This is a genomic window from Corynebacterium pollutisoli (assembly GCF_900177745.1).
GTDB lineage: Bacteria > Actinomycetota > Actinomycetes > Mycobacteriales > Mycobacteriaceae > Corynebacterium > Corynebacterium pollutisoli.
In genome coordinates, this window is the sequence record NZ_FXAR01000004.1 from 164,297 (window position 1) to 219,984 (window position 55,688).

Below are 55,688 nucleotides of genomic sequence, written 5' to 3' on the forward strand. Positions count from 1 at the left end.
CGAGAAGCTCCATGCCGCCCCATCGTAGGCAGATGGCGACATCAATGCTCGTGTAAGTGCCCACGCAAAATCAGTTTCGCGTAAATTAGGGGACAGCCCTGCTCCAAAAAGTGCAGACAACTAACCGGAAAGCTTCCTCGTGCCCGACCCCGCGCCCCGCACCATCAGCATCGTCATCCCGTGCCTCAATGATGCGCATCTGCTGCGCCGTTGCCTGGCCTCGCTCCATGCCCAGGAGACACCGGCCGACGAGATCATCGTGGTGGACAACGGGTCGACGGATGACACGGCGGCCGTCGCGGCGCAGACCGGGGCCCGCGTCATCACCGAACCGCGCCGCGGCATCACCTGGGCCACGCACGCCGGTTTCGACGCGGCGGAAGGCGACATCCTCGCGCGTGTCGACGCCGACGTACATGCCCCCGCGGACTACCTCACCCGTCTTCACGCCGCGTGGGACGCCGCGGACCGCTCCCCGGGGCGTCGGGTGGTCGGGGTGACCGGCGTCGCGCGGTTCGAACTGCCCGGGTGGCGGGGGGACCTGGCCAGCGCCACCTACCTGTCCGCCTACCGCCGTTCCGTCGGGTCGGCCCTGGGGCACCACCCGCTGTTCGGCACCAACTACTCCGTGCGCCGCGACTGGTGGCAGACGATCCGGCCCCGCCTCGACTCGGCGGACACGTTCTCTCACGAGGACATGCAGATGTCCTTCGAGGTCCGCCCCGATGAGACGGTGTGGTATCAGCCGGACCTCACGCTCGACATGGACGCCCGCCCGCTCCACGGCGCGCGCCAGACCGTCCGGCGTTTCCACCGCGGGATGCACACGATCCTCCGGGCGTGGCGGTACCATCCACCCCATCGGCGCCTGGCGGCCCGCGGACTGCTCGGCGAACGAATGAAGGAGGTGCTGGCATGACCCTCCAGGAACGGGTGAACGCGAGCATGGCGTTGTTGAACGACTACGTGGCGTCGATAAGCACGGTCGCACCGGCCTCCTCGCCGCTGCTGGACCACGCCTACCGGGGAGTGTCCACGTTCGCGCTGGGCGGGAAGCACCTGCGCGCCCGGCTCGTGCACATCGCCGCCGGGCAGGTGACCGGGGTGCAACTGGAGGCGGCGACCGTGTTCGGGGCGTGCGTCGACATGATGCACGGGGCGTTCCTCATCCACGACGACATCATCGACCGGGACGACACCCGCCGCGGCCACCCCACCGTGCACGCCGCCGTCCGGGACGAGTTCGGCGACGCCCATCTGGGAACGTCGATAGCCATCACCACCGGTGACCTGGGGCTCAACAGCGCGATCGGCATCCTCATCGACTCCCGCCTGGACGACACCCTCGTGCGGGACGCTCTGCGCATCCTCAACGCCGCCGCGCAGCAGACCATCGTCGGGGAGGTCCTCGACATCGCGCACTCCATCAGCGACCCGGATCCGGAGCTCGTGCGTCTGAGCAACCACCTCAAGACCGCCGACTACAGTTTCGGGGCCCCGCTCAAGCTCGGCGCGCTGGCGGCCGGCCGGGACCCGGCTCCGATGGAACCCATCGCCCGCGAGCTGGGGCGTGCCTACCAGGCCGCCGACGACATCGCCGGGACAGTCGGGCAGAGCGTGGAAACCGGCAAACTCGCCGGTGGGGACGTCCTCCACGGTCGCGCGACGCTCATGACCATGCGCATGGAGGACGGTGCGGACGCTGACCCGCTGCGCCTGGCCGAGATCATCGCCGATGTGGTGGGGGAGGGCCAGGCCCATCTGGACGTGGCGCGTACGCTCATCGACAAGGCTGTGCTGGAGCCCGGGATCCGGGAGGATCTGCACGAGGTGACCGACCGGATCGAAGGGATGCTGCGTACCTATGCCTGAGTTCGACTACCTCAACCGCTATGACCGGATGGCCGTCAAGGCCGCGCACAAGGTCATCTCCTCGTACTCGACGAGTTTCTCCCTGGCCACGGGACTGCTGTCGCCGAGCGTGCGCCGCGACATCCGCAACCTTTACGCCATGGTGCGCATCGCCGACGAGATCGTCGACGGCACCGTCGAGGCCGCGGGTGCCAGTCACCGCGAATGCGAGCAGGTTCTCGACGACTACGAGGCCGCCGTTCTCGCCGCCCCCGCGCAGCGTTTCCACGTCGACCCGGTCCTCCACGCCTACGCCCAGACCGCGCGGCGCTGTGACTTCGACCCCGCCCACGTGCGCGCGTTCTTCGCCTCCATGCGCCGCGACCTCACCCAGTCCAGCCACGACCAGGGCAGTTTCGACGAGTACGTCTACGGATCCGCCGAGGTCATCGGCCTGCTGTGCCTGCAGGCCTTCCTCGTCGATCACCCGGTGACGGACGCGGAGCGGCGGCGTCTGGAGGCCGGAGCCCGCTCCCTGGGGTCGGCGTTCCAGAAGGTCAACTTCCTCCGCGATCTCCGCGAGGACGCCGGCGTGCTGGGCCGCAGCTACTTCCCCGGCGTCGACATCACCTCGCTCACGGAGGACGACAAGTCCCGGCTCGTCGCCGAGATCAGAGGTGAGCTTGCCGACGCCGCGGCCGTCATCCCCCTCCTCCCGCCGACGGCGCGCGCCGGGGTCCTCGCCGCGACCAACCTGTTCGCCGAGCTCAACGAGCGTATCGACGCCACCCCCGCCGCCGAACTGGCCCGGCGGCGGATCAGCGTTCCCCGTCGCACCAAGGCCGCCATCCTCGCGAAAGCCGTGGCCCGCTCCTCCCGTATGAAAGAAGGACGATCATGACCCGGACCGCACTGGTCATCGGAGCCGGCGTCGCCGGCCTGGCCACCGCCGCCCTGCTGGGCAAGGAGGGGTACGAGGTGACCGTCGTCGAGAAGCTCGACACCGTCGGCGGACGCGCCGGGGACCTCACCGTCGAGGAGTTCCCCGGCTTCCGCTGGGACACCGGCCCCTCCTGGTACCTCATGCCCGACGCGTTCGAGCACTTCTTCCGACTGCTGGGGACGACCAGCGAGGAACAGCTCGACCTCGTCGACCTCACCCCCGCCTACCGGGTGTTCCCCGAGCGTGGCGCGCCCGTCGACGTGCCCAGCGGAGTCGACGAGGCCGCGGAGCTCTTCGAGTCGATCGAGCCCGGGGCGGGGCAGCGGCTGCGGGACTACCTCGACAGCGCCGGCGACTCCTACCGGATCGCCCTCGACCGCTTCCTCTACACGACGTTCTCCGCGTTGAAGCCGCTCGTCCACCGCGACGTGCTCACCCGGGCGGGGACGCTCGGGCGGCTGCTCACGGGCTCGCTGCAGGACTTCGTTGACAAGCGCTTCCATGACACCCGCCTGCGTCAGATCCTCACCTACCCGGCGGTGTTCCTCTCCTCACGCCCGGAGTCCACTCCGGCCCTCTACCACCTCATGAGCCACACCGACCTGGTGCAGGGCGTGCGGTACCCGGTCGGCGGTTTCACCTCCGTCGTCGAGTCCTTCCACCGACTGGCTCTGGAACAGGGGGTGCAGTTCCGGATGAACACGCAGGTCACGGCGATTACGGCCGTCGATAAGCGGGCGACCGGGCTGCGCGTGCGCACCGCCGAGGGGCTGCTCGAGGAGCTGAGCGCCGACATCGTCGTCTCCGGCGCGGACCTCCACCACACCGAGACCCGGCTCCTGCCGGCAGAGCTGCGGACCTACCCGGAGAAGTACTTCGCCAAGCGCGACCCCGGCATCGGCACGGTGCTGGTCATGCTCGGCGTGACGGGACGCCTGCCGCAGTTCGTGCACCACAACCTGCTGTTCAGCGAGGACTGGTCCACCGACTTCGCCGCCGTCTTCGACGGCCCGCAACCGGAACGCCCGCTCGACGCCTCCCAGTCGATCTACGTGTCCATGCCCTCCGCCACCGAGGAGGGGGTCGCGCCGCCGGACCACGAGAATCTTTTCGTCCTCGTGCCCGTGCGTGCCGACGCCTCCCTCGGCCACGGCAGCCTGTTCCGCGGATCCGGTACCCCGGCCGTCGAGGCCATCGCCGACGCCGCCGTCGACCAGATCGCCGCGTGGGCCGGCATCCCCGATCTGGCGGAGCGCATCGTCACCCGCCACACCGTCGGCCCCGCCGATTTCGCCGAGCGCTACCACGCCTGGAGCGGCGGTTCGATCGGTCCGGCGCACACGCTCAGGCAGTCCGCGTTCCTCCGCGGCCGCAACGTCTCCGGGAAGGTGGCGGGGCTCTATTACGCGGGCGCGACGACCGTACCCGGGGTTGGTGTGCCGATGTGCCTCATCTCCGCGGAGAACGTCATCAAGCGGTTGCGGGGCGACTCGAGCCCCGGTCCTCTGCCGGAGGTGGGTGCGTGAGCTTCGCGTATCTGACCATTCTGCTCGTGACCCTGGGCTGCATGGTCCTGTGCGACTGGCGGTGGCGCCTCGCCTTCTTCCACGACGCCCGCCGCGCCGCACTCCTCTCAGTGGTGGTGGTCGGGGCATTCCTCGTGTGGGACGCCCTGGGCATCGTCACCGGATCGTTCTATCGCGGTGCCTCCGACTACATGACGGGCATCGAACTCGCCCCCGAGATGCCGATCGAGGAGCCGATCTTCCTGTTCTTCCTCACCTACCTCACCATCAACCTCACCTCCGGTGCGCGCCTGCTTCTCGACGCCCGCGCCAGGCAGGTGAGTGCATGACCTACCTGCTCATCAGCGTCCCGTTTCTCATCCTCGGTGCGGCCGTCGCCTGGTGGCGCCGCGGTGCGGTGCCCCGCCAGTGGGCCGTCACCGGCCTGGTCATGGCCGTCCTGCTGGTGCTCACCGCCATCTTCGACAACGTGATGATCTGGGCGGAGCTCGTCGGCTACGGCGAGGAGCAGCGCCTGGGCCTCCAGCTGGGCCTGGTGCCCATCGAGGATTTCTTCTACCCCGTCTTCGCCGCGCTGGTCATCCCCGCGTTGTGGCTGGGGAAGGGGCGTCGATGAGCATGCTGCGCGGTATCCTCGCCGCCTCCCGTCCCATCAGCTGGGTGAACACCGCCTTCCCCTACGGACTGGCGTACCTGCTGGTGGGCGGCGGCCTCGACTGGCTGTTCTGGGTCGGTGTCGTCTTCTTCCTCATCCCGTACAACATCGCGATGTACGGGATCAACGACGTCTTCGACTACGAGTCCGACATCCGCAACCCCCGCAAGGGCGGCGTGGAAGGAGCGGTGCTGCCGAAGTCCATGCACGCCCCGCTCCTGTGGGCCTCGGCGCTGACGACGCTGCCCTTCCTCATCGTCATGTACGCCTCCGGCACGTGGCAGTCGGCGTTCTGGCTGACGCTCTCCATGGCTGCGGTGGTGGCCTATTCGGCGCCGCCGATGCGCTTCAAGGAACGCCCGGTGCTCGATTCGGTCACCTCCTCCGCGCACTTCGTCACCCCCGCGATCGTCGGCGCGACGATCCGGGTGGGGGAGCTGCCCGGCTATTTCTGGGTCGCCGTCGGTGCGTTCTTCCTGTGGGGCATGGCCAGCCACGCGCTCGGGGCCGTGCAGGACGTCAAGGCCGACCGCGAGGGTGACCTCTCGTCGATAGCCACCGCCTTCGGCGCCCGCTCGACCACCCGCCTGGCTGCCGGCGCCTATCTGGTGGCCGCGCTGCTGCTTTTCCTGCTGCCCGCCCCGGGGTGGATCGTCGGCATCGCCGGACTGGGATATGTGGCGAACACCCTGCGCTTCCGGAACATCACCGACGACACCTGCGAGAGTGTCAACCGCGCCTGGCGGGTGTTCCTGTGGCTCAACTATCTCGTCGGCGCGATCGTCACGGTGTCTCTGGCGACGGTGTATCTCTAGGGGCCCGTGGGAGGAACTCCACCGCGGTTCGGCCACTTACGGGTGGTTCAAACACCCCCTAAGTGGCCGAACCGCGGTGCACTCGCCGGGCTCTTTCAGGGGTGGTTTTCGGAAATCGTGGCAGGGGTCACGTGAACCGGACATCATGGGGGCACCGAGCCCTCAACGCTGTGACCTGAAAGGACCCGCCATGCAGCCGACCTCCGACCACCCCTACTCGATGGCCAAGCGCGCCGGCGACTTCATCTTCGTCTCCGGGGCCCTGTCCGTGGACAGGGACTACCAGCCGGTGGAGGGCCGCAGAGAGGCCCTCGCGGCCGCGTTGGAGCGCATGACCGAGCGCCTGGCCACCGCGGGAGGCGAACTCAAGGACCTGGTCAAGCTCACCTACTTCGTCACCGACATCACCCTGCGGGAGGAGGCCAACGAGCAGTTCTCCGAGCACTTCGCGCAGGCCCGCCCGGCCCGGACCTTCCTCGAGGCCTCGCGCCTGCCTTACGGCGCGACGGTGGAAATCGACGCGATCGCGTACGTGGGGGAGTAGCGGGCTAGTTCACACAGCGCGGACCGTTGCCGCCGGCGTCGATCTCCGGGGCGACCTCGGCCTCACCGAAGTCGGAACCCGGGGTGCCCACGGTCTCGCTCTCGGGGGTCTCCTCACCGGCACCCACACCGGCGCCGGTCGACGGGCCGAAGGAGGAGTCACCGACGAGGGAGGCGTCGCCGAGGGGGCCGGTCCAGTCGTCGTGGGTGACCACGATGAGGGTGTCGGCGTCGAGGCCGGCGTTCTCGGTGACCTCGAGGCCGCCGAGGGCCTCGGCGAGCGCCAGGGCGTCGGGGTCGGTGGCGTCGGCGGCGACGACCTGGGAGACGGTGTAAATGCCGGGCAGGGCGTTGGTGACCTCGACGACCTCGTAGCCCTCCTCGTTGAGCCAGCCGCCGACGTTGCCGGCGAGGCCGGTGGTCACACCCGCGTTGAGGACGTGGATCTCCGTGCCCTCGAGCTTCGCCGCGGGGGCCTCCTCGACGACCTCGCCGTCCTCGCCCTCAGAGCCCTCCGTGCCTTCCGCAGGGGCGTCCTTGTCGCCGAGCAGATCGTCCATGAAGGCGTGCACGGTGGGGACGTCGACGGTGACGATGGACTCGCCGTAGTCGCCGACGCCGTCGATGGAGGTCACCGGGATGGTGTTGAAGACGACGTTGCCGCCGGCGAGGTTGGCCAGCTGGGTGGCGAAGGACATGATGTCCCAGTTGTCGTCGATGACGACGGAGCGCTCGACGGCGGTGCCCATGTCGGAGAGCTTGGTGGGGTTGGTCAGGGTGCCGGCGGCCAGCACCTTGTTCACGAGGGAGGCCATGTAGGCCTGCTGGCGGACGATGCGGTCGAGGTCGCCGCGGGGCAGGCCGTGGCGCTGGCGGACGAAGGCGAGTGCCTGGGCACCGTCGAGGGTCTGCACGCCGGCGTGGAAGTCGGCGCCGGAGAACTCGTCCTGGACATCATTGTTGAGGCACACGTCGACACCGCCGACGGCGTCGGTGAGCAGGACGAAGCCGAAGAGTCCGATCTCGGCGTAGTGGTCGACCTCGACGCCGGTGAGGTCGGAGACGGCACCGATGAGTCCCTGGCGGCCGGCCTCGATGCCCATCTTCTCCACCTGCTGCTCACCGGAGGCCCCACCCTCGATGAGCTCGCCCACCTTGGCGGACTTGTGGGCGGAGAAGACGCCGTTGATCTTCATGTTCCCGTGCTCGGGATCGGCGACGTAGGTGTCGCGGGGGATGGAGATGGCGGTGGCCGAGGAACCGTCGTTGGGCACGCGGATGACCATGATGGTGTCGGTGTTCTCCTCACCGTCGTCGACACCCGCGCGCAGGCGCTCGAGCTCCTCGTCGGACAGCGGGTTGCCCTGGGCGTCGGTACGAGAATCGGAGCCGACGAGCAGAATGTCGGTCGCGCCGTCCTCGGCCTTGCCCTTGAGCCCCTGACCACCGCCGAGGGTGAGGTTGCCGGCGGAGGCGACGTCGGAGCCCAGGCGGCCGACGGCGAAATAGCCCAGGCCGGAGAGCATGAGGGTCAGTACGGACAAGATCGCCAGGATCGTCTTCACCGGCGCGGGGCCGTACTGGCGCGCCGAAGACGCGGCGCTCGGGGCAGCCTGGATGTCGCGCACGCGGCGATACTTGTCACTCACGGGGCCTAAGTCTAGGTCATCGGGAGTGGCGCAGCGGTCGCGTGACAACGAATCCCACTATGCTCAACGCATTGTGACCACCTCGCAGACAGCTCCGGTCGCCGTCATCACGGTGACCTACTCCCCGGGACGCCACCTCCGGGCCTTCCTCGACAGCCTGCCCGGCGCCACCACCAGGGGCGTCCATGTCGTGCTGGCCGACAACGGATCGACGGACGGGGTGCCGGAGAAGGCGGCGTCGACAAGCGATTCCGTCGAGTACCTGCCCACCGGCGGCAACCTCGGCTACGGCACCGGCATGAATGTCGGGGCCCGCCATCTGCGGCCCGCCCGGGACGCCGGTGACATCGACGCGCAGTACCTGCTGCTGAGCAACCCCGATGTCGTGTTCGGCGAGGGTTCCGTCGACGCGATGATCGCCTGCATGGAGCGGCATCCCGACGCCGCCGCCGTGGGCCCCCGGATCGTCGAGCCGGACGGCACGATCTACCCCAGTGCCCGCGCCGTGCCGACGCTGCGCAACGGCATCGGCCACGCCCTGTTCGGCCAGATCTGGCCGTCGAACCCGTGGACCCGCTCCTACCAGGACAACGCCGACATGGGCTCGGAGCGGGCGGCCGGCTGGCTGTCCGGATCGTGCCTGCTCGTGCGTTGGGACGCCTTCGACGCCGTCGGCGGTTTCGACGAGCGTTACTTCATGTACATGGAGGACGTCGACCTCGGCGACCGGTTCACACGCGCCGGGTTCCGTAACATCTACTGCCCCTCGGCCGAGATCACCCACGCCAAGGGGCATGTCGCGGGCAAGCACGCCGACGCCATGCTGCCCGCACACCACGAGTCGGCCTACCGCTTCCAGGCGGACCGCCTGCCACACTGGTGGCAGGCGCCCCTGCGGGGGCTCATCCGGGGTGGCCTGAAGGCCCGGAGTGCCATCGCCGTCGCCCGGGCCCGCACCAACCGAAAGGACCTGCATGTCTGATCGCACCGTCGACCCCTCGCGTACCGACGCCGTCATCCTCGTCGGCGGCCGCGGCACCCGCCTGCGCCCGCTGACCGTCAACACGCCGAAGCCGATGCTGCCGACGGCCGGGTACCCCTTCCTCCAGCACCTGCTGGCCCGCATCAAGGCCGCCGGCATCACCCACGTCGTCCTGGGCACCTCCTACCGGGCGGAGGTCTTCGAGGAGTACTTCGGGGACGGTTCCGACATGGGCCTGGAGATCGAGTACGTCGTCGAGGAGGAGGCGCTGGGCACCGGCGGTGGCATCCGCAACGTCTACGACAAGCTACGCAACGACACCGTCATGGTGTTCAACGGCGACGTCCTCGGCGGCACCGACCTGCGGGCCATCCTCACCACCCACGCGGAGAAGGAGGCGGACGTCACGATGCACCTCGTCCGCGTCCCCGACCCGCGCGCCTTCGGCTGCGTCCCCACCTCGGAGGACGGCCGTGTGCTCGAGTTCCTGGAGAAGACCGAGGACCCGCCGACCGACCAGATCAACGCCGGCTGTTATGTCTTCCGCCGCGAGATCATCGAGGAGATCCCCGCCGGGCGCGTCGTCTCGGTCGAGCGGGAGACCTTCCCTAAGCTCCTCGAGGAGGGCCGTCGCGTCTACGGCCACGTCGACTACGCGTACTGGCGTGACATGGGCCGCCCGGACGACTTCGTCCGCGGCTCCTCCGACCTGGTGCGTGGTATCGCCCATTCTCCGCTGCTGGAGGGTCGCACCGGTGAGTCGCTTGTCGACGAGACGGCGGGCGTCGCCGCCGGCACCATCCTGGTCGGTGGCACGTGGGTCGGCCGCGGCTCCGAGATCGGGGCGGGGTGCCGTCTCGACGACACGGTGGTCTTCGACGGCGTCACCATCGAGCCGGGTGCGGTCATCCGGGACTCCATCATCGCCTCCGGCGCGCGGATCGGGGCGAACGCCCGGATCACGGGCTGTGTCATCGGGGAGGGCGCGCAGATCGGTGCGCGGTGTGAGCTGGAGAGCGGCATGCGGGTCTGGCCAGGTGTGATCATCCCGGACAATGGAGTGCGTTTCTCCTCGGATGCGTGACGACACGCCGATAACGGGCTGAGATTCCTGTCAGTTGTTGCCAGGGATCGGACCCGCCACTACATGTCGTACCCCCGATGTTCACCCCCTGGCAGATTCGCCTGTTGCTGGTGTGACTCGTGTGAATCGGTGCCTGCGGAAACGTGCATTGCGGGGATATTCCCACCTTTTTCGGTTGACGACATTTAGTGATCGCGTGTGTAATCACATCAGTGTTAGAAACAGCACAACCAACCACCGATCGGAGAAGGGGGACACCGTGGAAGACATGGCTAACGGGGCCGTTCTCCGTGGAGGAGTGGCCAGCATCAACGGATCGGCTGCAGAGATGAGTCTCGACGAACTCTTCGGGGCAGTGGAGCAGGAGTGGCAGGACCAGGCACTCTGCGCCCAGACCGACCCGGAGGCGTTCTTCCCGGAGAAGGGCGGCTCCACCCGCGAGGCCAAGCGCATCTGCCAGGCCTGCGCGGTCCGCGACGACTGCCTCGAGTACGCACTCGAGCACGACGAGCGCTTCGGCATCTGGGGCGGGCTCTCCGACCGTGAGCGCCGCCGCCTGAAGAAGCAGATCGGCTAGCTCACGCGTTCACCCGGCGACCCTGCGGGGTCGCTTTCGTGATTCCCGCCTCTCGACGCCCTAGAACTGGAAGTCCGGGTCGATGTCACGCGGGTCGAGGTTGAGATACTGCGCGACGAGCGCGGTGAGGATGCCGGTGAGCAGTTCCTCGCGCTCCTGCGGATTGGCGCAACGCTGCTCGATGGGCATGCGGAAGAGGACGAGGCGCGCGCGGGTGGGGCGCCCCTGGGCGTCGATGCCCGCGGGGATGACACGGCCGAGGGGGACGGGGCCGTCGGCGACGATCTCGTCGGGCAGGATGGTGTCGGAACGCAGGCGCATGCGGGGCACGGTGTCCACCGCGATGTCGAGGTGGGCCAGCTGCCCGGGGTAGGAGTGCTGGATGGGGGCGTAGGCCTCGAGGACGGCGACGTCGAAGGATTCTCCGCGGGTGCGGTAGCGGGGCGCCTCCATGGGGAGGAGGGGGCCGCGCAGCCCGCGGCCGCGGCGGTCGCGGAACGTCCTGGTGTGCATGCCAGAGATCTTAGGCAGCGCGCCGGCCGGACAGGTCGCGGCGCGCGGGGGTACCAGATTCTCAAGGAAGGGTTTAGACTTGGTGGCCGTGAGCCAGTTCCGACGTTGTTCCCGCCCGGGTTGCGGCAAGCCTGCCGTCGCCACCATGACGTACGCCTACGCCGAGTCGACCGCCGTCGTGGGACCGCTGGCGCCCGCCGCCGAGCCCCACAGCTGGGACCTGTGCGACCATCACGCGGAGAAGATCACCGCCCCCCTGGGCTGGGAGATGCTGCGCGTCAACCACATCGACATCGACGATGATGAGGATCTCACCGCCCTGGCCGAGGCCGTGCGGGAGGCCGGCCGCGTGACCAGCGGCCTCGTGGACTCCGCCGGGCCGGAGCTCAACCCGGACGATCCGGCCGACCCGGAGACGTCCCCGCATCCCGTGCACCGCGCCCGTCGTGTCTACGACGAGAAGCAGCGCCGCCGGGCGCACCTGCGCATCATCAACACCGAGGATGCGGCCACCGAATCCTGAGCGGGCAGGGGTATCATCGGGCCCCATGACCAAGCGCACCCGTGAAGATGTGTCCCGCGTGATCAAGGCCTATGACGTCCGTGGCGTCGTCGGCGAGGAGATCACCCCTGAGTTCATCCGGGACACCGGAGCAGCCTTCGCCCGCCTCCTGCGGGAGGAGGGGGAGACGGCCGTGGCGATCGGCCACGACATGCGCCCCTCCTCCCCGGAGCTCGCCGCCGCGTTCTCCACGGGAGCCCGGGAGCAGGGCCTCGACGTCATCATGCTGGGCCTGACCTCCACGGATCAGCTCTACTTCGCCTCCGGCACACTGCGGTGCGCCGGCGCGATGTTCACCGCCTCCCACAACCCGGCCCAGTACAACGGCATCAAGCTGTGCCGCTCCGGCGCGCGCCCGGTGTCCCAGGACACGGGTCTGCGGGAGATCACCGACATGCTTGTCGACGGTGTGCCGGCCCACGAGGGTGAGGCGGGCGTCGAGAAGCAGCAGGACTGCCTCGAGGTCTACGGCGAGTACCTGCGCGACCTCGTCGACCTGCACAGCATCCGCCCGCTCGTCGTGGCGGTCGACGCCGCGAACGGCATGGGCGGGCACACCGTCCCAGAGGTGTTCAAGGGGCTGCCGCTCGACGTGCGCGCGCTGTACTTCGAGCTCGACGGCACGTTCCCCAACCATGAGGCCAACCCGCTCGACCCGGAGAACCTCCGGGACCTGCAGAAATTCGTCGTGGAGCAGAAGGCGGACATCGGCCTGGCCTTCGACGGCGACGCCGACCGCTGCTTCGTCATCGACGAGAACGGTGACCCGGTGAGCCCCTCGGCGATCACTGCGATCGTCGCGAAGCGTTACCTGCAGGAGAATGAGGGGGCGACGATCATCCACAACCTCATCACCTCCCGCTCGGTGCCCGAGATCATCGCCGAGAACGGCGGCACCGCGGTGCGCACCCGCGTGGGCCACTCCTTCATCAAGGCGACGATGGCCGAGACCGGCGCCGTCTTCGGCGGCGAGCACTCCGCGCACTACTACTTCACCGAGTTCTTCAACGCCGACTCCGGCATCCTCGCCGCCATGCACGTCCTCGCGGCGCTGGGCTCGCAGGACAAGCCGTTGTCGCAGATGATGGCCGAGTACGAGCGCTACGAGGCCTCCGGCGAGATCAACTCCACCGTCGCCGACCAGGCCGCCAGCACGCAGGCCGTGCTCGACGCCTTCGCCGACCGCACGGCCTCCGTCGACGAACTCGACGGCGTCACCGTCGACCTCAAGGACTCGAAGGCGTGGTTCAACGTCCGCGCCTCCAACACCGAACCGCTCCTGCGCCTCAACGTCGAGGCCCCCACGCGGGCCGAGGTGGAGGATCTCGTCGCCGAGATCCTCGCCGTCATCCGCGCCTGAGCGCCCGCTTGAGGTCGCGCTTGAGGCGCTCCCGCGGCCCGGCCGGGTAGATCTCCTCGGCCAGGGCCGTCGCCGCTTCCCGACGCCCCGTCGCATCCGCCACGCCCTCCCCGGGCCGGGTCGGCTCCTCCAGCGTGGTCACCGGCCAGCCGGACCCCACCGAGGAGTGCTTCACCTCGTAGTAGTCGCCGTCGTGGGCGGAGACGGCGATCCCGCGCGCCCCGCGGGCCGCCGCGATGAGATGCGGGTGGAAGCGGGTGGAGATCCACGTCTGCCCCGCCCGCGCCGGCAGGCCGTGCGCCCACAGTTCGTCGAAGGCGACGAAACGCGCGCCCTCCATGAGTTCCGGGTCGAGACGGCACATGGCGTCCCACACCAGCCAGTCGCCGCCCGGAATGCACTCGATGAAGGCGAGGTCATCGCCCGTCGTGCTCCACTCGCGCAGCTGTCGGACGATCCGCTGCGCCAGCTCCTCGACGGGGATGCCCAGCAGGTCCGACTGCGCGGCCACCACCGTGCCACGCAGGCGGGCGTCCTCCGGCCCGTGGCCGAGGCCGTTGGCGGCCAGGGGATCGGCGGCGGCCAGCCAGGAATCGTCCTGACCGGCCTGCGCCGGCGCGAACTCCAGGGAGGGGGTGTCGCGGACGGTGACGGTGTCGAACAGTGACCACCAGTGCTCCAGCTCCCCGGCTATGGCGTGCCCCGGGTGCAGACCCTGGCCGGTGGCCACCCGCCGCGCGCCCTCCCCGCCGATCGAGGCGGCCGCGGCGATGACCCGGATGTGCTGCGGCCATAGGTCCGTCACCCAACCGCCGCCCAGGACGTGCACCACGTCCGCCGACTTCGCCAGGTTGAGCCCCGTGATGAGGCGGGGGCTGCGGGTCGGATCGGCGACGGCGGTCGCCACGTCGGCGGCGGTCTCGCACTCGTTGACCAGCCGCCACAGCGTGTCGGTGACGGTGAGGTCCGGGTGCATGTTGTGGTGCAGCACGGCGGCGACACCGGGGGAGTGGCAGTCGAGGATGACACGGGCACGGGGGCGTCGATAAGCGATGTCCCGCAGCCACGCGGAGACGATGAACTCATCGCCGAAGTTAGGGTGCCCTGCGGGGGCGATCAGGTAGATGACGTCCGACATGCCCCCCATGGTGGCACACAGGGTGCTCACAGAGCATGGGCACTATCCTGGACCGCATGGATGACAGCTCTCTCGACGCCTACCTCGACGGCTCCACCTACACGCGGGAGACGGTGAAGTTCTACGACGTCGCCCACGAAGGAGCCCAGGTGAGGGCCATCGCGGGGGTGATCCCCCAGCTCGAGGGGCTGTACCGGCTGCAACCGCGCAGTCTCGTGGTGGTGGCGACCGACCAGGTGGCCGCGGCCGCCGCCCGCTTCGTCGTCCGCATGCGCTCGCCGTTGCGGGTGCCGGTCGTCGTCACCGATGCTCTGCCGTCGTACGTCGGCGCCCTCGACATCGTCATGGTGGTCGGGGACCGGGCCGACGACCCGGAGGCCTCCCAGGGCCTCATCGCCGCCGACCGACGCGGTGCCACCACCGTGCTCGTCGGCCCACCCCGCGGCCCTGTCCTCGAGGACGCCCCCTCCGGCACCGTCGTCGTCCCCGCCCTGCCCACCGTGTTCGGGGCATCGCCCGCGCGCTCGATCATCGCCGTCGGTACCGTGCTCGACCTCCTCGAGGAGGATCCGGGCCTGGTCACGCAGCGCCTCGACGAGGTCGCCGGTGTCGTCGACGAGGAACTCGAGCAGCTCTCACCCGAGCGGGACGTGGTGGTCAACCCCGGCCGCCAACTGCGCGAATTCGGCGAGCTGGCGCGCGTGCTGCACACCGGCCGCTCCCGCCACGGTTTCGCCATCGCCGAACTCATGTCCGTCCTCTGGTCCCTCAAGGGCCTGCCCTCCGGCGTGGCCGCGATGGACGAGCTGGAGATCACGCCGCAGGCCCCGGCCCGGGACCTGTTCCACGACCCACTCCTGGACGGCCCACTTGATTTGGTACCCTTGAGGACTGTTGTCTGGGCAGAAGATCCGGACGTGGCCGCCACGCTGCCCGACGCCCTCGGCGTCAACTGCGAAACCCCCGGCATCGGGCCGCTGGCCGCTGCCCTGCAGCTGATCACGCGCGGACTGGCAGCCACCACGTACGACCTGCCCGAAGCACCAACTGAGGACTACTGAATGCAGAAACTCACCGGCACTCCCCGGAGTTACCCCTGGGGTTCCCGAACGCTCATCCCCGAGCTGTGTGGAGAGCCGACCCCGTCCTCCCACCCGGAGGCCGAGGTGTGGTTCGGTGCCCATCCGGTCGGTTCCTCGCTTATCGACGACCGCCCCCTCACCGACATCATCGCCGAGGACCCCACCGCGGCCCTCGGCGAGCGCGTCCGCACCGAGTTCGGCGACGGACTGCCCTTCCTGCTCAAGCTGCTCGGGGCCGCCGAGCCGCTCTCCCTGCAGGCCCACCCCTCGGCCGAGCAGGCCCGCGAAGGCTACGAGCGGGAGAACGCCCAGCGCATTCCCCTTAACGCCCCCAACCGCAACTACCCGGACCCCTCCCACAAGCCGGAACTCATCGTCGCGCTCACCGACTTCTACGCCATGGTGGGCTTCCGCCCCCTGGACCAGACCCGCGAGCTCTTCGCCGCGCTGCACTGCCCGGAACTCGACCGCTATCTGACGATCCTCGACCCCCGCTCCGAGGAGGACAGCCTCCGCGGCCTGTTCACCACGTGGATCACCATCCCGTCAGCCGCCCGGACCGCGCTCATCGACGCCGTCGTCGACGCCGCCCGCTCCGAGCTCGACCGCGGCGACTGGATCTCCGACGTCCTGCGCACCGTCCTCGAACTGCAGGACCGCTACCCCGGCGACATCGGTGTGCTCGGCGCGCTGCTGCTCAACCACCTGGTGCTCGCGCCGGGCGAGGCGCTCTACCTCGACGCCGGCCACCTGCACGCCTACGTCTACGGGCTGGGCGTCGAGGTCATGGCCAACTCCGACAACGTCCTCCGCGGCGGCCTGACCTCCAAGTACGTCGACGTGCCCGAACTGGTGCGCATCCTGCGTTTCAACTCCGTCAGCGACCCGGTGGTCACCTGCGTCGACGGCGAGTACGAGGTGCCGGCCCGCGAGTTCCGCCTCCACAGCTGGGACCTCGCGCCCGCCGAGGCGTTCACCTTCTCCCACGACGGTCCCGCCATCGCCCTGTGCACCGCCGGTGAGGTGCAGCTGGGCAACCTCGGGCTGCGCCCCGGCGAAGCGGCCTGGATCCCGGCGTCCGACCCCACCTGGGAGGTCTCGTCCACCGAGGGTGGGCAGCTGTTCATCGCCTGTACCTGAGGGGCGGCAAAATAAACCGCGAAGCCTCTTTTGCAGCGACGGAAAGGAGGCTTCGCGGTTTACTCTGCCGCTCTAGGAGCTGAACGGGAACCACCGGGCCGGGTTCCACCAATCGGAGCGGTCCTGGGCGACCGTGGCCTGCTGCACCTCCGGCTGCTGGACCGGCGGGGCGTCCTCGGTGGGCCCGGTGTTCTCGGTGGGCTCGGTCTGTCCACCGGTCTCGGTCGGTTCCGCGGGGACCGACGGCTCAGGCTCGGCCGGTTCGGTCGGCTCCGGGGTGATTGTCGCCGCGCCCGGGTTGTCCGGGTCCTCGCCGTCGGGAGCACCCGGGGTGAGGGTCTCGCCGGGCTCAGTCGGCCCAGTCGGCCCAGTCGGCTCCGTCGGCCCAGTCGGCTCCGTCGGCTCCGTCGGCCCAATCGGCTCCGTCGGCCCAGTCGGCCCAGTCGGCCCAGTCGGCACGGTGGGCTCCGTCGGCACGGTGGGCTCCGCGGGCGCCGGGTCAGCGGTGGTGGTGGGGCGGACGTTCTCCGGGCGGTACACGGTCGTCGGGGCGATGGAGCTGGGCACGGCCTGGACGATGGCGTGGGGCGCGAGGAAGGGGTCGTCGGCAAGCGGGGGTGTGGGGGCCTGCGCGGCGGCCTCGGTGGTCATTTCGGGATCGTCCGAGGGGGTGGTGACCTGCGGAAATTCCGTCTGCTCCGAAATTGTGGCTACCTCAGGGGTCTGCGTGGCAATATCAGAGGCGGAAGGGGTCGTGGGCGTGCTGGCCTGCCACACTCCGTATCCGACAGCGGCGGCGGCGAGCAGGCCGGCGACGATGAAGAGGTAGACGCGACGCGTTTCTGCTTTCACCTTGCCCAGTCCTTCCAAGACTCATCGATAACAACTCGGTAACAACATAGCAGACGAATAAGTAGGACACGACTAGTTTTGCGGACCTCATGTCCACCAAAGGGGACACCGCACCCGTATCAGAGAGGAAAATAACACCATGAGCACCTGGGATGTCGCCATCTTCAATGAGGACGACAACATCGACTTCCTCGATGAGCTCAACGATCTCGACGAGGACGACGTGGTGGAGGCCGTGCGTGACGCCTGCCTGCTCGTTCTCAAGCAGCCCAACGTCTCCGAGGTGGAGCGCCTCAACGGCCTGGCCGCGGCCACCATCGCCGCGATCTGGGCCGGCGCGCCGTTCTCCGCCGGCGACGTGGCGGACAGCCACCCGTTCATCCGCGAACTCATCGGCTCCGGTGACGAGGCACTCAACGAGGCCGCCGCCGAGCTGCTCGAGTCGGTCGAGGCGGACGAGGACGTCGACGCCTTCACCGAGGCACTGTCCTAGATGATCATCGCCATCGAGGGGATTGACGGAGCCGGTAAGAACACCCTGGTCCGCGCCATCCGGGAGCGGGTCGACGCCGACGTCCTGGCGTTCCCGCGTTACGACGTCTCCGCACCCGCCCAGCTGGTGCAGGAGGCCCTGCACGGCCGGATGGGCGATCTCACCGACTCGGCCTACGCCATGGCCACCCTGTTCGCCCTGGACCGCCACGGTGCCCGCGGGCAGCTCGAGCCGTACCTCGACTCCGACCGCATCATCCTGCTCGACCGTTACGTCGCCTCCAACGCTGCCTATTCCGCGGCCCGCCTGCGCGACGACGCCGTCATGGACTGGGTCCACGATCTCGAGTTCGGCCGTCTCGGACTTCCACGCCCTGACCTGCAGGTGCTGCTGGCCACGGAACCGGACACGGCGTCGCAACGGGCGCAGTCCCGCGAACAGTCGGACGCGTCCCGGGAGCGTGACCGCTACGAACGCGACGCGGGTCTGCAGCAGCGGACCTATGATGCGTATCTGAGGCTGGCCGGGCAGGGCTGGGCGGGTCGCTGGCTAGTGACCACTGACTCGGACGTAATATTGCAAGAGATCGCGAACATTACTCAAGGACTGTGATTTTCCATGGCGCCCAAGATTCTGGTTGTCGACGACGATCCGTCGATCTCCGACATGCTCACCCTGGTCCTGGAGACCGAGGGGTTTGATCCTGTCCCGGTCATGGACGGCAACGAGGCGGTGCCCGCTTTCCGCGAGCACCAGCCCGACCTCATCCTCCTGGACCTCATGCTCCCGGGCATGAACGGCGTGGACATCTGCCGCGCCATCCGCCAGGAGTCGAGCGTGCCGATCGTCATGCTCACCGCCAAGACCGACACCGTCGACGTGGTGCTCGGCCTGGAGACGGGCGCCGACGACTACATCACCAAGCCCTTCAAGCCGAAGGAGCTCATCGCCCGCATCCGGGCGCGCCTGCGCCGCACCGACTCCGAGCCCACCGAGATCCTCGAGGTCGGCGACCTGACCATTGACGTCCCGGAGCACACCGTCAAGCGCGGCAACGAGGAGATCTCGCTGACCCCGCTGGAGTTCGACCTGCTCCTGGAGATGGCCCGCAAGCCGCGCCAGGTGCACACCCGCGAGGAGCTGCTGGAGAACGTGTGGGGTTACCGCCACGCGTCCGACACCCGCCTGGTCAACGTCCACGTGCAGCGTCTGCGCGCCAAGATCGAGAAGGATCCCGAGAACCCGCAGATCGTGCTCACGGTGCGGGGCGTGGGATACAAGACCGGTCTGGCGGAATAGGGGAGAGCGCCCATACTTTCGACGATCGCCGCCTACTTCAACCGAGCGTATGACCGCGTCAGCGAGATGTGGCGGACCTCGCTCCAGGTCCGGGTCATCGGCTCGATCTTCGTCGCGTCCGCGGTCGTCATGTTCATCCTCGGGATGGCGCTCATCTCGGTGGTGACGTCGCGTCTCGTCGACGCGAAGTACGACATCGCCAACTCGGAGATCGACCGTGTCCGCGCGGCCGTGGAGCAGCAGATCGACGCCACGTCAGCGACCTCGACCCTGCAGGTGCGGCTCAACTCGGCGCGTGCCTCGCTGACGCAGCGCGCGGACCAGACCGGTGCGTCGGCGGTGTACGAGCCGGTGCTCGTCGTCACGCAGCAGGACGGCACCACGGTGACCTCCCCGGAGGGCTACCGCATCCCGGAGAAGCTGCGTCGTTTCGTCTCGGAGGACCAGGTGTCCTACCAGTTCGCCACCATCGACCGGGCGGACGGTTCGGCGTACAACGCCATGGTCATCGGCACCCCGACGGATTCGGACATCCCGGACCTGCAGGTGTACCTGGTCATGTCGATGGAGTCGGACGAGTCGACCCTGGCGCTGCTGCGGGGCCTGTTGTCCGCCGCCGGCGTGGTGGTGGTCGTGCTGCTGGTGGGCATCGCCTGGCTGGCGACGCAGCAGGTCACCGCGCCCGTGCGTTCCGCCTCCCGCATCGCGCAGCGCCTGGCTGCCGGCCACCTGCGGGAGCGCATGATCGTCGACGGCGAGGACGAGATGGCGCGCCTGGCGCTGTCCTTCAACGACATGGCTGAGAAGCTGTCCAAGCAGATCCACCAGCTCGAGGAGTACGGCAATCTGCAGCGCCAGTTCACCTCGGACGTCTCGCACGAGCTGCGCACCCCGCTGACGACGGTGCGCATGGCGGCGGACATGATCGCCTCCGATCCGGACAGCCTCGAGCCGCACACGCGCCGCGCCTCCGAGCTGATGATCCGCGAGCTCGACCGTTTCGAGGAGCTGCTGGCGGATCTGCTCGAGATCTCGCGTCACGACGCCGGCGTCGCCGACCTCTCCGAGGCGCGTATCGACGTCCGCTCGTGCATCACCTCCGCCTGGGAGCAGACCCGCCACATCGCCGAGAAGCTCGACGTCGACGTCCGCTTCGACACCCCGGAGGAGCCGGTCATGATCACCGGCGACTCCCGCCGCATCGAGCGCGTCCTGCGCAACCTCATCGCCAACGCCATCGACCACTCGGAGGGCAACCCCGTCGAGGTGGCCCTCGCCACCAACGACGACGCCGTCGCCATCACGGTCACCGATCACGGTGTGGGCCTCAAGCCGGGCCAGGAGGAGCTGGTGTTCAACCGCTTCTGGCGGGCCGACGCCTCCCGCCGCCGTCACTCCGGCGGCACCGGCCTGGGCCTGGCCATCGCCCGCGAGGACGTGGTCCTTCACGGCGGTCAGCTCGACGCGTCCGGCACCGTCGGCGTCGGTTCCCAGTTCCGCATGGTCCTGCCGCGCGAACCCCGCCAGCCGGTCACGAACAGCCCCCTGGAACTGGAGGCTCCGACCTCATGACACGCTTCCCCCGACTCCGCGCCCTCGCGGCCGTCGCCGCCTCCGCGGCCCTCGTCACCGGCTGCACGACCCTGCCCAATAACACCGAGCCGCAGGCCATCCGCTCCTTCGAGCCGCAGATCGAGGAGGACTCGGACCTGGGCCCGCAGCCCGGCCGGGAGCCCGACCTGCTGCTGCGCGACTTCTACACCGCCAGCGCGCACCCGACCCAGGACTATCAGGTGGCCCGGTCCTATCTGGCGAAGGACACCGCCCAGCAGTGGGACCCGCACGAGTCGATCCTGGTGGTCAACCGCATCGACCTCGTCACCGCCGCCGGGTCGACCAGTGAGCAGCGCACGTTCAACGTCCGTGGTGCCGTGGTCGGCCGGATCGCCGCCGGTGGTGCCTACGAGCCGGAGCACGGGGTGTACGAGGCCACGATCGAGATGGTCCGCACCAACGGGGAGTGGCGCATCGAGTCCCTACCCTCCGGCGTGGTGCTCGAGCGCACCGAGCTGCGCAACCAGTTCCAGCCGCAGCGCCTGTTCTTCTTCGACCCCACCGGCCAGGTGCTCGTCTCGGACCGGCGGTGGATCTACTCCGGTCACCAGTCCCTCGACAGTGCCCTGGTGACCCTCCTCGTCGAGGGACCCTCGCCCTCCCTGGAGCCGGGCGTGCGGGACGTGCTGCCGCGGGAGGCGACGTTCGCGGGCGTGGTCGACGGTGCCTACCACTTCACCGGTTTCGCGGACGCGGACTCCGATGCCCGGCTGCTCTTCGCCGCCCAGCTGGTGTGGACGCTGGCGGTGGCGAACGTGCCCGAGCCCTACTCCGTCGTCGTCGACGGCGAGGCCCTGGCCCCGGGGTACGAGACCCTGAGCACCGACGACGTCGCCGAGTTCAATCCGCGGGTCAACGCGACCGCGCCGGTGCCGCTCTACGCGCTCACCGACGGCGTGGTCAGCCGTGTCGCCTCCAACCAGGTCACCGCGGTGGAGGGGGAGCTGGGGCAGATCGGCGGCATCGAGTCCGTCGACATCTCCGGCGAGGGCAACGCCGCCGTCGTCCGCCGGGAGGGGGACGAGTCGGTCCTGCTCACCGGGCTCGTCGACGGCGACCTCACCGAGGTCCTGCGCGCCGATACCATCTCCCGCCCCACCTTCGAGGTCGACGCCAACAACCAGTGGGTCGTCGTCGACGGGGAGCGGATCATCCGCGTCGTGCAGTCCGGCCCGACGGGCGAGGTCAGCGAGGCGGAGGTCGGCACGGAGGGGCTCACCGCGCAGGGCGAGATCTCGGTCATCCGCCTGTCGAAATCGGGTGCCCGCGTCGCGATGATCATCGACGGCCGCGTCCACGTCGGCGTCGTCGAGCGGCCCGGGCCGGCCGAGCGGCGGATCGTCAACATCCGTGAACTCGCGCCGCAGCTCGGAGGTACCGCCCTGTCGCTCGACTGGCAGCCCGACGGCTCCCTCCTCGTCGGCACATCCACCCCGGAGACCCCGGTGTGGCGCGTCGAGCAGGACGGCTCCGCGGCAACATCCCTGCCCTCGGGCAACATCACCGCCCCCGTCGTGGCGGTGGCGGCGACCCCGTCCATGCTCTACCTCACGGACGCGCAGGCCACCCTCCAGCTGCCCACCACCGGCGGCGACAGCGTCTTCTGGCGCGAGGTGTCCGGGCTGCAGGGCCAGCGCGCGGCTCCGGTGGCCGCCAACTGACATGGATCTCCTCCTCCCGCGGCGCTGCGCCGGGTGCGGCGCCCCGGGCGAGCACGTGTGCGCCCGCTGCCGGGAGGTGCTGCGCAGCCCGCCGCGGCGTATCCACACCCGCGTCGACACGCACGTGCCGGTGTGGTCCTTCGGCCCCTACGCCGACACCCACCGCCGCGTCGTCCTGGCCATGAAGGAGCACCGGAACCTGGCGGTCCGCCGCCATCTCGGGGCGGTGCTCGCCGCTGGCATCCGCCATCTCCAGGCCCGGGGAGAGCTTATCGACGCCCCCGTCCTGGTCCCCGCCCCCACCCGCGCCCGCCATGCGCGGCTGCGCGGCGGCGACCCCGTCGCCGCCGTGTGCCGGGCGAGCGGGTGGCCGGTCGTCGACGCACTGCGCCACGGTGACCGGGTCGCGGACCAGGTGGGACTGGGCGTCGAGAAGCGGCGGGAGAACCTCGCCGGAGCGGTGCAGATTCAGCGCCTGCCCGGCGCTCCGGTGCTGCTCATCGACGATGTCGCGACCACCGGAGCGACGCTCGCGGCCAGCTCAGAGGTGCTTTTCGCGGCCGGGTGCACGGTCGTCGGGGCAATTGTGATCTGTCACGCATGAAACGCAGGGGGTGATGGCCGCCCGGTTATGACCAGATGTACGATGGGGGTTACTGAAGTTGTCCCACCACTAGTAGGGAGGAAGCAGATGACATCACCTGCTGAGAACACCGATGTCCTGAGCCCCGAGGCACAGGTCACCATCACGGGCCGCAACGTTGAGGTGCCGGAGCACTTTGCCGAGCGCGTCAACACCAAGCTCGCCAAGATCGAGCGGCTCGACCCGACCCTGACCTTCTTCCACGTGGAACTCCAGCACGAGCCGAACCCGCGTCGTGAGTCGGAGTCCGACCGTATCCAGATCACCGCCACCGGCAAGGGCCACCTGGCACGCGCCGAGGCCAAGGAGGACAGCTTCTACGCCGCGCTGGAGACTGCTCTGGCCAAGATGGAGCGTTCCCTGCGCAAGGTCAAGGCACGTCGTTCCATCTCGCGCTCCGGCCACCGCGCCCCCACCTCGACCGGCGTCGCCGCCGCCGAGATGGTTGCTCAGGCACAGAAGGCCCGCGAGGAGAACCAGTACGACGTCGACCCGTACGCCGATTCCGTCAAGGACGTCGTCCCGGGCCAGATCGTCCGCACCAAGGAGCACACCGCCACCCCGATGAGCGTGGACAACGCCCTGTCGGAGATGGAGCTCGTCGGCCACGACTTCTACCTCTTCATCAACGAGGAGAACAACCGTCCGTCCGTGGTGTACCGCCGCCACGCCTTCGACTACGGTCTGATCTCCCTGGCGGAGGAGGAGAAGTAGTTCTCACCGCCTGACCCCTGCCACGCCGTCGTCCCCAGCCCGGGGACGGCGGCGTCGGCGTTGTTGCGTACAATGACCCGGAAGAAACTAGTTTCCATCTCACCCTGAAGGACGACTGCACGTGTTCGGACTGTCCAAGCTGCTTCGCGCCGGTGAAGGGCGCACCGTCAAGCGTCTCAACAAGATGGCTGAGCAGGTGCTCTCTCTCGATGACGAGTTCTCCGCACTCAGCGATGAAGAACTGAAGGGGAAGACGGACGAGTTCCGGACCCGCCTGGCGGACGGTGAGACCCTCGACGACATCTTCCTCGAGGCCTTCGCCACCGCCCGCGAAGCCGCCTGGCGCGTCCTCGGCCAGAAGCCCTTCCACGTCCAGGTCATGGGCGGTGCCGCCCTCCACTTCGGCAACGTCGCCGAGATGAAGACCGGTGAGGGCAAGACCCTGACCTCCGTGCTGCCCGCCTACCTCAACGCCCTCGAGGGCAAGGGCGTGCACATCGTCACGGTCAACGACTACCTGGCCAAGCGTGACGCCGAGATGATGGGTCGTGTCCACCGCTACCTCGGCCTCGAGGTCGGCGTCATCCTCTCCGAGATGCAGCCCGACCAGCGCCGCAAGGCCTACGCCGCCGACATCACCTACGGCACCAACAACGAGCTCGGCTTCGACTACCTGCGCGACAACATGGCCCGCTCCCTGGCGGATCTCGTCCAGCGTGGCCACCACTACGCCATCGTCGATGAGGTCGACTCGATCCTCATCGACGAGGCCCGTACCCCGCTCATCATCTCCGGTCCCGTCGACGGCTCCTCGCAGTTCTACAACGTCTTCGCCCAGCTCGCCCCGCGCATGAAGGAGGGCATCCACTACGAGGTGGACCACCGCAAGCGCACCGTCGGCGTACTCGAGGACGGCGTCGGCTACGTCGAGGACCAGCTGGGCATCGACAACCTCTACGCCCCGGAACACTCCACCCTGGTCAGCTACCTCAACAACGCCCTCAAGGCGAAGGAGCTATTCACCCGCGACAAGGACTACATCGTCCGCAACGGTGAGGTCATGATCGTCGACGCCTTCACCGGCCGCGTCCTCGGTGGCCGCCGCTACAACGAGGGCATGCACCAGGCCATCGAGGCCAAGGAGCAGGTCGAGATCAAGAACGAGAACCAGACCCTGGCGACCGTCACCCTGCAGAACTACTTCCGCCTCTACGACAAGCTGGCCGGCATGACCGGTACCGCCGAGACCGAGGCCGCCGAGCTCCACCAGATCTACAAGCTCGACGTCGTCCCGATCCCGACGAACCGCCCCAACATCCGCGAGGATCTCACCGACCGCGTCTACAAGACGCAGGAGGCCAAGTTCGCCGCCGTCGCCGACGACATCGCCGAGCGTGTCGCCAACGGCCAGCCCGTCCTCGTGGGCACCACCTCCGTCGAGCGCTCCGAGTACCTCTCCGAACTGCTCCAGCGCCGCGGCATCGCCCACAAGGTCCTCAACGCGAAGTACCACGAGCAGGAGGGCCAGATCGTCGCCCAGGCCGGCCTGCCCGGCGCCGTCACCGTCTCCACCAACATGGCCGGCCGCGGCACCGACATCGTCCTCGGCGGCAACCCCGAGGTCATCCTCGACATCAAGCTGCGCGAACGCGGCCTCGACCCCTTCGAGGACGAGGAGGCCTACCAGGCCGCCTGGGACGAGGAGCTCCCGCGCGCCCGCGCCCGAGCCGCCGAACTGGGCGACAAGGTCCGCGAGGCCGGCGGCCTCTACGTCCTGGGCACCGAGCGCCACGAGTCCCGCCGCATCGACAACCAGCTGCGTGGCCGTTCCGGGCGCCAGGGTGACCCGGGCACCACCCGCTTCTACCTCTCCATGCGCGACGACCTCATGGTCCGCTTCGTCGGCCAGACCATGGAGAACATGATGAACCGCCTCAACGTCCCGGACGACGTCCCGATCGAGGCGAAGATGGTCACCAACTCCATCAAGGGTGCCCAGGCGCAGGTGGAGAACCAGAACTTCGAGATGCGCAAGAACGTCCTCAAGTACGACGAGGTGCTCAACGAGCAGCGCAAGGTCATCTACGCCGAGCGCCGCGAGATCCTCGAGTCCAAGGACATCCAGCAGTACATCCGCCACATGATCGACGAGACCATCTCCGCCTACGTCGACGGCGCCACCGCCGTCGGCTACGTCGAGGACTGGGACCTGGACCAGCTGTGGAACGCCCTCGAGTCGCTCTACGGCCCGACCTTCACCTGGCAGTCCCTCCTCGACCAGAACGGTGGCGAGGTCTCCGCCGAGCAGCTGCGTGAGGCCCTCGTCGCCGACGCCAACGCCCAGTACGACGAGCTCGAGGCCAACGTCTCCGCCATCGGCGGCGAGTCCCAGATGCGCAACATCGAGCGCATGGTCATCCTGCCGGTCATCGACACCAAGTGGCGCGAGCACCTCTACGAGATGGACTACCTCAAGGAGGGCATCGGCCTCCGCGCCATGGCCCAGCGCGACCCGCTGGTCGAGTACCAGAAGGAGGGCGGCGACATGTTCAACCGCATGAAGGAGGGCATCAAGGAGGACACGGTGCGCAACCTGTTCATGCTCCGCAAGCAGTTCGCCCCGCAGGAGACCCCGGAGACCACCGAGGTGTAGCTCCTACGCCGACAGGCCCGCGGTTTGGCCATTTCCGGGGTGTTTGAACACCCCATAAGTGGCCAAACTGCGGGCCTTCAGGCCTGCTCAGGCCCAGGCGGCCAGAGTGCGCTTGTCCAGCTGCGCGCGGAACTGCTGTGTGGTGGTGGGCAGGAGCTCGTCGGTGGACCAGTCAAGGATCACGCCGTAGTGGCGGATGAGGTCGAGCTGATCGAGTTCGCCGTTACGGTAGCGCTGGGCGACGGCCTCCGGGTCCTCCGAGAGCTTGCCGACGCGGGAAAGACGCTGCTCCTCCCGGAGCTCGACCGTGGCTGCGTCGTCGAGCTCGTACTCGTCGATCTCGGGGTCGATCGCCCGGATGACGACACCGTAATCCTTGGCTGCCCGGCTGACGGAGACGTAACCGTCGATGACGTCCTCGAGGACCTCAGCGGGATCACGCTCGAGCGGATCACCGTAGCCGCCTCCGCCGGCGCTGGGGCGTTCGAAGGCGTCGCCCGGGCCGACTTCCACGTTGGAGAACAGGGCCCCGAGGTACTGCTCATCCTCACTGTTGCGGTTCAGGCACACACCCTGGGGAATGGAGGGCAGACCTCCTTCGATGCCCCAGGTGACGGAGCGGGAACGGTCACAGCAGTAGCTCATGACGGTGTCGGCGCAGTCGGTGAGGACACCTCCCTTGGACACACCCAGCCCGCCGCGGTATTTGCCCGGGCCCGCTGAATCGGTGATCAACGTGTGATGACTGGTGATGACGGGGGACAGGCGCTCCTGACCCTCCACAGGCTGGACGGCGAGCCCGGGCCCGAAGACGGGGGCGGTCGCGGAGGAGCCGTCCCGGTCGGTGCGGCCACCCCAGCCACCGGCCATCCAGTCGTACCACATGAAGAAGTCGCCCTTGTCCTCTTTGCCCTGGGCTTCGCGGGTGTCCCAGCCACCCACGAGGAGATACTGCGGCGTCGCGGCCGCATCCTGTTCTCCCTGCGTCTCGACGATGGCTCGGTCCTCGTCCTCTTCCGCGGAGACCGCACAGTCGCCGAGGTGATGCAGCTTCTCGAGGGATCGCGCCGGGGTATGCGCATCGCCCTCGGCGCCACCCTCTCCTGGGAGGACCTGGGTGGGGAGATGATCGCCGAGCTCCGCCGGGTTGTCCTGGGGTTGCAGGAGGGGCAGTACGCCGGCCCGGACGCGCACGCCCTCGGTTGGATCGACGGGGAGGAGGTGCAGCTCGCCCTGTCCCGCCGCGCACGCGAGACCTGGGACAAGCTCCGCCCGCACCCCGACCTGGTGCAGACCCTCGGGTCCTACCTGCGCAACTCCGGCAACCTCAGTCGCACGGCGGATGAACTGCGGGCCCACCGGCACACCGTGCGGAAAAGGCTGACGACCATCGAGGAACTCATTGAGGTGGATCTCGCGGATCCGGTGGTGGCGGCGGAACTGCTCATCGTGGCGGTCGCACTGCGGCGAGCGGATTGAGAGCTGACCTCGCAGTTTGGCCACTTCCGGGGTGTTCAAACACCCCATAAGCGGCCAAACCGCGGGCCTGTGGGGTTTGCGGGCTGTGGGGTTACAGCACCCGGAAACTCGCCAACCGAGTGCCTTCGACCCGCCCGGTGAAGGCGTAGGCGCGGCCGCCGGAGACGGCGGTGCCGAAGAACTCCCCACCGGGGCGCAGGTGCAGGGTGTCCACCCGCACCGCGCCGCGCACGCCCCGGCGTTGGCGCGCGGCGACGTGGAGGCGTACCGGCCCGGCGAAGCGCTCGGGCGGGAGGTGTCCGACGGGGCGCATCCCGAAGGATGCCTCGAGGGCGATGCGGGCTAGGGCCTCAGCGCGGCGCTGCGCCCCGGAATCCGGGGTCTGTGGGTGGGGTGGGGGAGGGGTGGCGTCGATAAGCGGGGGTGCGGGCGTGAGCACCTTGAGGTGGGTGAGGCCGGGGACGGGGGACAACATGGCTGCTCCAGTGGGTCACCGGGGACAGACGCAGGGTGGGCTGGGTATCATTGTGGCACGCAGAGAGCGAATTGACATGAGGGAGCAGCGAGTGCGTGGACTGATCGTGGACTTTGTCGGAGTGCTGGACGGCCCGGAGGAGGATCAGCGTCGCTGGCGCGAGCTGTTCGCCGCGGCGAAGGCCAACGGGGTGTCCACCGCGATCCTCTCCAATGATCCGGGCGGCCCGGGCGCGGAGCACATCCGCGAGTGGGAGTACAAGGGCATCGTCGACGCCGTGGTTCTCTCCGGTGAGGTCGGCGCGGAGAAGCCGGAGGCCGAGGCCTTCGCCGCCGCGGCCGCCGCAATCGATCTGCCGATGAACGACTGTGTGCATGTCGACGACTCGATCCTCAATGTCCGTGGTGCCGTCGAGGCGGGCCTGGTGGGCGTGCTGTACCAGGTGTTCGATCGGGCGGTCATCGAGATCTGCTCGATCTTCGACATCGAGGGCGAGTTCTGAGGTGCGCGTCTACCTGCCGGCGACGTTCGCCATGCTCACCACCCTGCATGAGACGGGGACGATGTCCGCACGCTCCGGGTGGGGTTTCGCGGCCACGCCGGCGCTGCTGGAGTTCTACACCTCCGGTGATGAGGACGAGATCGGCTACGCGGCGTTCCTCGACGCTGCGGAGGCGTCCCTGCGGCTGCTGGCCATCGGTGATGAGGAGACGTTCCCGCACCGGCGTGTCGTCGTGTCCGTCGATGTCGCGGACGAGGTGGTGACGCTGGCCCCGGAGAACGGGGAGTCCGTGGTGTCGCTCAATCCGGCGCAGATCCGGGTGGAGGACATCGCCGCGATCCACATCGACATCGAGGAGTCGGAGGAGGCCACGAAGGCCGCCGTCGAGGTCATCGACGCCGCCGACCTGGGGGACGAGGACGCCGAGCTGACCGTCGGTGACGCGCAGGACAATTTTATGGCCTTCTATGACCCCACCGAGCTGCCTTTCCTCGTAGAGTTGCTCTGAAAGGTTTTGTCCGGCGATGGACAAGGGGGTTACGTTCGCGTAGGCTACGCTGACGTAACCCAGACTTGAAGGAGAGGCCGATGACCGAATCGCCCGATGGACTCGCACGTTTCCGCGGCATTCTGCGCCGATTCACCACACCGCTGCTGCCCGACGACTACACCGTCCTGGCCAACCCGCTGTGGTCGAAGCGCGAGCTGCGCGGCAAGATCGAGAGCGTCGAGCGCTTCCCGGACGACACCATCCACCTGGTCATCCGCCCCGGCTGGGGCGTGCCCGTCACCTTCGAGGCCGGCCAGTACATCGGCATTGGCCTGCGCGTCGACGGCCGCTACACCTGGCGCTCCTACTCCCTGACCAACACGCCGGACACCCGCGACGGCCTGTTCTCCATCACCATCCGCGCGGTGGAGAAGGGCAAGCTGTCCACCCACCTCGTCGGCACCGCACGCCCGGGCATCAACGTCCGCCTCGCCGCCCCGGCCGGTGACTTCCACCTGACGGACCCGCTGCCGGAGAAGCTGCTGTTCGTCACCGCCGGCTCCGGCGTCACCCCGGTCATCGCCATGCTCCGCAGCATGGAGGGCCGCCGCGAGGAGACCGACATCAAGGTCGTCCACTCGGTGCGCAACCGCTCCGACCTCATCTTCGAGGACGTCCTCAACGACTACGACGCCCACATCCAGGTCACCTCCGAGGACGGCCGCGTCTCCCCGGCCGTGCTGGAGGAGCTCGTCCCGGACTTCCGGGAGCGCGTCGTCTACGCCTGCGGCCCGGCCACCATGCTCGACGAGCTCGAGTCCTGGGCCTCCGACCACGACCTGGAGATCCGCGTCGAGCGCTTCACCCTCGACCGCGCCTCCGACGCCAAGGGCGGCACCATCACCTTCGCCAAGCGCGGCATCGAGACCACCGTCGACGGCGCGACCACCATCCTCGAGGCGGGTGAGGCCGCGGGCGTCCAGATGCCCTTCGGCTGCCGCATGGGCATCTGCCAGACCTGCGTCCGAGAGCTTGTCGACGGCCACGTGCACGACCTGCGCACCGGCGACACCAAGGAGCCCGGCTCCCGCATCCGTACCTGCGTCGGCGTGGCCGCCGGCGACGTCACCATCGACGCTTAGGAGACCCCACCATGGCTATCGACAACATCAAGGCATACTCCCACCTCACCGACGAGGACATCCGAGAGATCGGCCGTCGCCTCGACGCCATCAAGGAGGAGTTCGAGGCGGACCTCGGCGAGAAGGATGTCCGCTACATCAAGAGCCTCATCCGTACCCAGCGCTACATCGAGATCGCCGGCCGCGGTGCCCTCATCTTCTCCGGCTACCGCCCGGCCTGGCTGGCCGGCGTCGCGCTGCTGTCGCTGTCCAAGATCCTCGAGAACCTCGAGATCGGCCACAACGTCATGCACGGCCAGTGGGACTGGATGAACGACCCCGAGATCCACTCCACCACCTGGGAGTGGGACAACGTCTGCCCGTCCTCCCAGTGGATGCACACCCACAACTTCGCGCACCACAAGTACACGAACATTCTGGGCATGGACACCGACGTCGGATACGGCGTCCTCCGCGTCACCCGTGACCGCAAGTGGGCCCCGATGCACGCCTTCCAGCCGGTCATCAACCTGACCCTGGCGTCGCTGTTCCAGTGGGCCGTCGGTTTCTACGACGTCGAGCTGGGTAAGGTCGCCGCCGGGCGCGCGACCTGGAAGGAGACCGCCCCGAAGTTCTGGGAGACCATGCGTAAGGCCGGCACCCAGGGCCTGCGTGACTACGTGCTCTTCCCGGCCCTGTCCGGCCCGAACTTCATGTCCACCGTCGCCGCGAATGCCACCGCCAACTTCGTGCGTTCCGTGTGGGCCTACGCCGTCATCTTCTGCGGTCACTTCCCGGATGAGGCCGAGACCTTCACCAAGGAGCAGTGGAAGAACGAGACCCACGACGAGTGGTACCTGCGTCAGATGCTCGGTTCCGCGAACTTCAAGGGCGGCAAGATTCTCACGATCCTGTCCGGCAACCTCAACTACCAGATCGAGCACCACCTCTACCCGGACATGCCGTCCAACCGCCTGGCGGAGATCGGCAAGCGCGTCGAGGCGATCTGCGAGGAGTTCGACCTGCCGTATAACACCGACTCCTTCCCGATGCAGCTGCTCAAGGTCCAGCGCACCCTGCTCAAGCTGACCCTGCCGAACAAGTACCTGGCCGCCGACCGCGACAACGCCCCTGAGGTCCGTTCCAACGCGGCTTTCACCAAGTACCCCGAGGTCGCCGAGAAGTTGCACGTCGGCGCCGACGAGTCCGGCCGCCGCGCCGGTCTGCGCACCGGCCTGCCGCTGCTCGCCCAGCTGCGCCCGACCGTCACCGAGGCCGTGCTTAACTTCTCCGGCCGCACCCCGGAGTGGCGCAAGAAGGTCGCCGCCGCCGAGGCTCAGAAGGCCGTCTAAGGAATATTCCGGCAGGCATATCACCCCAGGTATAGGTCGAGTGGCAGCCTCCCCCGCGGAGGTCGCCACTCGACCTACCCATGTCAGGCTATGCCTCGGGTGATATGCCTTTCGCGAACGCCAGGGCCGGCCCGGTGAAGACACGGCCGGTGGTGGCCAGGTGGGCGTCGAACAGCGCATCGCAGGGGCGGCCAGCGAACTGGCCGAGGATGCCGACGATCCCGGACGCCATGAACGCAGTGGCCGCCTGCACGTCCTCCCGGGTGGTGTCGAGGTCGAAGCGGCGGACCCACACCTGCTGCAGGAGGTCCTTGAGGTGGCTGATCAGCAAGGGGGAGCCGCCGTCGCCGACGAGCAGGCGCAGTCGCTCGACAGCGGACCGGGTGTGGGCATCGAGATGCACGCCGGTGACATCGCGGAAGGAGCCCCGCGCGACCTGCTCCCAGAAGGCGGTGACGATGCGCTCGTCGGTGCCGACTGGGGCGGCCCCTCTAGGACCCCGCGTACGGACGTACTCCTCTGCATGCGGCCCGGGGAGGAAACCCCAGGTCGCGTGGCACCGCCTGCACACAAACGGGTACGTCAGAACGCGCTCGCCGACTAGAGCTCCCACTCCTCCTTGGAGCGCAGTGCCTCCAGCAGCTTGCGCACCGCATCCCGGCGCCGCGCGGAGGCGGTGTCCGGCTCGAAGTCGTCGAGCGCGCACTCCGGGTCGGCCGGCGGACCGAGGTGGGTGCAGCCGCGCGGGCAGTTTTCCACCGCCGCCGCCAGGTCATCGAAGACGCCGATGACGGTGTTGTCGTCGACGTGCGCCAGACCAAAGGAGCGGATGCCCGGGGTGTCGATGATCCAGCCCCCGCCCTCGACGGGCAGGCGCAGGGCCACGGACTGGGTGGAGGTGTGCCGCCCCTTGCCCACGCCGGAGACCTCGCTGGTCTCGCGGTAGGCGTCGGGGACCAGGCGGTTGACCAGGGTCGACTTGCCCACCCCCGAGTGCCCGACGAGGGCGGTGACCTTCCCGGAGACGAGGTCGATGACGGGGTCGAGGGGATCGTCGACTCCCGCGACGACGACGGTGACGTCGAGGTCCGCGAACTCGGCGGCGAAGGGCGTCGGGTCGGCGAGGTCGGACTTGGTCAGGCACAGCACCGGGTGGACGTTGCCCACGAAGGCGGCGATGAGGGCGCGCTCGACGAACCCGGAGCGGGGCGGGGGATCGGCGACGGCGGTGACGATGAGCAGCTGGTCGGCGTTGGCGACGACGATGCGCTCGTAGGGGTCGGTGTCGTCGGCGGTGCGCCGCAGGACCGAGGTGCGTTCCTCCAGCTTGACGATGCGTGCGAGGGTGCCCTCCTTCCCGGAGGTGTCGCCGACGACGCCGACGCGGTCGCCGACCTCGACGGGGGTGCGGCCCATCTCACGGGCGCGCATGGTGACGATGGCCTCCTCCCGGCCGTCGAGCACGACGCCCCAGCGGCCGCGGTCCTTGGTGACGACCATGCCGAACTCGGCGTCGTCGTGCGTCGGACGGTCCTTGGTGCGCGGTCGGGTGCCGCGGCGCGAGGGACGGATGCGGACGTCGGATTCGTCCCACTGACGAGCTCTACCCACGTGCGACCATGTCCTCCCACATTGTCTCGAAGCCCGGGAGGGTCTTGGCGGTGGTCTGGACGTCCTCGACCTCGACGCCGTCGACGACGAGACCGATGATGGCGCCCGCGGTGGCCATGCGGTGGTCCGCGTAGGAGTGCCACACGCCGCCGTGCAGCGGGGCCGGGGTGATGCGCAGGCCGTCCTGCAGCTCCTCGCAGTTGCCGCCGAGCTTGTTGATCTCCGCGGCCAGCGCCGCCAGGCGGTTGGTCTCGTGGCCGCGCAGGTGCGCGATGCCGGTGAGCTCGGAGGGGGTGGACGCCAGGACGGCCAGGGCGGCGACGGTGGGGGTGAGCTCACCGATGTCGGACATGTCCAGGCTGATGCCCTTGAGGCGGCCGGAGGGGCCGGTGACCTGCAGGTCGTGGCCGGGGCCGGACTCGGCGGTGATGATGTCGACCTCGCAGCCCATGGTCTCGAGGACGAGGCGGATGGCGTCCCCCGGCTGGGTGGTGTCGAGCGGCCAGTGGCGGACCCTGACGGTGCCGCCGGTGACGGCGGCGGCCGCGAGGAACGGGGTGGCGTTGGACAGGTCCGGTTCGACGGTCCAGGTGCGGCCCTGGATGGGGCCGGGGTGGACCTTCCAGGAGTTCTCGGTGACGTCCACCCGGACGCCGGCGTGGCGCAGCATGGACACGGTCATCTCGATGTGCGGCAGCGAAGGCAGGCGGCCGCCGACGTGGCGGACGGTGATGCCCTTGGTGAAGCGCGGCCCGGCGAGAAGCAGACCGGAGACGAACTGCGAGGAGCCGGAGGCGTCGATCTCGACGACGCCGCCCTCCGGCGTGCCGCGGCCGTTGATGGTGAAGGGCAGGGTGTTGCCCTCGACGGGTACACCGAGGGTGCGCAGGGCGTCGAGAATGGTGTTCATCGGGCGGACGCGGGCCTGCGGGTCACCGTCGAAGACGACGACGCCGTCGGCCATGGCGGCCACCGGCGGGACGAAGCGCATGACGGTGCCGGCCAGACCGCACTCGACCTCGCCGCCGTGGAGGGGGCGCGGCTCGATGTGGATGGCCCCGTCGTCGTCACGGATGCTCACACCGAGGGCGCGCAGGGCACCGGCCATGAGGTCGGTGTCGCGGGAATGCAGCGCGTTGACGATGACCGACGGGTAGTCGGCGAGAGCGGCGAGAATGTAGGCACGGTTGGTGATCGACTTGGATCCGGGGACGTGCTGGGTCCACCGGATCGGTCCTGAAGCAGTGGGCGCAGGCCAGAGGGCGGTCATGGGGTCCATAATAGGCACTATGTGTGGTCGTTTCGTTCTGTTCACCACCGACGAGTCGCTTCTCGACGCCGTCGGCACCCTCCCGGGGGTCACCGAGGTCCACGCCCCCGAGGGCACGCCCGGCCCCCGCTACAACCTGGCCCCGACCCAGACCGTGCCGCTCGTGCGTCTCGACGGTCCCACCGCCCGGGTCGACCCCGCCCGGTGGGGCCTGCTGCCGCACTGGAAGAAGGATGATTCGGGCCCGCCGCTGTTCAACGCCCGCGGGGAGACGGTGGCCACGAAGCCGAGTTTCCGCGACGCGTTCCGGGCCCAGCGCGGGCTCATCCCCATGGACGGTTACTACGAGTGGCACGACGACGGCAGCGGCAAGCGGCCGCACTTCGTCTCCCTCGGGGAGGTCATGTGGGTGGCGGCCCTGTGGGCGACGGGCCTCGATCGGCTGTCGGCGACGATGGTCACCACCGACTCCCACGGGCCGTTGGAATGGCTGCACAACCGCCTGCCGCGCCTGCTGGCGACGGACGAGATCGAGCAGTGGGTGACCGGCACCCCCGAGCAGGCCGCCGAGCTGCTGCACCCGACCCCGTTGGACTACCTCGAGCGGCTCACGGTGCGCCCGGTGGACAGGGCGGTGGGCAACGTCCGCAACGACTACGCGGAGCTGATCGCCGAGAACTGAGCCCCGGTCAGCCGCGCCAGGTCTCCCGGGGCGAGCGCGATGTCGAGGCCGCGGCGCCCGCCGGAGACGTAGACCGTCTCCTGCTTCTCGACGCCCGCGTCGATCACCGTCGGCAGCGGGTTCTTCTGGCCCAGCGGGGAGATGCCCCCGGGGACGTAGCCGGTGGAGCGCTGGGCCTTCCGCGGATCCGCCATCGTCGCGGACTTGCATCCCAGGGCGGCGGCGGCCTTCTTCAGGGACAGCGTGTGCGTGACCGGGATGCAGCACACGGCGAGGCCGCGGCCGGTGTCGATGATGAGCGTCTTGAGGATGAGCCCCGGATCCACGTCATCGGCGGCCAACGCCGCGGCCGCGTGGGCACCGAAATCGGAGGTGCCGGAGTCGAAGGTGTGGAGCCGGTGGGGGACGGCGGCGTCGATAAGCGTGTGAACGGCGGGGGTGGGCACTCCACTATGATGGAACGAACCAGCCCTGATCACAAGAAAGGCGCCGATGTCGGAGACTGAGCTCGCCACCCGCTTCGAGGAGGAGGCACTGCCCCTGGTCGACCAGCTCTACGGCGGTGCCCTGCGCATGACCCGCAACCCGGTCGACGCCGAGGACCTCGTGCAGGAGACCTACCTCAAGGCGTACAAGGCGTTCGACTCCTTCAGACCGGGCACCAACCTCAAGGCCTGGCTCTACCGGATCATGACGAACACGTACATCAACGTCTATCGGAAGAAACAGCGCCAGCCCCTGCAGTCCCCGACCGAGGAGATCAGCGACTGGCAGCTGTACACCACCAGCTCCCACGATTCGACGGGCCTGGAGTCCGCCGAGGTCGCGGCACTGAAAAACATCCCCGACGGGGCGATCGCCGACGCCATGAACCAGCTTTCGGAGGACTACCGCATGGTCGTCTACTACGCGGACATCGAGGGCCTGGCGTACAAGGAGATCGCGGAGATCATGGACACTCCCATCGGCACCGTCATGTCGCGGCTGCATCGGGGAAGAAAACAACTCCGGCAGCTGTTGAAGGAAGTGGCACATGAACAGGGGATCGGTCTCGGCCACCCCGACATGGACATCACGACCCCGGAAGCGAGCGAGGAATGACTGAACCCTGTGGCGGCCGCTGCGAGGACATCCAGGCCCAACTGTGCGCGCTCTTCGACCCCTCCACCACCCCGGAGCGGGCCCGCGAGATCCTGCAGATCGTCGCCGAGTGCCCCCACTGCCACGGACGGTTGGAGTCCGAGCAGGAGATCCGGGCGCTGCTGCGCCGCTGCTGCACATCGGAGGCGTCCGCGCCGGCCGCGTTGCGCCAGCGCATCACCATGGAGATCCGCCAGATGCGTGTGACCCGCTACCAGGGGTAGGGGTTCCGGGGGACAGACCAGAAACCGCCCGTCGAGCAGATGCTCGACGGGCGGTTTCGCCGCTTCAACGTCCTGATCTAGGAGTTCGGGCGCTTGCCGTGGTTTGCGCCCTTCTTGCGACGGGCACGGCGCTTGCTACCACGCTTGCTCATGTGATTCTCCTTGGGTGAGGTGGTTGTCAACTTCCGACAACTCTAGCGCTCGGGCCCGGTCGCGAAAAATTGAGGTATGGGTTACGTATCTTTATCAGGCGGCGACGCGGGTGCGACGACCGCGGGAGTTGCGGCGCTTCAGTGCGCGACGCTCGTCCTCGGACATGCCGCCCCACACGCCGGCGTCCTGGCCGGTCTCCAGGGCCCACTTGAGGCACTGGGAGGTGACGGGGCAACGGTTGCAGACGATCTTGGCCTTGGCGATCTGGGTCAGGGCCGGGCCGGAGTTACCGACCGGGAAGAACAGCTCCGGATCCTCGTCGCGGCAGACGGCCTCATGGCGCCAATCAGACATGGGTTATTCTCCTTACACAGTTGGTGAAACGCGGGCATAGATGTGCACACCAAGGGCAGGCCACAGGAAAGTGGCCAGAGAAAAAGTTGCATCTCCACGGTGTCGGGTCTGGGCCGGGGCCCTACCTCGGTTCACATGGCGTTAACTCTGTGGTGTGTCAGAGTTAAGGGCCGGTTAACTGTCCGGCCGTTTTTGCTACCCGAGAATAATGACACGTGAACACAAAGTGCGCTAGGGGTAAACCCTAAAAAGTGAGGGAACTCACACGAATATATCCCCTGTGAAGATTGTGAAGTGGCCTGTGTCACTGTTTGAGGTCGTGTAGACAACTCTCGTGACCTGCGGAAACGGGTGCCTGCCCGGATGCATGTTCCGCCACAAAACGTCAAATCTTCCGGCCCCTGGGCGGCCCCCGGGGTCGTATCCCGCCGGGACCGCTATAGACTCAGTGTCCGTGACTGACGTGAACTCCCGCCCCCAGCGTCCCCGCCCGCCCGCACCGATCCGCTGGGCCGGCCTCATCGCCATCGTCCAGTCGGTGATCATCCTCGCCTTCGCCTCGGTGCTCGTCTATCGCGACGTCACGGGGCATGTCGAGGAGGACCTCATCTCCGACAGCGCGAACATCAACTGGGTCGGCACCGGCACCGCCGTGTTCCTGTGGATCATCTTCGGCGCCGCGATCTTCGCCGCCATCTGGATGATGCGGGGTCACCAGTGGGGCCGCGGCCTCATCGTCTTCCTGGAGATCATCATCCTCGGCCTGTCCTGGTTCATGTTCTCCGCCGGCGTGTGGTGGGCGGGCCTGCTCACCGCGGCCTCCGCGCTCGCCGCACTGGTCTTCCTGTTCCACCGCCGCTCCCTGGAGTGGGCGGAGGCCACGCACGGCTTCTAGCTAACGGAGTCCGTACAGGCGGTCGCCCCGCTTCTCGACGACGGTCTCACCCGCCACCCCCAAAGTCACCATCCCGACGTGGTCCCCCCGGTCCACCGGGATGGTGTTCTCCGTTTCCCCGGTCTCCCAGTTGACCACGGCGATGCCCTCCACCACGGGGACGAGGAGGCGCCCACCCGCGGCGACACCGGTGCCCACGGCATCATCGAAGGAATGCTGGACCTCCAGCTCGGTGGGGGAGAACAACACCAGGTGGCGCCCGTCGAACCACGTCATGTGGTGCGGCTGGTCGGCGGTGACCGGCGCGTAGGGCAGCTCCTGCTCCTCGACGGCGGGAGAGGTCACGCCCAGGCGGTGGAGTTCGGTGCCCTCGTCGGAGTAGGAGACGATCTCGGCGTCGTCGATGACGGCCGCCCCGGATTCCCCGACGGCCACCAGATACGCGGTGGGGGAGTCGAGCTCCACGGAGGAGCGGATCTCCGGCTCGCGGGACTGCTCCGGGGTGGCCTCCTGGAAGCGCAACCACGTGCCGTCCCCGCAGACCTCCGTGACCGCCAGCAGTTCGGAACGGGTGAGTGCGCTGGTGAGGCGGCACCCGGGGTGGGGCTGCAGGTGCGGTTCCTGGATGCCCTCGACCTTCCCGTACTCCACGGTGCGGACCAGGTCGGAACGCCACAGCTCGAGGCGTTCCGCACCGACGGTGCCCACCCGGTCATTGGAGTTGACCGCCACGACCTCGTCGGGGGAGACGGCACTGCGGGTGCGGTGGTACTGCCCGGTGCCGGCGTCGATGCTCACCACATCGCCGCAGCCGTTCGCGGCGCGCCAGGTGGTGACCACCCGCCCCCACGCCGCGCCGAGGGAACACAGCGGGAGGTCACGCGTGTACGACCACACCTCGGTGCCGTCGGCGGGGTCGAGGGCCCGCACCGTGTGGGCGTCGTGGGCGACGACGAGGCCGTCGATGACGAGGGGGCGGTGCACGCCGGGCAGGACCCCGGCGTCAGCGGACCACGTCTCCGCGAGTGCAGTGGGGACGGTCTCCATGGGGGCGGGGGCGACGAACTCGGACTCGGCGGGTCTCAGCTCGGACTCGCGGATCGGTGCCGTCAGCCACACGCCACCCACCGCGACGACGGACACCACGGCGATGAGGGCGGTGGAGATGAGGTCCCCGCGCGTGCGGCGCAGAGGGCGACTCATCGACGGCGGCCCCGCTCGCCCCGGTCCCCGCGCCCACCGCGGTCACCGCGGTCACCGCGCGGGCTGCGGCCCCGCGGCGTGCGCCCGCGGACGGCGGCCGCGGCCCCACCGAACACACGGCGCGGCTTGCCGACCGATTCCTGGGCTCCCTCGGGGATGGACAGGGCGTCGAAAAGCTCGGGGGAGGTGGAGAACCACTGCGGGGGCTCCGGCATATCCAGGCCGAGCTCGGCGTTGATGGCCTGCCACTTCGGCAGTTCGTCGTAGCCGACGAGGGTGACCGCGGTGCCGGAATGGCCCGCGCGGCCGGTGCGGCCGATGCGGTGGACGTACGTCATCGGGTCGTCCGGGGTCTGGTAGTTGATGACGTGGGTGACGTCGTCGATGTCGATGCCGCGGGCTGCGACGTCGGTGGCCACGAGGATCTCGATCGTGCCGTCGCGGAAGGCACCCAGGGACTTCTCGCGGGCCGGCTGCCCCATGTCGCCGTGGACGGCGCCGACGGCGAAACCGCGGCCCGCCAGCTCCTCGGCGACCTCCGCAGCGGTGCGCTTCGTGCGGGCGAAGATGATCGTCCGGCCGCGGCCCTGCGCCTGCAGGACGCGGGCGGTCACGGCGGCCTTGTCCATGCGGTGCGCCATGAACACGACCTGCTCCGTGGTGGAGTGGGTCTGGGCGGCGCCGATGTCCTCGGCCCGGATGTGCACCGGCTGGGAGAGGAAGCTGCGGGCCAGGGTGATGATCGGCCCCGGCATCGTCGCGGAGAACAGCATCGTCTGGTGCGGGTGGGTGAGCGCCGTGAGGATCTTCTCGATGTCCGGCAGGAAACCCAGGTCGAGCATCTCGTCGGCCTCGTCGAGCACCAGGATGGCCACCTTGTCCAGCTGCAGGTCACCGCGCTGGTAGAGGTCGATGAGACGGCCCGGGGTGCCTACGACCACGTCGACGCCCTTCTCCAGGGCCTCGATCTGCTCCTCGTAGGGGCGGCCGCCGTAGATCGTGGTCAGCCGCACCGGCAGCTTCGCCGCGGCGCGCGCCAGATCCTCGCCGACCTGCACCGCCAGCTCGCGGGTGGGCACGACCACCAGGGCGCGCGGGGTGCCGTCGAGCTCCTCCACGTCCGCGGAGTCGAAGACCCGGTCCAGCAGCGGCACACCGAAACCGAGGGTCTTGCCCATGCCGGTGCGGGCCTGGCCGATGAGATCCGTGCCGTCGAGCGCCAGCGGGAGCGTCAGCTCCTGGATGGCGAAGGTGCGGGTGATGCCCTGCGCGGCCAGGGCCTCACAGATCTCCACCGCCACACCCAGTTCAGCGAAAGTCGGGGAGGCGGACCGGGGGCCGGAGGACGAGGTAGATGCGGACACAACCTAGATACTAACGTCCCCGGTCTATGATGGGGCCCATGGATATCAAGATCGGTTTTGCAGATTCGCCCCGTGAACTCGTCATCAACACGGAGGACAACCAGGATGACGTCGCCAACCGGGTGGCCGAGGCCCTGAACAACGACCACGCGACCCTGCAGCTCACCGACGCCAAGGGGGTCCGCTACATCGTCCGTGCCCGCCAGATCGCCTACGTCGAGCTGGGCACCACCACGCAGCGTTTCGTCGGTTTCGCCGGCGCCTAAGGTTCATCGACCACTCCCCATGAGTTCCCGCCCCGCCCCGTCGGTACTGGCCCGTTACGCCCGTGAGCTGGGATGGCGTGCCTACGCCATCCCGGTTCTCCTCGTCATCACCATCTGGGTGCTCGTCGACGTCTTCACCGCGCCCGCCGACCCCGGGGAGACCGGCGCGGCCGGGCAGGCGACGGAGACGACGGCGACGGAGTCGGAAGACGGGGCGGCGTCGGAAAGCAACGACGACGAGGGCCGCTCCGGCCCGAACCCGGCGGACGACCCCGACCAGCAGCTGCCGCTCAACCAGCTCCCGCCCGGTGGCCCCTACACCGAGCAGGGGGAGGGCACCTTCCGCACGGTGGGCACCCCCGGCATGACCGCCGGTGAGGGTGAGGACATGGTCGTGCGGTTCGTCGTCGAGGTCGAGGACGGTGTGGACACCGCCGGCTCCGGCGGCGACGACGCGCTGTCCGCCATGATCGACGCCACCCTGTCCAACCCCAAGGGCTGGACCAACGACCGGGCCTTCCGCTTCGAGCATGTCGGCCCGGACGACAACCCCGACATGCGCATCCAGCTCACCAGCGTGGGTACCACCCGCGAGGTGTGCGGCGGCCTCGACCTCGAGATGGAGACCAGCTGCCACATCCGTATCGACGGGGTCAGCCGCGTCGTGCTCAACGAGTCCCGCTGGGTCCGCGGCGCCGCCCCCTTCAACGGTGACCTCGGCTCCTACCGTCAGTACCTGGTCAACCACGAGGTCGGCCACGGTCTCGGCTACGCCGCCCACGAGGCCTGCGGCGGCGAGGGCGAGCTCGCGCCGATCATGATGCAGCAGACCCTGTCTCTCAACAACGCGGAGCTGCACTCGATCAACCCGGACGAGGTCTACCCCGACGAGCCCACGACCTGCCTGTACAACCCGTGGCCGTACCCGCGCCCCGCAGTCCTCTAGGAGGGTGACCGTGTACCAGGAGACCGTTCCCGCCCACGTCGTCGATGCTTTCCAGGGGGTGCCCGGTCTGCCCGAGCCCGCCGGTCACGGCTGGGACCACGGCTGGCGGATCGGCCCCTACGTCTACTCCCGGGCCTGCGGGGTGGCGGCCGGCTGGTCCGCGAAACTGCGCGGCACCCTGCAGGTCGACGGCGTGCGCCTGGCCCGCCCGGTCCGCTCCACCGACGGCCGGTTCGTCGTCGCCGGGTGGAAGGCGTCGACGTGGATCGACGGGGAACTGGCGCGCCGGGTGGATGAGACGGTGCTCGTGGCCCTGCGCCTGGCCGAGGCGCTGGCCGCACAGCCCGCCCCGCCGGAACCCGAGCAGGCCGATCCCTTCGTGCTCGCCGACCAGCGCGCCTGGGAGGAGGACGCCCCGGAGTACCGACCCGTCACCGGCCCGCTGCAGGTCGGCCACGCGGACCTGCTGGCCAGCACTCTCTACCACGGGACGCAGGCCCCGGTGGTCACCGATCTCGTGCCCTTCGCCGCACCCCGCCCCGCCGCGTACACCGCGGCGCTGGTCATCGTCGACGGTCTCATCGCCGGGGCGGTGGACGACGGCATCATCGACCGCTTCCGCCACCTGCCCGACATGGACCAGCTGCTGCTGCGCGCGGTGAGCTACCGTCGCCACGTCAATGACCTGCATCCGGAGTCGACGTCGAACGCCCGATCGCACATCCGGAGGGTCGAGGACCTCCTCATGTCGGAGGCACCTGATACAAACTAGGGCATGACCTCACCTGCCCCGACCCCCGACGTCCGCCTGGTCTCCCGGGTACGCGAGCTGCCCACCCGTTCCTGGCCGGGTGAGCTCCCGTCCGCCGGGGTGTGGCGGGTGACCGGCCCCGCCGGCTCGGGGGTGTCGAGTCTGCTGGTGGACACGGTCCTGGCGCGGATCGACGCCGGGCTCGACCCCACCGGCATCCTCGTCGTCGCCTCCTCCAAGGAGACCGGCGCGCTGCTGCGCCGGGAACTCACCGACCGCCTCGCCGGCACCGGTTTCGCCTCCGAGGCCCCGCTGGTGCGCTCCATCCACTCGCTGGCCTTCGCCCTGCTGCGCGACGCCTCCCCCGATCCGGTGCGGCTGATCACCGGCGCGGAGCAGGACGCCGTCATCCGGGAGTTGCTGCGCGGTCACGCCGAGGAGGGGCGGGGCCTGTGGCCGGCGGAGCACCGCCCGGCGCTCACCTTCGTCGGTTTCGCCCGTCAGCTGCGTGACTTCCTGCTGCGTGCCGCCGAGCGCGGCCTGTCCCCGGAGGACCTGGAGGCACTCGGGCAGCGGCACGGCCGCCCGATATGGACCGCCGCGGGGGACTTCCTCCGCGAGTACGAGCAGACGATGGCCCTGTCCGCCGCCTCCAGCTACACCAGCTACTCCGCGTCCGAACTGGTCAGCGCGGTGCTGGAGAAGCCCGTCACCTCGCAGTGGCACACCCTCGTCGTCGACGACGCCCAGCACCTCGACCCCACCTCCGCGGAGCTCATCCGCCGCCTCATCCCGGGCACGGAGCTGGTGGTCATCGGCGGTGACCCGGAGCAGTCCATCTTCCGCTTTCGTGGCGCGACCCCGGAGTTCCTCACCGGCCTCGACGTCGACGACGAGATCCGCCTCCCCGAGTCCCGGCGGCAGCCGGACCGCGAGGTCGTCATCGTCGACTCCCCGTCGGTGCAGCACGCCTTCCTCGCGGACCGCATCCGCCGCGCCCACCTGCTCGACGGCGTCGCCTACTCCGACATCGCGGTCATCGTCCGCTCCACCGGTCAGCTGGCCCCGGTTCGCCGTGCCCTGCTGGCCGCCGGCGTGCCCGTCCACCTCAACCCGACGGACGTCGTCCTCTCCGAGCAGCGCATCGTGGCCAACGTCCTCCTCGGCGTCCGCGCGCTCACCGAGGAACTGAGCCCCGCCGACCTCGAGGAGCTGCTCCTCGGCCCCGTCGGCGGCGCCGACCCCGTCACCCTGCGCCGCCTCGTCCGCGGCCTGCGCCGCTTCGACCCCACCGCCCGCGGCGTGGACACCCTGCGTTCCCTGCTGCTTCCCGACGCCCCGTTGCCCGACTTCGAGGGCCTGCTCACCGACCGTGAGCAGGCCATCCTCGGCCGCATCCGCGGCGTGCTCGAGTCCGGCCGCGCGGCCCTGGGCGGCGGGGTGGAGGAGGTCCTGTGGGCCGTATGGTCCGCCACCGGGCTCTCCGACCATCTCCTGGCGGCCTCTCTCCGTGGCGGCGCGACCGGTTCCCAGGCGGACCGTGACCTCGACGCCATGATGTCGCTCTTCGACGCCGCCGGCGACTACGCCGAGCGTCGCCCCACCGGCTCCGTCCGCGGTTTCCTCACCCACATCGAGGAACAGGAGCTGCCCACCGGCGTCCGCGACCGCCGCACCGCCACCCCGGAGGCCGTCACCCTGCTCACCGCCCACGGCACCGTCGGCGGGGAGTGGAGTCACGTCGTCGTGGCCGGCGCCCAGGAGGGGGCGTGGCCCTCGCTGGGGTCCACCGGATCGCTCTTCGGCCAGGAGGAGCTCGTCGAGCTCGTCGACGCCGGGATCGACCCCGACCTGCCCGTCTCCCACACCGCCGACCGCCTCCGGGAGGAGCGTCGCCTCTTCCACGTCGCCACCTCACGCGCCACCACGTCGCTGCTGCTCAGCGCCGTGCACGCCCCGAACGCGGACGAACCCACCGAACCCTCCCGCTTCCTCGGGGAGTTCTGCACGGCCCACGGCATCGAGGTGCAGCGTTTCGCCGCGGACCCGGCGGACGAGAAGGCCGAGTACGACCCCCTCCACGTGCGCCTGCTCTCCGTGCCGGGGCTGCTCGCCGAACTGCGCCGCGTGGTGAGCGACCCCGCCGCCCGCGGCGACGAGCGCGCGCAGGCCGCCCGCCAGCTCGCCCGCCTGGCGCGGGCCGGGGTGCCCGGGGCCGACCCGGAGGGGTGGTGGACGACGACGGCGGCGTCGACAAGCGAGGCCCTCCCGGCGGTCACGGCGCTGTCGCCCTCGCGCATCGAGGGGCTGCTGACGTGCCCGCTGCGGGAGGTCATCCAGCGCCTCGTGGTCGAGGAGGAGACCCCCGAGGCGATGGTGCGGGGCTCGCTCGTGCACGCCTTCTTCGAGGCGCTCGGACGGGGGGCCGACGCCGACGAGGCGACGGCGCTCACCGTCGCCGCCTGGGAGTCCCTGCAGAAGTCGCCGGCGTGGATGCGGGCGGCGGAGAAGGAGGCCTTCGTCACCCTCCTCACCGAGGCCGCCGGCTGGCTGCGCTCGCGCCGGATCAACTACACCCAGGTCGGAGTCGAGGTCGGCGTCGACGTCGAGGTCACCGACGGGGTCCGCATCCGTGGTCGCATGGACCTGCTGGACAAGGACAGCGGCGACCGGCACTGGATCGTCGACCTCAAGACCTCCCGCACCGCCGTCAGCCACGACGACGCGGAGGCCCACCTCCAGCTCATGGCCTACCAGCTGGCCCTGAGCAGGGGAGTGTTCCGCGACGGGCAGGTCACCGACCCGGCCCCCGGGGAGCAGCCCCTGGAGGTGGCGGGAGGCAAGCTCGTCTTCCCCGCCCACGTCACCGCGAAATACGGCGTGGCGGAACGCGACCAGATGCCCCGCAGCAGCGAGGATCTGGCCGAGTTCGCCGAGCTCCTGCCCCCGCTCCTCGAGCAGATGCGCGGCCCCGTCCTCACCGCCCGCGCCAACGACCACTGTGAGCGATGCCCCGTGCGGAGCATCTGCCCCATCCAGCCCGAAGGAAAGGTGATCACCCGTGCGTGAGACCTCCCCCGTCCTGCTCTCCCAGTACCTCGGGCAGAAGTTCCCGCCGACCGACCAGCAGGCCGCCATCATCGGTGACCGCCCGGGCCCGCTGCTCGTCGTCGCCGGGGCCGGCGCCGGCAAGACCGAGACCATGGCGGCGCGCGTCGTGTGGCTGGTGGCCAACGGGCTCGCCCGCCCCGACGAGATCCTCGGCCTCACCTTCACCCGCAAGGCGGCCCAGGAGCTCGGCCGCCGCATCCGCCAACGGCTGGAGACCCTCGCCGGGGTGCCCGCCATCCGGGACATCGACCCCTCCGGTGAGCTGGAGAAGAACCTCACGACGATCGCCCCGACGGTGTCCACCTACGACTCCTACGCCGGGCAGCTCATCCGCGAGTACGGGCTTCTGGTCCCGGTGGAGCCCGCGGCGCAGATCATCACCGCCGCCGACCTCTACGCCATCGCCCACGAGGTGGTGACCAACCACACCGGTGAACTGGGGGCGACCCAGCAGGTGGCCACCGTCACCGAGTACCTGCTCAAGCTCATCGACGAGATGAACAACCAGGTCATGAGCCCCGACGAACTCGTCGAGGAGACCCGTGCCTTCCTCCTCGGTATGGAGGAACTGCCCCTCGACGGCACGAAGGACTACACGAAGGCCACCCTGAAGTGGCCCGAGATGCAGCGCCTGCGCCTGCAGTACCTGCCCCTCATCGAGTCCCTCCGGGCCGAGCTCACACGCCGTGACGTCGTCACCTTCAACGAGCAGATGTCCGTGGCGGCCCGCCTCGCCGCCGAGCACCCGGCCATCGGCGTGAGCCAGCGTGCCCGCTACAAGGTCATCATGCTCGACGAATACCAGGACACCTCGCACGCCCAGCGCATCCTGCTGTCCAGCCTGTTCGGTGACGTCAACGAGGGCTCCACCATCACCGCCGTCGGCGATCCCATGCAGTCGATTTACGGCTGGCGCGGGGCCACCGCGGCCAACCTGGAGGCCTTCGTCGACGACTTCCGTCGCGGCGAGGACGCCACCGTCAAACGCGAACTGACCACCTCGTGGCGCAACCCGCCGGAGATCCTCACCCTGGCCAACGCGGTCTCCGACAGTGTGCTCGGCCGGGGCGCCGACCGCGCCGTCGCTGCCCTCGAACCGCGCGACGGTGCGGACCCCGGGGAGGTCACCCTCGGGTTCTACGCCGACCAGGCGGAGGAGATCGCGGCCGTCGCCGACCTCATGGCCCGCGAGTTCCGGGCCCGGAAGGAGGCGGGCGAGAAGTTCACCGGTGCGGTGCTGGTGCGTGCCAACAAACACTCCCAGCCCATCGCCGACGCGCTCAACGAGCGTGGCATCCCCTTCGAGATCGTCGGGCGCGGCGGCCTGCTGCGCACCCCCGAGGTCGCCGACATGGTGGCCCTGGCCACCATGCTCATCCGCCCGCAGGACTCCGCGGCGGCGCTGCGCGTGCTCACCGGCCCCGTGGTGGGGCTCGGCCTCACCGATCTCGTCGCCCTGGGGCAGCGGGCGAAGAACCTCGCCGGCCGCGGCGAGCGCCTCATTCACCCGGAGGAGCCGATCGAGCGACTGGCCTCCCAGCTGGCGGAGCTCACCGCCGACCCGCCGGACCAGGTGCCGGGACTCACCGACGCCGTCGCCGACCTCGGCGAGCGCGGGCGCTATTCGGAGGAGGGGGTGCGCCGCCTCGAGCTGCTGTCCTCCCGCCTGCGACAGCTGCGTACGACGAGCCTGGCGAAGTCCCTGCCGGACCTGTTCGCGGACATCGAGAACGTCTTCGGGGTCCGCACTGAGGTGCTCGCCTCCGGCAACCTCGCCGGCGCAGTCCACCTCGACCGCCTCCACGACGAGGTGGCCGCCTACTCCGGTGACAGCCTCAGCGGCCTGCTGGACTTCTTCGCCCTGGCACTCACCCACGAGGACGGGCTCGAACCCGGTGAGGTGACCGTCCGGGAGGACCAGGTGCAGATCCTCACCGCCCACAAGGCCAAGGGCCTCGAGTGGGACGTCGTCGCGGTCGTCCACGCGGATTCGTCGACCTACAAGGCGACGGTGTCGACGTTCCTCACCAATGTGACCAAGGTCCCCGACCCCAGCTTCACCGCCCTGGAGGAGGCCGCCGACCGCAAGGACTTCGAGCGACTGGTCACCGGTGCAAAGGCCACCAAGACCCGCGACGAGGTCGTCGGCTGGCTGCAGGAGCAGAAGAAGGCGGAGGAAGAGGAGGCTTCGCGCCTGTTCTACGTCGCCATCACCCGCTCCGAGCGGGTGCTCTCGGTGACCGGTTCCCGGCGGATCTCCACCGCCGACCCCTACGAGCACCTGGTGCGCCTCAAGGAGGCCGCCCCCGAGTCGGTCGTCGCGTGGGAGACAGGGGTTCCTGAGGAGACTGAAGAGACGGACGGCACGGCGGAGATCCCGGAGCCGGAGACCGGCACCTTCCCCCAGCTCGAACCGGACCCGGACGCTATGTCTGGTGCGGAGCTGGTCCGCCGCGCCATGGCCGATCTGCCCGCGCAGACCAGCGGCGAGACCTTCGACTTCTGGGAGCGGGAGACCACCGCGCTCATCGAGGAGTGGGAGGCCGCGCAGGCCCCGGTCGTCGAGGTGGAGCTGCCCGGTGAGCTCACCGCCACCGACCTGGTCAACCTGCGTGCCGACGCCCTGCAGTTCGCCCGCCGCCAGCGCCGCCCCGTGCCGTTCAAGCCGAACCAGTACGCCAAGCGCGGCACCGCCTTCCACGAGTGGCTGGAGGACCGCTTCGGCGCCAGTGCGCTGCTCGACGAGAATGAGCTGCCCGGTATCGACGAGGTCCCCGTCGACGCCGACCAGCTGGCCCGCCTCAAGGAGAGCTTCCTGGACAGTGAGTGGGCGGAGCGGACCCCGGAGTTCGTGGAGCAGCCCTTCGAGGTGAGCATCGGCGACGCGATCGTGCGCGGCCGCATGGACGCGGTGTTCCGTGACCCGCAGAACCCGGACGGGTGGCTCATCGTCGACTGGAAGACGGGCCGCCCGCCGAGTGGTGCAGACCGGAAGGCCGCCATCATCCAGCTGGCCGTCTACCGGGAGGCGTGGCTGCGCATTCTCGGGGAGGAGCAGGCCCCGGTGCGCGCCGCCTTCCACTACGTCGGCTGGGGCGAGACGCTCGAGCCGCACGACCTGCCCGGGCGGGAGGAACTGGAGCGACTGCTGGCGGACGCCGTCGTCGATAAGCAGTAAAGTCAGGTCCACGACAGGAAGGAGCGACGGGCATGCGCGACCGCATCCGCGAACGTTTCCGTGGGGACACGGAGCTCAGCAGTCTGCCGGACCATGCGCTGCTCGGGATCATCAACATCCCGGGCGCCATCGCGGCGAGCCCGTGGTCCCTCATCGGACGGCGGGTGCTCTACGCGTTCCTGCTGCTGTTCCTGGTGGCGCTCATCGTCTACCTGGACAAGGACGGTTACTCGGAGCACCTGACGTTCATCGACGCGTTCTACTACTCGGCGGTGTCACTGTCGACGACCGGGTACGGCGACATCACCCCGGTGACGCAGTCCGCCCGCCTGATGAACATCGTGGTGATCACCCCGATCCGGATCGCCTTCGTCATCCTGCTCGTCGGCACCACCCTGTCGGTGCTGACGGAGAATTCCCGCAAGACCCTGCAGATCCAGCGTTGGAGGAAGAGCGTGCGCAATCACACCATCGTCATCGGCTACGGCACGAAGGGCCGTTCCGCGGTGGCGGCCCTGCTCGCCGATGGCGTGGCGCCGAACCAGATCGTCGTCATCGACACCGACAAGCAGGCCCTGGCCCGCGCCGAGAACCAGGGGCTGGTCACGGTCTACGGGTCGGGCACGAAGGCGGATGTGCTCAAGATCGCCGGCGTCACCCGCGCCCGCGCCGTCGTCGTCGCCCCCAACGTGGACGACACCGCCGTGCTGGTCACACTGTCGGTGCGGGAGATCGCGCCGTCGGCGATGATCGTCGCCAGTGTCCGTGAGTCGGAGAACCAGCACCTCCTCGAGCAGTCGGGCGCCGACTCCGTCGTCATCTCCTCCGAGACCGCTGGCCGCATGCTCGGACTGGCCACAGTCACGCCCTCCGTCGTCGAGATGATGGAGGATCTGCTCAGCCCGGATGAGGGCTTCTCCGTCGCCGAGCGCCCCATCGCCGAGGACGAGGTGGGCGCCAACCCGCGTCACCTCGCCGACATCGCCCTCGGACTGGTCCGCTCCGGCGAGCTGTACCGCATCGACTCGCCCGAGGCCGAGACCGTCGAACCGGGCGACCGCCTGCTGTTCATCCGCCACGTCACCGGGGAGGACGTGAAGAGTGTTTCTGCCGATCGGCCCCGCGGGTGAGGTTCCCGTCGACGCGTCCGGCACTCCGCTCCACCTGTCCCGCCCACCCGGGCCGCCGAACGCGCACCTGACCGTCCGGGTCACCGCCGACCTGTCCGCCGTGCGGATGAGCCTGGCGGAGCTGGAGTCGCTCCTGCCTCCCGGGGGACGGGTGGTGGATCCGCGTGCCTTCGGCGGCGACCGGGTGGTCTCCCGGGCGGTGGCGCTGCTGCGGCACCGGGAGCAGTCGGGTTTCGACCCGGCGGACGGCTCCCCGCTGTACTTCGAGGCCGACGGCGTCGTCGCCGTGGGAGCCGCGGGGCGGCGCATCTTCCCGCGCGTCGACCCGGCGGTCATCGGGCTGGTTGAGCTGCACGGAGAGGAGCGGATCCTGCTGGGACGCAACGCGCGGCGCGGCAGCTACTGGTCGCTCATCGCCGGATACGTCGAGCACGGGGAGAACCTCGAGGAGGCCTTCGCCCGGGAGGTCCGCGAGGAGACCGGCCGCCGCGTGTCCGACGTCCGCTACTGGGGCAGTCAGCCCTGGGCCGTCAGCGGGTCCCTCATGGTCGGGTTCACCTCCGTGACCGGGGACGAGCACCCGGTGGGGGAGACCGACGGGGAGCTCATCGAGACCCGGTGGGTGTCGCGGCCGGAGCTGGCCGACCTACCCCTGGCCCGCCCGGGTTCGATCGCACATGCGATGATCACCCAGTGGAGGGATGAGTGGGACGAATGGAGGAACACATGGACCGCCCGGTGATCGACCTGTCGGATCTGGACGACGACCAGCGCGTCGCCGCCACCGCCCCGCGCGGGCCGGTGTGCATCCTGGCTGGTGCGGGCACGGGTAAGACCCGCACGATCACCTACCGGATCGCGCACCTCATCAGTCAGGGTTTCGTCAGCCCCAACCGGGTGCTGGCCGTGACGTTCACCGCGCGTGCGGCCGGCGAGATGCGCCACCGCCTGCACCTCATGGGCATCGGCGGGGTCCAGGCGCGCACCTTCCACGCCGCCGCGCGCCGCCAGCTGTCCTACTTCTGGCCGCAGGTCGCCGGCTCCCTGCCGTGGCGGCTGCTGGACAACAAGTTCCCCCTCGTCGGCCGTGCCGCCCGCGGGGTGGGTGTGGAGTCGACGACGGAGAACGTCCGCGATCTGCTCGGTGAGATCGAGTGGGCGAAGGCCAGCCTCATCACCCCGGACCAGTACGCCGAGCGGATCGTCGGCACCGACCGCACCCCGCCGGTGCCGGCCGCGAAGGTCGCCGAGGTGTACCGCCGTTACGAGGCCGCCAAGACCACCGAGGAGGGCATGCTTCTCGACTTCGACGACCTCCTCCTCCACGTCGCCGCCGCCCTGGAGAACGCCCCCGGCGTGGCCGACGAGTTCCGCGAGCAGTACCGCACCTTCGTCGTCGACGAGTACCAGGACGTCACCCCGTTGCAGCAGCGGGTGCTGCAGGCCTGGCTCGGTGACCGGGACGACATCACCGTCGTCGGCGACGCCAACCAGACCATCTACTCCTTCACCGGCGCCACCCCGAACTACCTCCTCGATTTCCCGCGGACCTACGAGAACGCCACCCTGGTGAAGCTGCAGCGGGACTACCGTTCCACCCCGCAGATCACCGACCTGGCGAACACCGTCATCGGGCAGGCCACCGGCCGGGTCGCCGGCACCCGCCTGGAGCTGCAGGGCATGCGGCCGGACGGCCCGGAGCCCACGTTCCACTCCTACGACGATGAACCCACCGAGGCCCGGGAGGTCGCCGGGCAGATCCTCACCCTGTTGGGCCGCGGGGTGCCGGCCAGTGAGATCGCGGTGCTCTACCGCATCAACGCCCAGTCGCAGGTCTTCGAGCAGGCGCTGGCCGACGCCGGCATCGTATACCAGGTCCGCGGCGGCGAGGGCTTCTTCAACCGCCCCGAGATCCGGCAGGCCGTCTCCGAGCTGGTCCGCGTCGCGCAGCGCACCGATCTTCCCGACGACCCCGTCGCCGTCACCCGCGCCGCCCTCGCCCCGCTGGGCCTGACCCCCACCGAACCCGAGGGTGCGCAGGCCCGCGAGCGCTGGCAGTCCCTGGTCGCGCTGGTCGACCTCGTCGAGGAACTCGTCCGCGCCCAGCCGGATCTCACCCTCACCGGGGTGCTGCAGGCCCTGCGTCAGCGCGCCGAGTCCAAGCACCCGCCCACCGTCGAGGGGGTGACCCTGGCCAGCCTCCACGCCGCGAAGGGTCTCGAGTGGGACGCCGTCTTCCTCGTCGGCCTGGTGGAGAACACCCTGCCCATCTCCCACGCCATCAAGGCCGGCGCGCACCAGGTGGAGGAGGAACGCCGTCTCTTCTACGTCGGTATCACCCGCGCCCGCGAGCACCTGCACCTGTCGTGGGCCCTGGCCCGCCAGGAGGGGGGCCGCAAGTCCCGCAGCCGTTCCCGCTTCCTCGACGGGGTGGTGCCGCAACTGGAGATCGAGAAGGTCCCCGCCCGCACCGTCCGTCCCAGGCGCTGCCGCGTGTGCGGTGGCCCGCTGTCCACCCCCGGGGAGAAGGTCATCGGCCGCCACGAGGACTGTCCCTCCGGCGCGGACGAGGAGATCTTCGAGACTCTGCGCGCCTGGCGCGCCGAGGCCTCCCGCGAGGCCGGCGTCCCCGCCTACATCGTCTTCTCCGACGCCACCCTCATGGCGCTCGCCGAGGCGCTGCCCGCCGACCGGAACGAGCTTCTCGACGTCCCCGGCGTCGGCCCCGTCAAGGTCGAACGTTATGGCGCGCAGCTGCTCGCCGTCATCGACGCCTTCCGCTGATCCCGGCCGAAACAGACCGGGCACCGCGGGTGGGTGTCCATCACCTCGCGGGTGGATCCCGCCCACGGGTCGGTCACGAGGATCTCGCCCGGCACCGGGGACAACGGTGACACCCCGGGCGGCGTGGTGCCGCCCGCCAGTTCCGCGATGACCGCGGTGGCCTGCCCGACGACCATGCTCAGCGTGGCGGGGGAGGGGCGCACCGGGCCGCCCGGCAGCTGGGTGACCACCCGGTGCCACAGGCCGTCCCGGTCGGTGTGGTGCAGGTCGTGGCACAACGGGCAGGGACCGGCGGCGTCGATACGCAACGGGCCGATGACGCCCCGATGATCGACGACCGACACCGGCACCGACGTCGGGGCGAAGCGCGTGAGCATCGGCGCCATCGCCCGCGAATGGGCGAGGCGGTCGACGACCACCACCGGCACGGTGATCTCCGCAGCCGCCAGGTAGGCGTACTCGGACTCACCCCGCACCGGGGACCGCACCGTCACCCCCGCGGCGGTGAGCATCTCCGTGAGCAGCTGCGCCAGCCGACCGCGCCCCAGCACGATGACCGAGGCGTCGCGCGGTGGGACGAGGATCCGGTAGGCGACCAGATCGTCGAGCAGGCTCGCGGCCGCCGTCCGGGCCAGCCCGGCCGCCACCAGCCGGTCGAGCAGCTCCGTGCGCGGCCGGGCGCGCCGGGCCGCCAGCAGCGTCGACATGATCATCGGTGCCTGCGCCGTCTCGACGACCCCGGCACGCGTCGCATCCACCCCGAACTGCAGGGCGTCGCGCCCCCGCAGGTAGACGTGCGCCCCATCCGCCAGGCGCAGCGTGTCGCCATCCCCCATGCGCCTATCTGACCACAGATACAATGCCTTGTCATGCCGTCTCACCCGCCCGCCGTTGAGGTCATCCGCTCCGCTCGCCGTCACCGCACGGTGCAGGCCCGGCTCGTCGGCGACACCGTTGAGGTCCGTATCCCCGCCCGGATGAGCGCCGCCGAGGAGGAGAAGGCCGTGGCCGACATCCTGGCCAAGCTGCGGCGGAAGTCAGTGGCCAGCGCGACCTCGGACGAGGATCTGCAGGCCCGGGCGGAGCAGCTCAACGCCCGGCACCTGGAGGGCCGGGCCACGATCGGGTCGATCCGGTGGGTGGGCAACCAGCACGCCCGGTGGGGATCCTGCACCCCCTCGACCGGGACGATCCGCATCACCGACCGCCTGCGGAAGGTGCCCGACTACGTCCTCGACGCCGTCATCCTCCACGAACTCGTCCACACCTTCATCCCCGGGCACGGGCCGGAGTTCTGGGAATGGGCCGACCGGGCTCCGCAGGCCGAACGCGCGAAGGGTTACCTGGAGGCGTACCAGCGCTTCGGGTGAGCGCGGTTGCGCATTTCGACCTGACGTTAAACCCCGGGATCAGTCGCATCCTGGGGAAATGCGGGACCAGTGTCAGGTCCACTTGTCCGGCTGGCGCCGAGCATCCCCCCGCCTCCCGGGGAGGGGAGGGTTACTTCTCGGTCGGGGTGTCCTCACCGGAGTCGTCCTCCGGGTCGGTGTCCTGCTCGCGCAGCATCTCCTCGAGCTTGGCCAACTCGCGGTCGAACTCATCGGAGTCGCCCTCCCCGAGGAGGCCGTCGATGAAGTCGGCGGAGTTGTCCAGCTGCTCCGCGGAGGGCATGAGGTCCGGGTGCTCCCAGATGCCGTCGCGGCGCTCCTGGCCGACGGCGATGTCGACGCGACGCCACAGCTCCACGGCCTCCGCGACCTTGGGGGCGGCGAATTCGATGCCGACGATCTTGGCGAAGGCCTGCTCGGCGGAACCACCGGTGGCGCGGCGGCGACGCCACGCCTCGGTCATGGTCCGGGTGGAGGGGATGCGCTCGCTCATGGCCTGGTCGACGACGTACTCGACCCAGCCCTCGACGAGGGCCAGCAGGGTCTCCAGGCGGGAGACGGCCTGGGCGTTGCGGGAGGAGATCTTCGGGGACAGGTCCATGCCCTGCAGGCGCTGCATCGCGTCCTGGATGGCGGCGGGGTCACCGGACTCGAGGTTGAGCTCGCGGGTGGCCTCCTCGATGTGGGAGGTGTCGATGACCAGGCCGGCGGCGTACTCCTCGACGGAGGAGACGAGGCGCTCGACCAGCCACGGCACATGGCGGTAGAGTCGCTGGCGGGCGGACTCACGCGCGGCGATGTAGACCATGAGCTCCTGGCCAGCGACGGTGAGCTCCTTGCCGGCGGCCGTGATGTTGGTCGGCAGGAGGGCGGTGACGTCGGTCGGGGCGACGGGCAGTCCGAAGTCGGAGCCGGTGAGCGCCTGCTTGGCCAGGTCACCGAGGGCGTTGCCCAGCTGCATACCGAAGTTCATGCCGGACATCTGGTTCATCATCTGCAGCATCGGGCCGACCATTTCCCGGGCCTCCTCCGGCAGGGACGCCAGCTGTGCCTCGTTCATGTGCTCGGCGACGGGGCTGACAAGGCGCTTCCACATCGGCAGCGTCTGGGTGAGCCAGTCCTCCGCGTTCCACGCCACGACGCGGCCCCCGGCGGTGGGCATCTGCGTGGTGTCGTCGAGCCACAGCTCGGCGAGGCGCGCGGCCTCCTCCACGGCGGCACGGTCCTGGTCGCGGACGGGCGCGACCTGCCCGATCTGCTGCCGGGCGATGCGTTCCGCGAGGGCGTAGTTGACGGGGCCCTGGCCCTCGGGGGAGTTCATCGAGGAACCCATGCCGGAGAGCATCTGGCCGAACTGGCTGAGCATGTCGCCCAGCCCGCCGGATCCGTCCGCCCCGCCGAAGCCGAAGGGGCCGAAGGGATTCTGGTCGCGGCGTGACTTGTCGTCGTCATCGTCGCCTGGTCCGAAGG

57 protein-coding genes and 1 pseudogene (2 of these 58 running past the window's edge) are annotated in these 55,688 nt (G+C 69.4%); 41 read left to right on the plus strand and 17 right to left on the minus strand.

What is annotated here, in order from left to right:
- On the minus strand, positions 1 to 13 hold the 5' end (the start) of the coding sequence (locus B9Y70_RS07050; protein ID WP_085549560.1) for a TIGR03089 family protein. Its footprint begins 635 nt before the window's first position; only the first 13 of its 648 coding nucleotides appear in the window; it begins with the start codon at positions 11 to 13; its stop codon lies off the left edge, out of view.
- A gap of 126 nt (positions 14 to 139) precedes the next feature.
- On the opposite strand from B9Y70_RS07050, the gene B9Y70_RS07055 reads away from it, so the two are divergent.
- The 8 genes from B9Y70_RS07055 (at position 140) to B9Y70_RS07090 (ending at position 6,334) form a co-directional block, all read left to right on the plus strand.
- A complete protein-coding gene (locus B9Y70_RS07055; RefSeq protein ID WP_085549561.1) occupies positions 140 to 919 on the plus strand; it encodes a glycosyltransferase family 2 protein in 780 nt (259 codons plus the stop codon).
- Positions 916 to 1,872 carry a polyprenyl synthetase family protein gene (locus B9Y70_RS07060; RefSeq protein ID WP_085549562.1) on the plus strand — a complete coding sequence of 319 codons (957 nt, stop codon included), beginning with the start codon at positions 916 to 918 and terminating at the stop codon, positions 1,870 to 1,872. Before B9Y70_RS07055 ends, B9Y70_RS07060 begins: the two co-directional genes overlap by 4 nt.
- Positions 1,865 to 2,752 (plus strand): phytoene/squalene synthase family protein, encoded by an 888-nt coding sequence (locus tag B9Y70_RS07065; RefSeq protein WP_085549563.1) that lies wholly within the window; start codon positions 1,865 to 1,867, stop codon positions 2,750 to 2,752. The genes B9Y70_RS07060 and B9Y70_RS07065 overlap by 8 nt, the downstream gene beginning before the upstream one ends.
- Entirely contained in the window at positions 2,749 to 4,320 is a 1,572-nt protein-coding gene (gene crtI, locus B9Y70_RS07070; RefSeq protein ID WP_085549564.1) for a phytoene desaturase family protein, read from the plus strand. Before B9Y70_RS07065 ends, crtI begins: the two co-directional genes overlap by 4 nt.
- Complete coding sequence (locus B9Y70_RS07075; protein ID WP_085549565.1) at positions 4,317 to 4,649, plus strand: lycopene cyclase domain-containing protein; 333 nt, start codon at positions 4,317 to 4,319, stop codon at positions 4,647 to 4,649. The genes crtI and B9Y70_RS07075 overlap by 4 nt, the downstream gene beginning before the upstream one ends.
- Positions 4,646 to 4,936: a lycopene cyclase domain-containing protein gene (locus B9Y70_RS07080; protein WP_085549566.1), complete on the plus strand. Its 291-nt coding sequence runs from the start codon at positions 4,646 to 4,648 to the stop codon at positions 4,934 to 4,936. Before B9Y70_RS07075 ends, B9Y70_RS07080 begins: the two co-directional genes overlap by 4 nt.
- Complete coding sequence (locus tag B9Y70_RS07085; RefSeq protein WP_085549567.1) at positions 4,933 to 5,790, plus strand: prenyltransferase; 858 nt, start codon at positions 4,933 to 4,935, stop codon at positions 5,788 to 5,790. The genes B9Y70_RS07080 and B9Y70_RS07085 overlap by 4 nt, the downstream gene beginning before the upstream one ends.
- 190 nt (positions 5,791 to 5,980) lie before the next feature.
- Entirely contained in the window at positions 5,981 to 6,334 is a 354-nt protein-coding gene (locus tag B9Y70_RS07090) for a RidA family protein (protein WP_085549568.1), read from the plus strand.
- Positions 6,335 to 6,338: 4 nt separating this feature from the next.
- Here the strand turns inward: B9Y70_RS07090 and B9Y70_RS07095 are convergent, their stop codons facing one another.
- Positions 6,339 to 7,982, minus strand: coding sequence for an LCP family protein (locus B9Y70_RS07095; protein WP_085549569.1), 1,644 nt, complete (start codon positions 7,980 to 7,982; stop codon positions 6,339 to 6,341).
- A 70-nt stretch (positions 7,983 to 8,052) separates the two neighbouring features.
- On the opposite strand from B9Y70_RS07095, the gene B9Y70_RS07100 reads away from it, so the two are divergent.
- The 3 genes from B9Y70_RS07100 to B9Y70_RS07110 all read left to right on the plus strand — a co-directional run bounded on the left by B9Y70_RS07100 (position 8,053) and on the right by B9Y70_RS07110 (position 10,625).
- Positions 8,053 to 8,964, plus strand: coding sequence for a glycosyltransferase family 2 protein (locus tag B9Y70_RS07100; protein ID WP_420838440.1), 912 nt, complete (start codon positions 8,053 to 8,055; stop codon positions 8,962 to 8,964).
- On the plus strand, positions 8,957 to 10,048 hold the full coding sequence (gene manB / locus B9Y70_RS07105; RefSeq protein ID WP_085549570.1) for a mannose-1-phosphate guanylyltransferase: 1,092 nt from the start codon (positions 8,957 to 8,959) through the stop codon (positions 10,046 to 10,048). Before B9Y70_RS07100 ends, manB begins: the two co-directional genes overlap by 8 nt.
- 259 nt (positions 10,049 to 10,307) lie before the next feature.
- Complete coding sequence (locus B9Y70_RS07110) at positions 10,308 to 10,625, plus strand: WhiB family transcriptional regulator (RefSeq protein WP_085549571.1); 318 nt, start codon at positions 10,308 to 10,310, stop codon at positions 10,623 to 10,625.
- Positions 10,626 to 10,685: 60 nt separating this feature from the next.
- Here the strand turns inward: B9Y70_RS07110 and B9Y70_RS07115 are convergent, their stop codons facing one another.
- Entirely contained in the window at positions 10,686 to 11,138 is a 453-nt protein-coding gene (locus B9Y70_RS07115) for a metallopeptidase family protein (protein ID WP_085549572.1), read from the minus strand.
- Positions 11,139 to 11,226: 88 nt separating this feature from the next.
- Between B9Y70_RS07115 and B9Y70_RS07120 the strand changes: the two genes are divergently transcribed.
- Both B9Y70_RS07120 and B9Y70_RS07125 read left to right on the plus strand, forming a co-directional pair.
- Entirely contained in the window at positions 11,227 to 11,661 is a 435-nt protein-coding gene (locus B9Y70_RS07120; RefSeq protein WP_205410423.1) for a DUF3499 domain-containing protein, read from the plus strand.
- A gap of 25 nt (positions 11,662 to 11,686) precedes the next feature.
- On the plus strand, positions 11,687 to 13,060 hold the full coding sequence (locus tag B9Y70_RS07125; protein WP_085549574.1) for a phosphomannomutase/phosphoglucomutase: 1,374 nt from the start codon (positions 11,687 to 11,689) through the stop codon (positions 13,058 to 13,060).
- Here B9Y70_RS07125 and B9Y70_RS07130 read toward each other — a convergent pair.
- The gene (locus B9Y70_RS07130) at positions 13,047 to 14,198 is read right to left on the minus strand and encodes a polysaccharide pyruvyl transferase family protein (protein ID WP_240309162.1); all 1,152 of its coding nucleotides are present in this window, start codon (positions 14,196 to 14,198) and stop codon (positions 13,047 to 13,049) included. The genes B9Y70_RS07125 and B9Y70_RS07130 overlap by 14 nt on opposite strands.
- 56 nt (positions 14,199 to 14,254) lie before the next feature.
- Here B9Y70_RS07130 and B9Y70_RS07135 point away from each other — a divergent pair, with 56 nt between their 5' ends.
- Complete coding sequence (locus tag B9Y70_RS07135) at positions 14,255 to 15,259, plus strand: hypothetical protein (protein ID WP_085549645.1); 1,005 nt, start codon at positions 14,255 to 14,257, stop codon at positions 15,257 to 15,259.
- Complete coding sequence (gene manA / locus B9Y70_RS07140) at positions 15,260 to 16,420, plus strand: mannose-6-phosphate isomerase, class I (protein WP_085549575.1); 1,161 nt, start codon at positions 15,260 to 15,262, stop codon at positions 16,418 to 16,420. It abuts the gene before it with no gap.
- Positions 16,421 to 16,492: 72 nt separating this feature from the next.
- Here manA and B9Y70_RS13035 read toward each other — a convergent pair whose 3' ends face one another.
- Positions 16,493 to 17,272: a hypothetical protein gene (locus B9Y70_RS13035; protein WP_085549576.1), complete on the minus strand. Its 780-nt coding sequence runs from the start codon at positions 17,270 to 17,272 to the stop codon at positions 16,493 to 16,495.
- 139 nt (positions 17,273 to 17,411) lie between these two features.
- On the opposite strand from B9Y70_RS13035, the gene B9Y70_RS07150 reads away from it, so the two are divergent.
- The 8 genes from B9Y70_RS07150 to secA all read left to right on the plus strand — a co-directional run bounded on the left by B9Y70_RS07150 (position 17,412) and on the right by secA (position 26,349).
- Positions 17,412 to 17,765 (plus strand): DUF4259 domain-containing protein, encoded by a 354-nt coding sequence (locus B9Y70_RS07150; protein WP_085549577.1) that lies wholly within the window; start codon positions 17,412 to 17,414, stop codon positions 17,763 to 17,765.
- Positions 17,766 to 18,377 carry a dTMP kinase gene (locus tag B9Y70_RS07155; protein ID WP_085549578.1) on the plus strand — a complete coding sequence of 204 codons (612 nt, stop codon included), beginning with the start codon at positions 17,766 to 17,768 and terminating at the stop codon, positions 18,375 to 18,377.
- Positions 18,378 to 18,383: 6 nt separating this feature from the next.
- Positions 18,384 to 19,064 carry an MtrAB system response regulator MtrA gene (mtrA, locus tag B9Y70_RS07160; protein ID WP_085549579.1) on the plus strand — a complete coding sequence of 227 codons (681 nt, stop codon included), beginning with the start codon at positions 18,384 to 18,386 and terminating at the stop codon, positions 19,062 to 19,064.
- A 66-nt stretch (positions 19,065 to 19,130) separates the two neighbouring features.
- Positions 19,131 to 20,636: an MtrAB system histidine kinase MtrB gene (mtrB, locus tag B9Y70_RS07165; RefSeq protein ID WP_085549580.1), complete on the plus strand. Its 1,506-nt coding sequence runs from the start codon at positions 19,131 to 19,133 to the stop codon at positions 20,634 to 20,636.
- Positions 20,633 to 22,339 carry an MtrAB system accessory lipoprotein LpqB gene (gene lpqB, locus B9Y70_RS07170; protein ID WP_085549581.1) on the plus strand — a complete coding sequence of 569 codons (1,707 nt, stop codon included), beginning with the start codon at positions 20,633 to 20,635 and terminating at the stop codon, positions 22,337 to 22,339. Before mtrB ends, lpqB begins: the two co-directional genes overlap by 4 nt.
- A 1-nt stretch (position 22,340) precedes the next feature.
- Complete coding sequence (locus B9Y70_RS07175; protein ID WP_085549582.1) at positions 22,341 to 22,943, plus strand: ComF family protein; 603 nt, start codon at positions 22,341 to 22,343, stop codon at positions 22,941 to 22,943.
- A gap of 87 nt (positions 22,944 to 23,030) precedes the next feature.
- The gene (hpf, locus tag B9Y70_RS07180) at positions 23,031 to 23,696 is read left to right on the plus strand and encodes a ribosome hibernation-promoting factor, HPF/YfiA family (protein WP_085549583.1); all 666 of its coding nucleotides are present in this window, start codon (positions 23,031 to 23,033) and stop codon (positions 23,694 to 23,696) included.
- 121 nt (positions 23,697 to 23,817) lie between these two features.
- A complete protein-coding gene (gene secA, locus B9Y70_RS07185) occupies positions 23,818 to 26,349 on the plus strand; it encodes a preprotein translocase subunit SecA (protein ID WP_085549584.1) in 2,532 nt (843 codons plus the stop codon).
- 87 nt (positions 26,350 to 26,436) lie between these two features.
- Here the strand turns inward: secA and B9Y70_RS07190 are convergent.
- Positions 26,437 to 27,303 (minus strand): annotated as a pseudogene (locus B9Y70_RS07190) (hydantoinase B/oxoprolinase family protein); the annotation flags it as partial.
- Positions 27,304 to 27,393: 90 nt separating this feature from the next.
- Here B9Y70_RS07190 and B9Y70_RS13040 point away from each other — a divergent pair.
- On the plus strand, positions 27,394 to 27,828 hold the full coding sequence (locus B9Y70_RS13040) for a helix-turn-helix domain-containing protein (RefSeq protein WP_143337561.1): 435 nt from the start codon (positions 27,394 to 27,396) through the stop codon (positions 27,826 to 27,828).
- A 91-nt stretch (positions 27,829 to 27,919) separates the two neighbouring features.
- Here B9Y70_RS13040 and B9Y70_RS07200 read toward each other — a convergent pair whose 3' ends face one another.
- The gene (locus B9Y70_RS07200; RefSeq protein WP_085549586.1) at positions 27,920 to 28,303 is read right to left on the minus strand and encodes a hypothetical protein; all 384 of its coding nucleotides are present in this window, start codon (positions 28,301 to 28,303) and stop codon (positions 27,920 to 27,922) included.
- A 91-nt stretch (positions 28,304 to 28,394) separates the two neighbouring features.
- On the opposite strand from B9Y70_RS07200, the gene B9Y70_RS07205 reads away from it, so the two are divergent.
- The 4 genes from B9Y70_RS07205 (at position 28,395) to B9Y70_RS07220 (ending at position 31,768) form a co-directional block, all read left to right on the plus strand.
- Complete coding sequence (locus B9Y70_RS07205; RefSeq protein WP_085549587.1) at positions 28,395 to 28,805, plus strand: HAD-IA family hydrolase; 411 nt, start codon at positions 28,395 to 28,397, stop codon at positions 28,803 to 28,805.
- 1 nt (position 28,806) lies between these two features.
- Complete coding sequence (locus B9Y70_RS07210) at positions 28,807 to 29,313, plus strand: DUF6912 family protein (RefSeq protein WP_085549588.1); 507 nt, start codon at positions 28,807 to 28,809, stop codon at positions 29,311 to 29,313.
- 80 nt (positions 29,314 to 29,393) lie between these two features.
- Positions 29,394 to 30,437 carry a ferredoxin reductase gene (locus B9Y70_RS07215; RefSeq protein ID WP_085549589.1) on the plus strand — a complete coding sequence of 348 codons (1,044 nt, stop codon included), beginning with the start codon at positions 29,394 to 29,396 and terminating at the stop codon, positions 30,435 to 30,437.
- 11 nt (positions 30,438 to 30,448) lie between these two features.
- Complete coding sequence (locus B9Y70_RS07220; RefSeq protein WP_085549590.1) at positions 30,449 to 31,768, plus strand: fatty acid desaturase family protein; 1,320 nt, start codon at positions 30,449 to 30,451, stop codon at positions 31,766 to 31,768.
- 88 nt (positions 31,769 to 31,856) lie between these two features.
- Here the strand turns inward: B9Y70_RS07220 and B9Y70_RS07225 are convergent, their stop codons facing one another.
- Genes B9Y70_RS07225 through aroA form a run of 3 tightly spaced genes read right to left on the minus strand, consistent with a single transcriptional unit; the run spans position 31,857 to position 34,649 of the window.
- Complete coding sequence (locus B9Y70_RS07225) at positions 31,857 to 32,381, minus strand: hypothetical protein (RefSeq protein WP_085549591.1); 525 nt, start codon at positions 32,379 to 32,381, stop codon at positions 31,857 to 31,859.
- Positions 32,369 to 33,379, minus strand: a complete 1,011-nt coding sequence (rsgA, locus tag B9Y70_RS07230) for a ribosome small subunit-dependent GTPase A (protein WP_085549592.1) — start codon at positions 33,377 to 33,379, stop codon at positions 32,369 to 32,371. Before rsgA ends, B9Y70_RS07225 begins: the two co-directional genes overlap by 13 nt.
- Positions 33,372 to 34,649 carry a 3-phosphoshikimate 1-carboxyvinyltransferase gene (gene aroA, locus B9Y70_RS07235; RefSeq protein ID WP_143337562.1) on the minus strand — a complete coding sequence of 426 codons (1,278 nt, stop codon included), beginning with the start codon at positions 34,647 to 34,649 and terminating at the stop codon, positions 33,372 to 33,374. Before aroA ends, rsgA begins: the two co-directional genes overlap by 8 nt.
- Positions 34,650 to 34,668: 19 nt before the next feature.
- Between aroA and B9Y70_RS07240 the strand changes: the two genes are divergently transcribed.
- Positions 34,669 to 35,331 carry an SOS response-associated peptidase gene (locus tag B9Y70_RS07240; RefSeq protein WP_085549594.1) on the plus strand — a complete coding sequence of 221 codons (663 nt, stop codon included), beginning with the start codon at positions 34,669 to 34,671 and terminating at the stop codon, positions 35,329 to 35,331.
- On the opposite strand, the gene B9Y70_RS07245 is transcribed toward B9Y70_RS07240, so the two are convergent.
- A complete protein-coding gene (locus B9Y70_RS07245) occupies positions 35,304 to 35,777 on the minus strand; it encodes an aminoacyl-tRNA deacylase (RefSeq protein ID WP_240309163.1) in 474 nt (157 codons plus the stop codon). The genes B9Y70_RS07240 and B9Y70_RS07245 overlap by 28 nt on opposite strands.
- 46 nt (positions 35,778 to 35,823) lie before the next feature.
- Here B9Y70_RS07245 and B9Y70_RS07250 point away from each other — a divergent pair, with 46 nt between their 5' ends.
- Both B9Y70_RS07250 and B9Y70_RS07255 read left to right on the plus strand, forming a co-directional pair.
- Positions 35,824 to 36,432, plus strand: coding sequence for a sigma-70 family RNA polymerase sigma factor (locus tag B9Y70_RS07250; RefSeq protein WP_085549595.1), 609 nt, complete (start codon positions 35,824 to 35,826; stop codon positions 36,430 to 36,432).
- Positions 36,429 to 36,695: an anti-sigma factor gene (locus B9Y70_RS07255; protein ID WP_085549596.1), complete on the plus strand. Its 267-nt coding sequence runs from the start codon at positions 36,429 to 36,431 to the stop codon at positions 36,693 to 36,695. Before B9Y70_RS07250 ends, B9Y70_RS07255 begins: the two co-directional genes overlap by 4 nt.
- Before the next feature lie 77 nt (positions 36,696 to 36,772).
- Here B9Y70_RS07255 and B9Y70_RS13225 read toward each other — a convergent pair whose 3' ends face one another.
- Both B9Y70_RS13225 and B9Y70_RS07260 read right to left on the minus strand, forming a co-directional pair.
- On the minus strand, positions 36,773 to 36,847 hold the full coding sequence (locus tag B9Y70_RS13225; protein WP_377002275.1) for a 50S ribosomal protein bL37: 75 nt from the start codon (positions 36,845 to 36,847) through the stop codon (positions 36,773 to 36,775).
- A gap of 94 nt (positions 36,848 to 36,941) precedes the next feature.
- Complete coding sequence (locus tag B9Y70_RS07260) at positions 36,942 to 37,202, minus strand: WhiB family transcriptional regulator (protein WP_085549597.1); 261 nt, start codon at positions 37,200 to 37,202, stop codon at positions 36,942 to 36,944.
- A gap of 454 nt (positions 37,203 to 37,656) precedes the next feature.
- On the opposite strand from B9Y70_RS07260, the gene B9Y70_RS07265 reads away from it, so the two are divergent.
- Positions 37,657 to 38,097 (plus strand): hypothetical protein, encoded by a 441-nt coding sequence (locus tag B9Y70_RS07265; RefSeq protein ID WP_240309164.1) that lies wholly within the window; start codon positions 37,657 to 37,659, stop codon positions 38,095 to 38,097.
- Here B9Y70_RS07265 and B9Y70_RS07270 read toward each other — a convergent pair whose 3' ends face one another.
- Together B9Y70_RS07270 and B9Y70_RS07275 are read right to left on the minus strand one after the other, a co-directional pair.
- Complete coding sequence (locus tag B9Y70_RS07270) at positions 38,098 to 39,300, minus strand: Rv3212 family protein (protein ID WP_085549598.1); 1,203 nt, start codon at positions 39,298 to 39,300, stop codon at positions 38,098 to 38,100.
- A complete protein-coding gene (locus B9Y70_RS07275; protein WP_085549599.1) occupies positions 39,297 to 40,664 on the minus strand; it encodes a DEAD/DEAH box helicase in 1,368 nt (455 codons plus the stop codon). The genes B9Y70_RS07270 and B9Y70_RS07275 overlap by 4 nt, the downstream gene beginning before the upstream one ends.
- A 38-nt stretch (positions 40,665 to 40,702) precedes the next feature.
- Here B9Y70_RS07275 and B9Y70_RS07280 point away from each other — a divergent pair, with 38 nt between their 5' ends.
- The 8 genes from B9Y70_RS07280 to B9Y70_RS07315 are packed head-to-tail and all read left to right on the plus strand — an operon-like array spanning position 40,703 to position 52,830.
- Positions 40,703 to 40,930 carry a DUF3107 domain-containing protein gene (locus B9Y70_RS07280; protein ID WP_085549600.1) on the plus strand — a complete coding sequence of 76 codons (228 nt, stop codon included), beginning with the start codon at positions 40,703 to 40,705 and terminating at the stop codon, positions 40,928 to 40,930.
- A 19-nt stretch (positions 40,931 to 40,949) separates the two neighbouring features.
- Positions 40,950 to 41,876, plus strand: coding sequence for a DUF3152 domain-containing protein (locus tag B9Y70_RS07285; protein WP_085549601.1), 927 nt, complete (start codon positions 40,950 to 40,952; stop codon positions 41,874 to 41,876).
- 10 nt (positions 41,877 to 41,886) lie between these two features.
- Positions 41,887 to 42,648, plus strand: coding sequence for a TIGR02569 family protein (locus B9Y70_RS07290; RefSeq protein ID WP_085549648.1), 762 nt, complete (start codon positions 41,887 to 41,889; stop codon positions 42,646 to 42,648).
- A 3-nt stretch (positions 42,649 to 42,651) separates the two neighbouring features.
- Entirely contained in the window at positions 42,652 to 45,696 is a 3,045-nt protein-coding gene (locus tag B9Y70_RS07295) for an ATP-dependent helicase (RefSeq protein ID WP_085549602.1), read from the plus strand.
- The gene (locus tag B9Y70_RS07300; RefSeq protein ID WP_085549603.1) at positions 45,689 to 48,916 is read left to right on the plus strand and encodes an ATP-dependent helicase; all 3,228 of its coding nucleotides are present in this window, start codon (positions 45,689 to 45,691) and stop codon (positions 48,914 to 48,916) included. The genes B9Y70_RS07295 and B9Y70_RS07300 overlap by 8 nt, the downstream gene beginning before the upstream one ends.
- Positions 48,917 to 48,948: 32 nt before the next feature.
- Positions 48,949 to 50,046: a potassium channel family protein gene (locus tag B9Y70_RS07305; protein WP_085549604.1), complete on the plus strand. Its 1,098-nt coding sequence runs from the start codon at positions 48,949 to 48,951 to the stop codon at positions 50,044 to 50,046.
- Positions 50,018 to 50,788: an NAD(+) diphosphatase gene (locus B9Y70_RS07310; protein WP_085549605.1), complete on the plus strand. Its 771-nt coding sequence runs from the start codon at positions 50,018 to 50,020 to the stop codon at positions 50,786 to 50,788. Before B9Y70_RS07305 ends, B9Y70_RS07310 begins: the two co-directional genes overlap by 29 nt.
- Entirely contained in the window at positions 50,785 to 52,830 is a 2,046-nt protein-coding gene (locus B9Y70_RS07315; RefSeq protein WP_085549649.1) for an ATP-dependent DNA helicase UvrD2, read from the plus strand. Before B9Y70_RS07310 ends, B9Y70_RS07315 begins: the two co-directional genes overlap by 4 nt.
- On the opposite strand, the gene B9Y70_RS07320 is transcribed toward B9Y70_RS07315, so the two are convergent.
- Positions 52,788 to 53,666: a hypothetical protein gene (locus tag B9Y70_RS07320; RefSeq protein ID WP_085549606.1), complete on the minus strand. Its 879-nt coding sequence runs from the start codon at positions 53,664 to 53,666 to the stop codon at positions 52,788 to 52,790. The genes B9Y70_RS07315 and B9Y70_RS07320 overlap by 43 nt on opposite strands.
- Before the next feature lie 33 nt (positions 53,667 to 53,699).
- Here B9Y70_RS07320 and B9Y70_RS07325 point away from each other — a divergent pair, with 33 nt between their 5' ends.
- Positions 53,700 to 54,200: a M48 metallopeptidase family protein gene (locus B9Y70_RS07325; RefSeq protein WP_085549607.1), complete on the plus strand. Its 501-nt coding sequence runs from the start codon at positions 53,700 to 53,702 to the stop codon at positions 54,198 to 54,200.
- Positions 54,201 to 54,330: 130 nt separating this feature from the next.
- Here the strand turns inward: B9Y70_RS07325 and B9Y70_RS07330 are convergent, their stop codons facing one another.
- Positions 54,331 to 55,688, minus strand: the 3' portion of a protein-coding gene (locus tag B9Y70_RS07330) for a zinc-dependent metalloprotease (protein WP_085549608.1). The gene runs 25 nt beyond the window's last position; 1,358 of the gene's 1,383 nt are visible here — the last part of the coding sequence; its start codon lies beyond the right edge, outside the window — the gene reads right to left on this strand; the stop codon is at positions 54,331 to 54,333.

Excerpts from the sequence above, each read along its gene's own strand:
- lpqB (WP_085549581.1), top strand. The coding sequence starts at position 20,633 with ATGACACGCTTCCCCCGACTCCGCGCCCTCGCGGCCGTCGCCGCCTCC.
- B9Y70_RS07215 (WP_085549589.1), top strand. The coding sequence starts at position 29,394 with ATGACCGAATCGCCCGATGGACTCGCACGTTTCCGCGGCATTCTGCGC.
- B9Y70_RS07270 (WP_085549598.1), bottom strand. The coding sequence starts at position 39,300 with ATGAGTCGCCCTCTGCGCCGCACGCGCGGGGACCTCATCTCCACCGCC.
- B9Y70_RS07240 (WP_085549594.1), top strand. The coding sequence starts at position 34,669 with ATGTGTGGTCGTTTCGTTCTGTTCACCACCGACGAGTCGCTTCTCGAC.
- mtrB (WP_085549580.1), top strand. The coding sequence starts at position 19,131 with ATGTGGCGGACCTCGCTCCAGGTCCGGGTCATCGGCTCGATCTTCGTC.
- mtrA (WP_085549579.1), top strand. The coding sequence starts at position 18,384 with ATGGCGCCCAAGATTCTGGTTGTCGACGACGATCCGTCGATCTCCGAC.
- B9Y70_RS07155 (WP_085549578.1), top strand. The coding sequence starts at position 17,766 with ATGATCATCGCCATCGAGGGGATTGACGGAGCCGGTAAGAACACCCTG.
- B9Y70_RS07295 (WP_085549602.1), top strand. The coding sequence starts at position 42,652 with ATGACCTCACCTGCCCCGACCCCCGACGTCCGCCTGGTCTCCCGGGTA.
- B9Y70_RS07060 (WP_085549562.1), top strand. The coding sequence starts at position 916 with ATGACCCTCCAGGAACGGGTGAACGCGAGCATGGCGTTGTTGAACGAC.
- B9Y70_RS07085 (WP_085549567.1), top strand. The coding sequence starts at position 4,933 with ATGAGCATGCTGCGCGGTATCCTCGCCGCCTCCCGTCCCATCAGCTGG.
- B9Y70_RS07125 (WP_085549574.1), top strand. The coding sequence starts at position 11,687 with ATGACCAAGCGCACCCGTGAAGATGTGTCCCGCGTGATCAAGGCCTAT.
- B9Y70_RS07255 (WP_085549596.1), top strand. The coding sequence starts at position 36,429 with ATGACTGAACCCTGTGGCGGCCGCTGCGAGGACATCCAGGCCCAACTG.
- B9Y70_RS07090 (WP_085549568.1), top strand. The coding sequence starts at position 5,981 with ATGCAGCCGACCTCCGACCACCCCTACTCGATGGCCAAGCGCGCCGGC.
- B9Y70_RS07175 (WP_085549582.1), top strand. The coding sequence starts at position 22,341 with ATGGATCTCCTCCTCCCGCGGCGCTGCGCCGGGTGCGGCGCCCCGGGC.
- manB (WP_085549570.1), top strand. The coding sequence starts at position 8,957 with ATGTCTGATCGCACCGTCGACCCCTCGCGTACCGACGCCGTCATCCTC.
- B9Y70_RS07320 (WP_085549606.1), bottom strand. The coding sequence starts at position 53,666 with ATGGGGGATGGCGACACGCTGCGCCTGGCGGATGGGGCGCACGTCTAC.
- B9Y70_RS07250 (WP_085549595.1), top strand. The coding sequence starts at position 35,824 with ATGTCGGAGACTGAGCTCGCCACCCGCTTCGAGGAGGAGGCACTGCCC.
- B9Y70_RS07150 (WP_085549577.1), top strand. The coding sequence starts at position 17,412 with ATGAGCACCTGGGATGTCGCCATCTTCAATGAGGACGACAACATCGAC.
- B9Y70_RS07065 (WP_085549563.1), top strand. The coding sequence starts at position 1,865 with ATGCCTGAGTTCGACTACCTCAACCGCTATGACCGGATGGCCGTCAAG.
- B9Y70_RS07115 (WP_085549572.1), bottom strand. The coding sequence starts at position 11,138 with ATGCACACCAGGACGTTCCGCGACCGCCGCGGCCGCGGGCTGCGCGGC.
- hpf (WP_085549583.1), top strand. The coding sequence starts at position 23,031 with ATGACATCACCTGCTGAGAACACCGATGTCCTGAGCCCCGAGGCACAG.
- B9Y70_RS07080 (WP_085549566.1), top strand. The coding sequence starts at position 4,646 with ATGACCTACCTGCTCATCAGCGTCCCGTTTCTCATCCTCGGTGCGGCC.
- B9Y70_RS07130 (WP_240309162.1), bottom strand. The coding sequence starts at position 14,198 with ATGTCGGACGTCATCTACCTGATCGCCCCCGCAGGGCACCCTAACTTC.
- crtI (WP_085549564.1), top strand. The coding sequence starts at position 2,749 with ATGACCCGGACCGCACTGGTCATCGGAGCCGGCGTCGCCGGCCTGGCC.
- B9Y70_RS07325 (WP_085549607.1), top strand. The coding sequence starts at position 53,700 with ATGCCGTCTCACCCGCCCGCCGTTGAGGTCATCCGCTCCGCTCGCCGT.
- B9Y70_RS07305 (WP_085549604.1), top strand. The coding sequence starts at position 48,949 with ATGCGCGACCGCATCCGCGAACGTTTCCGTGGGGACACGGAGCTCAGC.
- B9Y70_RS07200 (WP_085549586.1), bottom strand. The coding sequence starts at position 28,303 with ATGTTGTCCCCCGTCCCCGGCCTCACCCACCTCAAGGTGCTCACGCCC.
- B9Y70_RS13040 (WP_143337561.1), top strand. The coding sequence starts at position 27,394 with ATGCAGCTTCTCGAGGGATCGCGCCGGGGTATGCGCATCGCCCTCGGC.
- B9Y70_RS07280 (WP_085549600.1), top strand. The coding sequence starts at position 40,703 with ATGGATATCAAGATCGGTTTTGCAGATTCGCCCCGTGAACTCGTCATC.
- manA (WP_085549575.1), top strand. The coding sequence starts at position 15,260 with ATGCAGAAACTCACCGGCACTCCCCGGAGTTACCCCTGGGGTTCCCGA.
- B9Y70_RS07260 (WP_085549597.1), bottom strand. The coding sequence starts at position 37,202 with ATGTCTGATTGGCGCCATGAGGCCGTCTGCCGCGACGAGGATCCGGAG.
- aroA (WP_143337562.1), bottom strand. The coding sequence starts at position 34,649 with ATGACCGCCCTCTGGCCTGCGCCCACTGCTTCAGGACCGATCCGGTGG.
- B9Y70_RS07220 (WP_085549590.1), top strand. The coding sequence starts at position 30,449 with ATGGCTATCGACAACATCAAGGCATACTCCCACCTCACCGACGAGGAC.
- B9Y70_RS07135 (WP_085549645.1), top strand. The coding sequence starts at position 14,255 with ATGGATGACAGCTCTCTCGACGCCTACCTCGACGGCTCCACCTACACG.
- B9Y70_RS07285 (WP_085549601.1), top strand. The coding sequence starts at position 40,950 with ATGAGTTCCCGCCCCGCCCCGTCGGTACTGGCCCGTTACGCCCGTGAG.